Annotated in this window: 47 protein-coding genes, 15 tRNA genes and 1 pseudogene; 42 read left to right on the top strand and 21 right to left on the bottom strand. The window is 62.6% G+C overall.

Features of this window, described 5'->3' with window-relative positions; translation table 11 throughout:
• Positions 1-368: 368 nt before the first annotated feature.
• A complete protein-coding gene (locus BM408_RS21940; protein ID WP_092132756.1) occupies positions 369-1085 on the bottom strand; it encodes a glutathione S-transferase N-terminal domain-containing protein in 717 nt (238 codons plus the stop codon).
• A gap of 152 nt (positions 1086-1237) precedes the next feature.
• Here BM408_RS21940 and BM408_RS21935 point away from each other — a divergent pair, with 152 nt between their 5' ends.
• Positions 1238-1486 (top strand): SlyX family protein, encoded by a 249-nt coding sequence (locus BM408_RS21935; protein ID WP_254774913.1) that lies wholly within the window; start codon positions 1238-1240, stop codon positions 1484-1486.
• Positions 1487-1633: 147 nt separating this feature from the next.
• Entirely contained in the window at positions 1634-1876 is a 243-nt protein-coding gene (locus tag BM408_RS21930) for a hypothetical protein (RefSeq protein ID WP_092132753.1), read from the top strand.
• A 44-nt stretch (positions 1877-1920) separates the two neighbouring features.
• On the opposite strand, the gene BM408_RS21925 is transcribed toward BM408_RS21930, so the two are convergent.
• Positions 1921-2565, bottom strand: coding sequence for a glutathione S-transferase family protein (locus tag BM408_RS21925; RefSeq protein ID WP_092132751.1), 645 nt, complete (start codon positions 2563-2565; stop codon positions 1921-1923).
• Between the two features lie 15 nt (positions 2566-2580).
• Positions 2581-4032 carry a DHA2 family efflux MFS transporter permease subunit gene (locus BM408_RS21920; RefSeq protein ID WP_092132749.1) on the bottom strand — a complete coding sequence of 484 codons (1452 nt, stop codon included), beginning with the start codon at positions 4030-4032 and terminating at the stop codon, positions 2581-2583.
• Positions 4033-4366: 334 nt separating this feature from the next.
• Between BM408_RS21920 and BM408_RS21915 the strand changes: the two genes are divergently transcribed.
• The gene (locus tag BM408_RS21915) at positions 4367-5206 is read left to right on the top strand and encodes a hypothetical protein (protein ID WP_092132748.1); all 840 of its coding nucleotides are present in this window, start codon (positions 4367-4369) and stop codon (positions 5204-5206) included.
• A gap of 22 nt (positions 5207-5228) precedes the next feature.
• Here the strand turns inward: BM408_RS21915 and BM408_RS21910 are convergent.
• From BM408_RS21910 to BM408_RS21890, 5 genes and pseudogenes are all read right to left on the bottom strand, one after another.
• Positions 5229-6756, bottom strand: a pseudogene (locus BM408_RS21910) (MFS transporter).
• Positions 6753-7556 carry a DUF899 domain-containing protein gene (locus BM408_RS21905; RefSeq protein WP_092132746.1) on the bottom strand — a complete coding sequence of 268 codons (804 nt, stop codon included), beginning with the start codon at positions 7554-7556 and terminating at the stop codon, positions 6753-6755. Before BM408_RS21905 ends, BM408_RS21910 begins: the two are co-directional and overlap by 4 nt.
• Before the next feature lie 9 nt (positions 7557-7565).
• Positions 7566-7943, bottom strand: coding sequence for a VOC family protein (locus BM408_RS21900; protein ID WP_092132745.1), 378 nt, complete (start codon positions 7941-7943; stop codon positions 7566-7568).
• A gap of 43 nt (positions 7944-7986) precedes the next feature.
• Positions 7987-8448 carry an SRPBCC family protein gene (locus BM408_RS21895; protein ID WP_139237394.1) on the bottom strand — a complete coding sequence of 154 codons (462 nt, stop codon included), beginning with the start codon at positions 8446-8448 and terminating at the stop codon, positions 7987-7989.
• Positions 8331-8801 (bottom strand): ArsR/SmtB family transcription factor, encoded by a 471-nt coding sequence (locus tag BM408_RS21890; RefSeq protein ID WP_092132743.1) that lies wholly within the window; start codon positions 8799-8801, stop codon positions 8331-8333. The genes BM408_RS21895 and BM408_RS21890 overlap by 118 nt, the downstream gene beginning before the upstream one ends.
• A 222-nt stretch (positions 8802-9023) precedes the next feature.
• Here BM408_RS21890 and BM408_RS21885 point away from each other — a divergent pair, with 222 nt between their 5' ends.
• The gene (locus tag BM408_RS21885) at positions 9024-10070 is read left to right on the top strand and encodes an endonuclease/exonuclease/phosphatase family protein (protein ID WP_092132742.1); all 1047 of its coding nucleotides are present in this window, start codon (positions 9024-9026) and stop codon (positions 10068-10070) included.
• A 145-nt stretch (positions 10071-10215) separates the two neighbouring features.
• The gene (locus BM408_RS21880) at positions 10216-10611 is read left to right on the top strand and encodes an EF-hand domain-containing protein (protein ID WP_217649453.1); all 396 of its coding nucleotides are present in this window, start codon (positions 10216-10218) and stop codon (positions 10609-10611) included.
• Positions 10612-10662: 51 nt separating this feature from the next.
• Here BM408_RS21880 and BM408_RS21875 read toward each other — a convergent pair whose 3' ends face one another.
• Positions 10663-12216: an ABC transporter substrate-binding protein gene (locus BM408_RS21875; RefSeq protein WP_092132740.1), complete on the bottom strand. Its 1554-nt coding sequence runs from the start codon at positions 12214-12216 to the stop codon at positions 10663-10665.
• Positions 12217-12447: 231 nt separating this feature from the next.
• On the opposite strand from BM408_RS21875, the gene BM408_RS21870 reads away from it, so the two are divergent.
• Both BM408_RS21870 and BM408_RS21865 read left to right on the top strand, forming a co-directional pair.
• Complete coding sequence (locus BM408_RS21870; protein WP_092132739.1) at positions 12448-13302, top strand: helix-turn-helix domain-containing protein; 855 nt, start codon at positions 12448-12450, stop codon at positions 13300-13302.
• A 140-nt stretch (positions 13303-13442) separates the two neighbouring features.
• The gene (locus BM408_RS21865) at positions 13443-13892 is read left to right on the top strand and encodes a VOC family protein (RefSeq protein ID WP_092132737.1); all 450 of its coding nucleotides are present in this window, start codon (positions 13443-13445) and stop codon (positions 13890-13892) included.
• 19 nt (positions 13893-13911) lie between these two features.
• Here the strand turns inward: BM408_RS21865 and BM408_RS23205 are convergent, their stop codons facing one another.
• Together BM408_RS23205 and BM408_RS21845 are read right to left on the bottom strand one after the other, a co-directional pair.
• Complete coding sequence (locus BM408_RS23205; protein WP_254774911.1) at positions 13912-19053, bottom strand: PAS domain S-box protein; 5142 nt, start codon at positions 19051-19053, stop codon at positions 13912-13914.
• A gap of 418 nt (positions 19054-19471) precedes the next feature.
• Positions 19472-20422, bottom strand: coding sequence for a DedA family protein/thiosulfate sulfurtransferase GlpE (locus BM408_RS21845; protein WP_092132736.1), 951 nt, complete (start codon positions 20420-20422; stop codon positions 19472-19474).
• 168 nt (positions 20423-20590) lie between these two features.
• On the opposite strand from BM408_RS21845, the gene BM408_RS21840 reads away from it, so the two are divergent.
• The 9 genes from BM408_RS21840 to BM408_RS21800 all read left to right on the top strand — a co-directional run bounded on the left by BM408_RS21840 (position 20591) and on the right by BM408_RS21800 (position 30812).
• Positions 20591-22948 (top strand): ATP-dependent DNA helicase, encoded by a 2358-nt coding sequence (locus BM408_RS21840; RefSeq protein WP_092132734.1) that lies wholly within the window; start codon positions 20591-20593, stop codon positions 22946-22948.
• A gap of 508 nt (positions 22949-23456) precedes the next feature.
• A complete protein-coding gene (locus BM408_RS21835) occupies positions 23457-24281 on the top strand; it encodes a VOC family protein (protein ID WP_092132733.1) in 825 nt (274 codons plus the stop codon).
• 31 nt (positions 24282-24312) lie between these two features.
• Positions 24313-25095 (top strand): IclR family transcriptional regulator, encoded by a 783-nt coding sequence (locus tag BM408_RS21830; protein ID WP_092132731.1) that lies wholly within the window; start codon positions 24313-24315, stop codon positions 25093-25095.
• Entirely contained in the window at positions 25092-26756 is a 1665-nt protein-coding gene (locus BM408_RS21825; protein WP_092132730.1) for a bifunctional 3-(3-hydroxy-phenyl)propionate/3-hydroxycinnamic acid hydroxylase, read from the top strand. The genes BM408_RS21830 and BM408_RS21825 overlap by 4 nt, the downstream gene beginning before the upstream one ends.
• Positions 26757-26788: 32 nt before the next feature.
• Positions 26789-27799 carry a Bug family tripartite tricarboxylate transporter substrate binding protein gene (locus BM408_RS21820; RefSeq protein WP_092132728.1) on the top strand — a complete coding sequence of 337 codons (1011 nt, stop codon included), beginning with the start codon at positions 26789-26791 and terminating at the stop codon, positions 27797-27799.
• A gap of 46 nt (positions 27800-27845) precedes the next feature.
• Entirely contained in the window at positions 27846-28694 is an 849-nt protein-coding gene (locus BM408_RS21815) for a fumarylacetoacetate hydrolase family protein (RefSeq protein WP_092132727.1), read from the top strand.
• Between the two features lie 2 nt (positions 28695-28696).
• Complete coding sequence (locus BM408_RS21810) at positions 28697-29086, top strand: nuclear transport factor 2 family protein (protein ID WP_092132725.1); 390 nt, start codon at positions 28697-28699, stop codon at positions 29084-29086.
• Positions 29087-29088: 2 nt separating this feature from the next.
• Complete coding sequence (locus BM408_RS21805) at positions 29089-29796, top strand: class II aldolase/adducin family protein (RefSeq protein ID WP_254774910.1); 708 nt, start codon at positions 29089-29091, stop codon at positions 29794-29796.
• 41 nt (positions 29797-29837) lie between these two features.
• Positions 29838-30812 (top strand): Bug family tripartite tricarboxylate transporter substrate binding protein, encoded by a 975-nt coding sequence (locus tag BM408_RS21800; RefSeq protein ID WP_175541875.1) that lies wholly within the window; start codon positions 29838-29840, stop codon positions 30810-30812.
• A gap of 17 nt (positions 30813-30829) precedes the next feature.
• Here the strand turns inward: BM408_RS21800 and BM408_RS21795 are convergent, their stop codons facing one another.
• Entirely contained in the window at positions 30830-31522 is a 693-nt protein-coding gene (locus BM408_RS21795) for a hypothetical protein (protein ID WP_092132721.1), read from the bottom strand.
• A 359-nt stretch (positions 31523-31881) separates the two neighbouring features.
• Positions 31882-32313 (bottom strand): hypothetical protein, encoded by a 432-nt coding sequence (locus BM408_RS21790; RefSeq protein WP_092132719.1) that lies wholly within the window; start codon positions 32311-32313, stop codon positions 31882-31884.
• A 512-nt stretch (positions 32314-32825) separates the two neighbouring features.
• Between BM408_RS21790 and BM408_RS21785 the strand changes: the two genes are divergently transcribed.
• The 16 genes from BM408_RS21785 (at position 32826) to BM408_RS21710 (ending at position 35304) form a co-directional block, all read left to right on the top strand.
• Positions 32826-32901: transfer RNA gene (locus BM408_RS21785), tRNA-Gly, on the top strand.
• A gap of 219 nt (positions 32902-33120) precedes the next feature.
• Positions 33121-33198, top strand: a tRNA-Glu gene (locus tag BM408_RS21780).
• Positions 33199-33381: 183 nt separating this feature from the next.
• Positions 33382-33456: transfer RNA gene (locus BM408_RS21775), tRNA-Ile, on the top strand.
• Between the two features lie 22 nt (positions 33457-33478).
• A tRNA-Arg gene (locus BM408_RS21770) sits at positions 33479-33558 on the top strand.
• A gap of 12 nt (positions 33559-33570) precedes the next feature.
• Positions 33571-33656: transfer RNA gene (locus BM408_RS21765), tRNA-Tyr, on the top strand.
• A gap of 8 nt (positions 33657-33664) precedes the next feature.
• Positions 33665-33740 (top strand) — tRNA-Pro (locus BM408_RS21760).
• Positions 33741-33767: 27 nt separating this feature from the next.
• Positions 33768-33843 (top strand) — tRNA-Asp (locus tag BM408_RS21755).
• A 35-nt stretch (positions 33844-33878) separates the two neighbouring features.
• A tRNA-Trp gene (locus tag BM408_RS21750) sits at positions 33879-33955 on the top strand.
• 10 nt (positions 33956-33965) lie between these two features.
• Positions 33966-34052: transfer RNA gene (locus tag BM408_RS21745), tRNA-Cys, on the top strand.
• 14 nt (positions 34053-34066) lie between these two features.
• Positions 34067-34144: transfer RNA gene (locus BM408_RS21740), tRNA-Arg, on the top strand.
• Positions 34145-34179: 35 nt separating this feature from the next.
• On the top strand, positions 34180-34365 hold the full coding sequence (locus BM408_RS21735; RefSeq protein ID WP_092132718.1) for a hypothetical protein: 186 nt from the start codon (positions 34180-34182) through the stop codon (positions 34363-34365).
• Positions 34366-34383: 18 nt separating this feature from the next.
• A tRNA-Asn gene (locus BM408_RS21730) sits at positions 34384-34459 on the top strand.
• Positions 34460-34470: 11 nt separating this feature from the next.
• Positions 34471-34545: transfer RNA gene (locus BM408_RS21725), tRNA-Ile, on the top strand.
• A 15-nt stretch (positions 34546-34560) separates the two neighbouring features.
• Positions 34561-34636, top strand: a tRNA-His gene (locus BM408_RS21720).
• Positions 34637-34642: 6 nt separating this feature from the next.
• A tRNA-Lys gene (locus BM408_RS21715) sits at positions 34643-34717 on the top strand.
• Between the two features lie 26 nt (positions 34718-34743).
• Entirely contained in the window at positions 34744-35304 is a 561-nt protein-coding gene (locus BM408_RS21710; RefSeq protein WP_092132716.1) for an HNH endonuclease, read from the top strand.
• Positions 35305-35375: 71 nt separating this feature from the next.
• On the opposite strand, the gene BM408_RS21705 is transcribed toward BM408_RS21710, so the two are convergent.
• The 3 genes from BM408_RS21705 to BM408_RS21695 all read right to left on the bottom strand — a co-directional run bounded on the left by BM408_RS21705 (position 35376) and on the right by BM408_RS21695 (position 37178).
• Entirely contained in the window at positions 35376-36185 is an 810-nt protein-coding gene (locus tag BM408_RS21705; RefSeq protein WP_092132715.1) for a hypothetical protein, read from the bottom strand.
• Between the two features lie 147 nt (positions 36186-36332).
• Entirely contained in the window at positions 36333-36578 is a 246-nt protein-coding gene (locus BM408_RS21700) for a hypothetical protein (protein ID WP_092132713.1), read from the bottom strand.
• A 237-nt stretch (positions 36579-36815) separates the two neighbouring features.
• Positions 36816-37178 carry a hypothetical protein gene (locus BM408_RS21695; RefSeq protein WP_092132711.1) on the bottom strand — a complete coding sequence of 121 codons (363 nt, stop codon included), beginning with the start codon at positions 37176-37178 and terminating at the stop codon, positions 36816-36818.
• 397 nt (positions 37179-37575) lie between these two features.
• On the opposite strand from BM408_RS21695, the gene BM408_RS21690 reads away from it, so the two are divergent.
• Complete coding sequence (locus BM408_RS21690) at positions 37576-38193, top strand: DUF502 domain-containing protein (protein WP_092132762.1); 618 nt, start codon at positions 37576-37578, stop codon at positions 38191-38193.
• Positions 38194-38317: 124 nt separating this feature from the next.
• The gene (locus BM408_RS21685) at positions 38318-39676 is read left to right on the top strand and encodes a dicarboxylate/amino acid:cation symporter (protein WP_092132710.1); all 1359 of its coding nucleotides are present in this window, start codon (positions 38318-38320) and stop codon (positions 39674-39676) included.
• 103 nt (positions 39677-39779) lie between these two features.
• Here BM408_RS21685 and infA read toward each other — a convergent pair whose 3' ends face one another.
• The 4 genes from infA to BM408_RS21665 form a co-directional block, all read right to left on the bottom strand.
• Positions 39780-40037, bottom strand: coding sequence for a translation initiation factor IF-1 (infA, locus tag BM408_RS21680; protein ID WP_092132708.1), 258 nt, complete (start codon positions 40035-40037; stop codon positions 39780-39782).
• Positions 40038-40103: 66 nt separating this feature from the next.
• The gene (locus tag BM408_RS21675; protein ID WP_092132761.1) at positions 40104-40340 is read right to left on the bottom strand and encodes a hypothetical protein; all 237 of its coding nucleotides are present in this window, start codon (positions 40338-40340) and stop codon (positions 40104-40106) included.
• A gap of 354 nt (positions 40341-40694) precedes the next feature.
• The gene (locus BM408_RS21670; protein WP_092132706.1) at positions 40695-41747 is read right to left on the bottom strand and encodes a response regulator transcription factor; all 1053 of its coding nucleotides are present in this window, start codon (positions 41745-41747) and stop codon (positions 40695-40697) included.
• Positions 41731-45291 carry a hybrid sensor histidine kinase/response regulator gene (locus BM408_RS21665; RefSeq protein ID WP_092132705.1) on the bottom strand — a complete coding sequence of 1187 codons (3561 nt, stop codon included), beginning with the start codon at positions 45289-45291 and terminating at the stop codon, positions 41731-41733. The genes BM408_RS21670 and BM408_RS21665 overlap by 17 nt, the downstream gene beginning before the upstream one ends.
• Before the next feature lie 153 nt (positions 45292-45444).
• Between BM408_RS21665 and BM408_RS21660 the strand changes: the two genes are divergently transcribed.
• The 7 genes from BM408_RS21660 to ureG all read left to right on the top strand — a co-directional run bounded on the left by BM408_RS21660 (position 45445) and on the right by ureG (position 50539).
• Positions 45445-45747: an urease subunit gamma gene (locus BM408_RS21660; RefSeq protein WP_092132703.1), complete on the top strand. Its 303-nt coding sequence runs from the start codon at positions 45445-45447 to the stop codon at positions 45745-45747.
• 80 nt (positions 45748-45827) lie between these two features.
• A complete protein-coding gene (locus tag BM408_RS21655; protein WP_092132759.1) occupies positions 45828-46439 on the top strand; it encodes a HupE/UreJ family protein in 612 nt (203 codons plus the stop codon).
• 9 nt (positions 46440-46448) lie between these two features.
• Complete coding sequence (locus BM408_RS21650) at positions 46449-46754, top strand: urease subunit beta (RefSeq protein ID WP_092132702.1); 306 nt, start codon at positions 46449-46451, stop codon at positions 46752-46754.
• Positions 46754-48472: an urease subunit alpha gene (ureC, locus tag BM408_RS21645; protein ID WP_092132700.1), complete on the top strand. Its 1719-nt coding sequence runs from the start codon at positions 46754-46756 to the stop codon at positions 48470-48472. The genes BM408_RS21650 and ureC overlap by 1 nt, the downstream gene beginning before the upstream one ends.
• A gap of 6 nt (positions 48473-48478) precedes the next feature.
• Positions 48479-49120 (top strand): urease accessory protein UreE, encoded by a 642-nt coding sequence (gene ureE / locus BM408_RS21640; protein ID WP_092132699.1) that lies wholly within the window; start codon positions 48479-48481, stop codon positions 49118-49120.
• A gap of 13 nt (positions 49121-49133) precedes the next feature.
• Positions 49134-49835, top strand: coding sequence for an urease accessory protein UreF (locus BM408_RS21635; RefSeq protein WP_092132757.1), 702 nt, complete (start codon positions 49134-49136; stop codon positions 49833-49835).
• Between the two features lie 35 nt (positions 49836-49870).
• A complete protein-coding gene (gene ureG, locus BM408_RS21630; RefSeq protein WP_092132697.1) occupies positions 49871-50539 on the top strand; it encodes an urease accessory protein UreG in 669 nt (222 codons plus the stop codon).
• Here ureG and BM408_RS21625 read toward each other — a convergent pair whose 3' ends face one another.
• Positions 50540-50848: a hypothetical protein gene (locus BM408_RS21625; RefSeq protein ID WP_092132695.1), complete on the bottom strand. Its 309-nt coding sequence runs from the start codon at positions 50846-50848 to the stop codon at positions 50540-50542.
• Positions 50849-51239: 391 nt separating this feature from the next.
• On the opposite strand from BM408_RS21625, the gene BM408_RS21620 reads away from it, so the two are divergent.
• Positions 51240-51329, top strand: a tRNA-Ser gene (locus BM408_RS21620).
• Positions 51330-51410: the final 81 nt, after the last annotated feature.

Genomic DNA, 51410 nt, shown 5'->3' with positions numbered 1-51410 from the left:
AGACAAAAAACCAACAAGGACTCGCCATGGCGAGTCCTTGTTTCTTCTGGTATTCGGGTTTCTGTCTTCGGCTGTTTGGTATTCGGTATTGGTATTTCTGTCTCCACCCCTTCTGTCTGCGCCGAGGAGCGCAGGTTCAGGCGGATCAGGGATCGCGATTGTCTGAGCGAAGCGAGTTCGAGCGAGACCCCGCCTGAACCGAGCACCGCAGGTTGCCCCGGAGCGCAGCGCAGGGGACGCAGACAGTAGGGTCGCCTTTCTTTTGCTTACTTTTCTTTGGCGAAGCAAAGAAAAGTGAGTTGCCGCCGGGCAACCCCGGCCAGCCACCCTCAGCAAAGAGCGCTAACGCCGGAGCAAGACCCGACCCATCAACCCCGCTTGGGAATAGCCAACCCCTTCACCACCGCAGGCCGCGCCACAAAAGCCGCCAACACCCGCTTCACATTAGAGAAGCTATCAAACTCCACCAACCCACCAGCTTCATAAAAGCCATTGAGGTTACGCACCCAGGGGAAGATGGCAATGTCGGCGATGGAATACTCATCCCCCATCACCCACTTGCGCCCTTCAAGCCGCTGATCAAGCACCCCAAGCAGCCGCTTGGACTCGGCAACGTAACGATCACGCGGACGCTTGTCTTCGTACTCTTTGCCGGCAAACTTGTGAAAAAAGCCGAGCTGGCCAAACATGGGCCCGATGCCACCCATCTGGAACATCACCCACTGCAGGGTTTCATAACGGCCTGCGGTGTCCGCGGGGATGAGCTTGCCCGCCTTGCCCGCCAGGTAGACCAGGATGGCGCCGGATTCAAACAGGGCCAGTGGCTGGCCGTCAGGGCCGTTCGGGTCAATGATGGCGGGGATTTTGTTGTTGGGGTTGAGCGAGAGAAACGCCGGCGAGAACTGGTCGTTGGTTTCAAAGCTCACCAGGTGCGGCTCATAGGGCAGGCCCAGCTCTTCAAGCAGGATGGACACCTTGACGCCGTTGGGCGTGGGCAGTGAATACAGCTGGATGCGGTCAGGGTGCTGGGCGGGCCATTTTTGGGTGATGGGGAAGTCTTTGGGGAAGCTTTTGAGTTTTGTCATGGTGTGGCTGCAAACAAAGATGATAGAGAGTGAGGGGGAATTTCAGCGCCAATGTAGCCCAAGCCGCCCAAACCTGCGCGCGGCGGGGCATTTACCCGGCCGGGGCGCCAATTCGCGCCAATTCAGTCCCAAAACTCATGTCCAATACGGGGATGGAAGCACCACCTGACACCGGCAACACAGCCCCCGCGAGCAACACCGACGAACGCCTGACCGAACTCGAAATCAAGGCCAGCTTTACAGAAGACCTGCTGGACCAGCTCGACAAGGTCATCGTGCGCCAGCAGCAGCAAATCGACGCCCTGCTGCGTGAGGTGGCCGAGCTCAAGGCCAGCCCGGTGCGCGACGGCGACATCACCACCGCGCGCAGCCTGCGCGACGAGCTGCCGCCGCACTTCTGACGCACGGCCTTCCGGGGTGAAGCGGGGCCGCGCATCAAGAAGTAACAGCCAAAAGTAACAAACCGGCCTCTTAGGGAAAAAACTGAATACCGGTGTCATATGCCTGGACTAAGCTCCCGGCAGACAACCCGTTAGCAGGTGCATCCCATGCCACTTCCTCCTGATTTCAAGTCATCGGACTTTTCCATCGGTTCCATCTCCGACACCCAGCTGGTGAACCTGGCCAAGCTGGCCGGCGTGATGGTGGAGGGTGAAGCCCTCAGCCCGCAGTTGCAGGAATACACGCTGCTGATCATGGAAAAGTGTGCAGACGTGGGCGACAAGTACACCAGCACCAAACACGGCCGCACCGCTGGCGACGAGATACGGGCGCTGTTCGGCGTTTATTGAGGGCTGCGGACTATCTCCGCGCTATCTCCGCGCCCTCCCCCACGCTACCCCGCTTCAACCCGCTCGCAGTAGGCCTTGAAGGTCCGCTTCCACGCGGGCCGGGCCAGGCAACGGTCGCGGTATGCCGCCACGCCCGGATACGGCGCGATCAGGCTTTCGTCTTTGATGCCCGACGAGAGCACATGGGCCATCAGGATGTCGGCGACGGTGAATTCACCGGTCGCGATGAATTCGCGGTCTGCCAGCCAGCGCTCCAGGTTGCCCAGCCGCATGTCCACCCAGCCCGCCAGGAACTCGCGGTGCTTGCCGCAACTGCTGTCGGCAGTCCAGTCCAGCACCATCAGGGCCAGCAAGGGCATCTCTATCGAATTCATCGCGGCAAAGCACCAGCGCGTGACCTGCGCTTCGCCGGCGAGGTCGCCAGGAATCAGGCGGCCGGCTTTCCTCGCGAGGTAGAGAACGATGGCCGCGGATTCGGACACCACCAGCCCATCGTCGTCGATCGCCGGGATCTGCTCAAAAGGGCTGAGCCGGCGATAGGCTTCGGTGTTCAGGTCATGGGCGGGGTGGTCCATGCCGGCAATCTCGAAGGGCAGTTGCAGCTCTTCGAGCGCCCACAGCACGCGCAGGTCGCGGGTGTGGCCGCGCGCGCCTGCGTTGACTTTTGAGAAACCGTAAACCTTGAGCATGACGGCCCCCGAGGCTTAGTGCCCGGCTTCCGGCGCGGCCCCGCCCGCGGCTTGCGCCCCGGCTGCGGCGCCCGTGCGCAACAGCACCGCGCCCAGCACAGCGGCCAGCGTTGCAAACACAGCCCCGACCACAAACGCGATCTGATAGCCGCCGTTAAGTGCTGCCACCGCTTCTGCGCCGCCCGCCGCCAGCGACGAGGTACGCGCCGCCGCCAGGCTGGCCAGCACGGCCAGGCCCAGAGCGCCGCCCATCATGAAAGAAGTGTTGACCACGCCCGAGGCAATGCCGGACTCGCTCGGGTCCACATCGCTCATGGCGGCGAGCAGCACGGGGTTGAAGGCAACGCCCGCACCCAGGCCCAGCAGCAGCATGCCGGGCAGTACGTCGATCACAAAACTGCCGCCCACCGGCGCGCGCGCAAACAGCGCCAGGCCCACAGCCGCCAGCAGCAGCCCGGCCGACAGCGGCGCGCGTATGCCAAAGCGCATGACGATCTTGGCCGAGAGGCCCAGCGAGAATGCCGCCATGATCAGGTTGGCCGGCAGAAAGCCCAGACCCACCTGCATGGCGCTGTAGCCCAGCACCAGCTGCATGTAAAGCGCAGAGATAAAAAACCAGGCAAACATGGCGGCCGCCCACAGCACGCCCACCACATTGGCGACGGCCACATTGCGCAGACGGAACATGCTCAGCGGCACCAGCGGCGTCTGCACCTTGGCTTCAATGACAAGGAAGATGGCCATCAACACAGCCGCCACGCCCAGCAGGCCCAGCGTCTGGCCCGAGAGCCAGCCGGACTCATTGCCGTTGACGATGCCGTACACGGCCAGCATCAGCGAGGTGGTGACGGTGATCGCGCCCCACACATCGAGCTTGGCATTGCCCTGGCCCTTGCCACCCGGCAGCAGCATGACGCACAGCGCAAACACCGCGGCGCCTATGGGCAGGTTGACCAGGAAGATCCAGTGCCAGCTCAGCGAATCCGTCAGCACGCCGCCCAGCAACACGCCAATGCTGCCGCCGCCGGCGCAGACAAAACCGTAGACACCCATGGCCTTGGCGCGCTCGGCCGGCTCGGTAAACAAATTCATGATGAGTGAAAGCGAAATCGCCGACACCACCGCGCCGCCCAGGCCCTGCACAGCGCGCGCCACGATGAGCAGCGCCTGCGAGTTGGCCAGCCCGCAAGCTGCCGAGGCCACGGTAAAGAGCGTGAGCCCCGCGAGGAAGAGCCGGCGGTGACCATACAAATCACCCAACCGCCCGCCCAGCAGCAGGAAGCCGCCAAAGGTGAGCATGTAGGCATTGACCACCCAAACCAGCGAGGTCTCGGTGAAATGCAGGTCGGTGCGGATGGAAGGCAGGGCCACGTTCACGATGGTGGTGTCGAGCACGATCATCAGCACCCCGAGGCACAAGACCGTCAGGGCCCACCAGCGCTTGCGGCTGTCCATGTCTTTTTTCATTTACGGTTTCTCCTCTCTCATATTTCAACGAATCAATGAATGGATATGTCAATGAATACCTGAATCTTTATCCGCAGATGGCGCAGATAAACGCAGATTAAAACAGGAGACGGGCGCCGAATATTCAGCCCTGTCCACATTGGCCCCGCAGCGTCGATGCGATGCGCCCGCCGCAACTTTGTAATCGCTCGCGTCCTACAAAGCCAACGGCTTTTGACGGATAGAGGGCGACAGTGCCTTTGATTATTTTGAGGGGCAGGAGACGTGAGCCGCCGCGCACTGATCCATACCCCGCTCCATTCATCAGTTCACTCTTTGCCAAGGGACTTATTTCATGCCGTTGCCTCATCTGCGCCGCCTCACTCAACATCAACGCATCGCCCGCCAGCTTGCCGGCCTGGGCACCCTGGCCGTGCTCAGCAGCGCGAGCCTGCCGGCGCTGGCCGAGCCCTCGCCCGCGCTGGACCGCGCGAGTTTTTCGATTGGCGCCTTTCACGCGGACCCGACCTTTAACGCCGGGGTCAATACGCGCTTCGGGCGGCTGGACTCGGGCAATGTCGACAGTAGCAGCACAACCATGCCGCGCATCAAAGCCGATGTGCTGCTGTTTGACAGCCAGGGCCTGTCGTTTGACTATTACCAGTTCAAGCGTGGCTACTCCGAGTCGCTGGCCAGCAATTTCAATGTGGGTAACGGCACCGTGACCACCACGGGCAACGCCAACCTGGATGTGAAGATCGACTTTGCCAAGCTGGCCTACAAGTGGTGGTTCGGCTCGGGCAACACGGTGCTGGGCCTGGGCGCCGGCGCGGCCTACTACCGCGTGGGGCTGGACCTGAACGCCAATGCCGCAGTCGGCGCCGCCAACGGCAGCATCAGCGAAAGCTATAGCGACGACGCGGTGGCGCCACTGCTGGAAATCGGTGTCAGGCATGCCCTCACGCCCGACCTGCGCCTGTTTGCCGACGCCTCGGGCGTGAAGAAGACCGGCGACAGCGTGCGCGGCGAAATCTACAACGCCGCCGTGGGGGTGGAATGGTTCCCGGTGAAGAATGTGGGCGTAGTGCTGGACTACGGCCTCACCGACATCGACCTGCACCGCTCGGACGCCAACAATGCGCGCTTTCGCGTCAAGCTCAAGGGGCCGTCGGCCTTTCTGAAGGTGCGGTTCTAAACGCAAGCGGCCTCCGTTCGCCTCAAGCCGCGGACTCGGTGCCTGCGCGTGCCTGCCGCAGCATGAAGGCCGCCAGAATCGCCGTGCCCAACACCAGCGCGGCACTGATGCCGGCCGTCACCTGAAAGGCCTGCGCATAAGCGTCGCGTGACGTATCCAGCAAAGCTGTGCCGCTGGCGCCTGGCAATTCAGCCGCCACCGCAACAGCGCCACCCAGCGTGCTGCGCGCGGCCTCCGCTGCCGCGGTGGGCACACCGCTGAGTACGGTGCCCTCCATCGCATGGCGGTACACGGCGGTCACCACACTGCCCAGCACCGCGATGCCGAGCGCGCCGCCAAACTCCGAGCTGGTTTCTGAAATCGCCGCCGCCGCACCGGCGCGCTCGGGCGGCGCGGAGCCGACGATGAGGTCGGTGCCCAAAGTGACCACCGGCGCCAGGCCCAATGAAAAGATCACGCTGCCGGTGACCAGTGTGGCCAGGCCCGTGGCGCCGCCGACTTGCGTCAGCACCCCAAAACCCACAAATGCCAGCGCCAGCCCGCCGGTGACCGCCAGCCCGGGGCGGATGCGCTGCGCAATCACAGGCGCCAGCATGGAGCCCACCACAAAGCCCAGCGCCGAAGGCACCGACCACAGGCCCGCCTCCAGCGGCGAGAGGCCGATCACCAGCTGCAAATACTGCGCGATAAACAGAAATGCGCCGAAGGCCCCAAAGAAACAAAAAGTGTTGATGGCCAGCGCAGCGCTGAAGGCCGGCACGCGGAACAAGGCCAGGTCAATCAGCGGATTGGCCAGTGTGCGCTGCCGGCGCAGAAAGGCCGCGCCAATCGCCAGCCCCACCAGGATGCACACCGCAGCCACCCAGCCCACGCCACCCTCGGCGATGCGCTTGAGGCCGTAGATGACGGCCAGCACGGCGGCCAGCGACTGCGCCGCACTCAGCAGGTCAAGCTTGCCTGCGTCGGGGTCACGGTATTCAGGCAGCAGCACCGGGCCGAGCAACAGCAACAAAACCATCACCGGCACACTGACCAGGAATACCGAGCCCCACCAGAAATGCTCAAGCAGCACACCGCCCACCAGCGGGCCGATCGCGCCGCCGACGGAATAACTGGTGATCCACACGCCGATGGCGACGGTGCGCTCGTTGGCATCCAGAAACATATTGCGGATCAGCGAGAGCGTGGACGGCGCGAGCGTTGCCCCGGCTACACCCAGCAGTGCGCGGGTGGCGATCAGCATCTCGGCACTGGTGGAAAACGCCGCCAGCACCGATGCAGCGCCAAATGCGGCCGCGCCTATCAGCAGCAAGCGCCGCCGGCCAATGCGGTCGCCCAGCGTGCCCATGGTGATGAGCGAGCCGGCAATCATGAAGCCGTAGACGTCGACCATCCACAAAAGCTGCGCGCCGGTGGGCTTGAGCTCGGCGCTCAGGTGCGGCACGGCCAAGGTTCATCACCGTGAGGTCCATCGAATACAAGAGGCAGGGCAAGGCGATGACGGCCAGCCCTATCCAGTCGCGGCGCGTGGCTTTGGGTGAGGCCGTCATGCGGCGCCCGCCTGGGCGTGGCAACACGCTTGCGCAGGCTGGCGGCCGGCGTTGTCCCGTTCATATTTATCGTGGTGGCGCAGCCAGCTCATGGTGAAGGGAAGGCCTTCTTCGTCGCGCCCCTTGGGGGTGAGGTCCATGTAGTTGTAGGCGCCCACCAGCAAGTCCGCGCCGCGCGCGTAGCTTGAATAGGTGTGAAAGACGTTGCCCAGCCCGTCCTGGCTGAAGACGCTGACGCCATGCCACTCTTGCATGCCTTCGCCTTCCACCTCATTCATGCGGTAGTTGTAATCAAACCTTCCGGTGGCCAGCTCTTCAGGCGTGAAAGACACGTGGAAGTCATGGTTGAAATCAGTGCCGAAAGACGAGACCCATTTAAAGCCCCAGCCCATACGCCGGCGGAACGCGGCCAGCTCTTGCAGCGGCGCGCGTGAGACCACGGCCAGCGTGATGTCACGTGCCGCCAGGTGTGGCAGCAGGCCGTCGATATGGTCGGCCACAAAGGAGCAACTGGGGCAGCCTTCCTTCCAGCCGGGGCCGAACATGAAGTGGTAGACCACGAGCTGGCTGCGGCCCTCGAACAAATCGGCCAGGGCTTCTTTGCCCGCGGGGCCGTCGAATACATAGTCTTTGTCGATCTTCAGCCAGGGCAGGCGGCGGCGCTCTGCGTTGACCAGGTCGCGGTGGGCAGTGAGTTCTTTTTCGCGGGCCAGCAGCATGCGGCGGGCGGCCAGCCACTCGTCTTTGGAGACCACCGAATGGGCGGCGGGGTTGGCAGGATTCTGGATGCTTGACTTCACGGCAGGCTCCTATCGATTGAGGATGTGCAGGACGTTGCCGTCCGGGTCTTTGAACCAGGCGCCCTTGTAGTCGCCGGCCACATGCGCATCTCCCTGCAGCGTCATGCCCGGCATGTCGTAGTGTTCAAACACCACGCCTTTGACTTTGAGGGTTTTCATGATGCTGTCGAATTCGTCGCCCACGGCCCAGGTGGCGGATGTTGCTTTGTTGGTGCCGGCAAAGGCGGAGACATACACCACGATATTGGCGGTGCCGCTCTGGTAGTTGAGTACGCCCTCTTCATCGTCGGCCAGCCGTGTCAGGCCCAGCTTGCCTTCATAAAATTTTTGCGCGGCGGCGAGGTCCTTGACGGCGATGGTCGCCATGGCGTTTCGGTTGGCTAGCATGGTGAGTCCTTTCAAGGGCCGGTGTTATTGCATGGCGCGTGCTTCAGGCAATGAGCAGTTTGTCGAGTTTGCGGAAGGCGCCGCCCCAGCCTTCGTTGTGGCTGTCGCGGGCGGCCTGGTCGTGGAATTTTTCGTGTTTGAAGACCAGCTCGGTGCCCTTGCCCGAGGGCTTGAGCGTGATGGTGACGAGCGAGATGCGTTCGGGTGTGCTCTTCCAGCCCCAGTCAAACACCAGCTTGCTGTAGGGCTCCACTTCGAGGTAGGTGCCTTCGCAGTTGTGGGTCTCCTGGCCCGGCACGCCGAACTGGATGTGGTAGCGGCCGCCCACACGCACGTCCATGTCGGCGATGGTGACCTTGCTGTCCGGCTCGGGGCCGAACCACTGCGCTAGCGCTTGCGGGTCGGTCCACGCGCGCCAGACTTTTTCGGGGCTGACGGGGTAGTGCCGGGTGAAGTCGACGGACGATCTTCCTTGCGGCTTGCCTTGCGTTGTGCTTCTTTCCATGGCGGGTTCAACTCCTCTTGTCGGTAAAGGTAACGGCCCAGCGCGTCCAGACGCACGGACCAGAATTTCTCGTAACGGGAAAGCCACATGGCGGCCTCCTGCATGGGCTCGGGTGCGATGGCCAGGTTCACCACCCGCCCGTCTTTGGCGCGGGTGACAAGACCGGCTTCTTCCAGCACCCGCAGGTGCTTCATGAAGCCGGGCAATGACATGCCGTGCGGCTGCGCCAGCTCGCCTACCGAGAGATTGCCTTGCTCCAGGTCCCGCAACACCTTGCGGCGGGTCGGGTCTGCGAGCGCGGCAAACACGGCATTGAGGGAGTCGTCTTCGGCATCATCTTTATACTTAACCATTTAGCTTAGTATTGAACAACACGGCGTGACTTGTCAACCCGGCGCCAATACAAAACTGTTTCTTTGTGTGATGTTGAGCAGGCTGTCCACATTGGGCACACAAGCCCGTCATCAAGTCTTCATCAAAAACACCGACGCTGATACCTCAACTAGAGGATGCGGCGCGCTTTGGCGCTGCCTAAACTGCCTGCTCACAATCATCACCGCCTGGGGAGGCTCGCCATGCTGCTGTGCAACTTCAACGTCAACAACCTGTTTGTGCGCTACAAGTTCGGGAAGACCTTTCCCGGCGACCAGGGCGGCAAGAGTGCGGTGGCGGGGACCGCATCAAGCAACACCGGTTACCTGCCGCTGTACCAGAAGGGCGCGTTCGAAATCTTCAACGCCGAGCAGCGCAAGCTGGCGGCGCTGGCGATCACGCAGGGCAACACCGTACAGCCCGATGTGGTGTGCGTGCAGGAGGTCGAAAGCCTGATCGCGCTGCGCGAATTCAATGACCGCTTTCTGGGCGGGGCCTACCCCTACGTGGTGGTGCTGGACTCGCGCGACCTGCGGCAAATCGACGTGGGCATTCTCTCCAAATACCCCATCGACAGCATCACCACCCATGTGGACGACAAAGCTGCCGACAAATACATCTTCAGCCGCGACTGCCTGGAGGTACGCGTGCGCGTGAAGAAGACAACGCCCGTCACCCTGTTCATCAACCACTTCAAGTCCAAGCTGGCCATGGGCGCCAATGAAGAAGCCAAGGCCAAGGAGCGCGCCAGCGCCAACCTGAAACGCAAGTTGCAGGCCGACACGGTGGTGAAGCTGCTGAAGGAGCGCTTTCCCGGCCCCGAATTCAAGTCAGGCTACTTCGCGGTGTTGGGCGACTTGAACGACACGCCGCTGGCGCCCCAGCTCTCAGGCCTGTGCGTGAAGGCCGGCCTGGTCGACGCGCTGGCCACGCTGGCGCCCGAGGAGCGCTGGACGCATTACTGGAAGGCCAAGAACAGCGTCTCGCAACTGGACCATGTGCTGCTGTCGCCGGCGCTGTCGGGCAAACTGAAGAAAGACGGCATCTACATCGAGCGCCGCGGCATCGGCTTCAGGTCTGAATCCAAAAAGGTGGACGGCGGCTATTTGCCCAAGCAGGTCAAGGTTGAGGCGATGGAAGACGACCCCAACCCCGAGATCATTGATTTCCAGTACGAGCGCTTTGAGCTGGTTTCGAGCAGCAATGTGGCGTCTGACCATTGCGCCGTTTTTCTTGATTTCAAGCTCTAAAGTTGGAATGGCGCGATATCTCACGCAAAGAAGTGTGTCCGGCTGACACCCGCATGTAAACCGGCGCAACACCCTGCAAGAACACTGGCTTTAGGGCCAGGGGTAGCATCCAATGGTGCTTATTGATCACTCTTGCAGGACGCCCATGAACAAGCCCACGATAACGACGACAGCCACCAACGCGTCTTCCGCTTTGACCCGCCCCCGCATCCTGATGCTCGGGTCTTTGCTGGCTCTGGCCGCAGCCGCTGCCTTGCTCGCCACACACGCACAAGCCCAGACCCCTGAGCCGGCCGCTGCGGCTTCTGCGCCCGCAACCACATCCTCCGCCCCCGCAGCGGTCGTCCTCAAATACGACCCCAAAGACCTGGAGCGCGCCTTCAAGTTCATGGACAAGACCGGCGACGGCAAGGTCAGCCGCGACGAGGCCTCCAACTTTCGCGGCGTCTCCAAACATTTTGACGAAGCCGACGTCAACAAGGACGGTTTTCTTTCGCGCGAAGAGTTCGACAACGCGATGAACAAAAGCAGGCAGCCATAAAAAAAACCGTGCAGCTTGTGGCCGCACGGCTAGGCTCCAGTTGCAGCTTGCTCAGTTCTTGAGCTTCACATTCCAGAAAAAGGGCCACAGCGCCGGCTGGTAGTTTTCCAGCTTGGTGGATTTGGCTGAGAGGCTGTTGAACTTGCCGATGTCGATGTAAGGCACTTCGTCATACACCAGCTGCTGCACCTTGCCCCAGATGGGCGCGCGCTTGGCGGGCACCGGCGTGTGGTTGAACTCCAGCAGCGCGGCCTGTTTGCCCGGGGTGTTCCACCAGCCGGGTGCGCCGTCGCCCAATTGCGGCGGCGACAACATCGGTTCAGGCAGCAGGCCCGAGTGCGTCACATAAATATCCCAGGCGGCGGAGTCGTTGCGGCGCTGCACCAGCGTGGCCCAGTCGACCACTGTCAGCTCGGCCTTGATGCCGGCGCGCTTGAGCTGCTCGGCCATGACGACGGCCATGTTGTAGTGAAAGTCGTACTGGCGGCTGGTCAGGATGCGGATCGTCTCGCCTTTGTAGCCGGCGGCTTCGGCCAGGGCCTTGGCCTTGACGGGGTCGCGCTGGTTATAGCTGTCGGCGCCCGCGGCCGAATAGTAGGGCGAGCCCAGCGGGAAGTGGTTGGCTTCAGCGGTGAAGAAACGCGTGTCGCCAAAACCGGCGGCCATCATTTCGCCGGGGCCGATGGCGGTCTGGATGGCCTGGCGCACGCCCTTGTTGGCGTTAATGCCTTCACGCGTGTTGAACACCAGGTACGGAAAACCAAAGGCCGGTGTGATCACCGCACTGGCGCGGCCGCCGGCTTTTTCCAGGCGGGCCAGTGCGTCTATGGGCAGCAGGTCGGCAAAGTGGAACTGGCCGGACATCGCGCCTTCGACACGCGTGTTGGGTGTGGGCACCGGGATGAAGCGCAGCTCGTCGACAAAGGCTTCACGCTTGCCGCCGTAGCCGTTGGCAGGCTCCTTGCGGGCGGTGTAGCCGTCAAAACGCGTCAGCACCACAAACTGGTCGGTGCGGCGCTCCTTGAATTTGTAGGGGCCGGTGCCGACAAAGTCACGCAGCGGAATCTGCACGGCCTCTTTGGCCATGATGGCGGCCATGCCGCTGGGCAGCGCCAGTTGGGCGAGCAGCGGCGCATACGGGTTGCGCAGCGTGAGCTCCACCGTCAATGGCGCGGTGGACTTCAAATCAACGATTTCCTTGCCCACGGCCTTGCCGCGCGGCGCTTCCTTGATCCAGCGTTTGAGGCTGACGATCACGTCTTCGGCATCGAGCACGCGGCCCGAATGCAGCTTCACGCCCTTGCGCAGCGTGATGGTGACAACCTTGCCGTCGGCCGAATAACGCGGCATGCCGTCGGCCAGCATGGGCACGACGTTCCATTTGGCGTCAAAGGTGTAAAGCGGCTCATACACGTGCTGCATGATGGTGCCGACCAGGTCGGTGGTGGCCTGCATCGGGTCCAGCGAGGGCGGCTCGCCCACCATGGCAAGGTTCAAGGCCGAAGGGCTGGTCTGGGCCTGCGCGGGCATGACGCCCTGCGCCAGGGCCAGCAGGCCAAAAGCCAGCGCGGAAAGCACTTGGCGGGTATCTGTGCGGTAAGCCATAAGGTGCTCCTAAGTGAAAGTAATTTTCAGAATCCGTAGGATATTTGGCTAATTGTCATAATATGTAAGCGTTTACCCTGAGATGTAAGCGCTATTTGTGAAATTAAATTTCCATTCAGCGGAAGAATGAAAGGCCGGGCTGCCGCATGGCCGTTTGATGGCCAACAGGTGCTATCCCCGCCGCAGCCCATCCCCTAGACTGCTGGCAAGGCCCCTCACCCCTTACTTGCCATGCAGCGCCCTCCTCATCCCCAACTGGCCGGCTTGATCAAGACGGCGTGGTTCAGCGCACCCGCACCCGGCGGCGGCCCGCGCGTGCAGGCCCGCGAGCACGTGATGCCCACCGGCCTGATGCACCTGGTGTTTCGCCTGGACGGGCCGGCGGTGCGCATCTTCAAGGACGCCGCGGACACCACCGGCGCGCAGCTGGGCCATGCACTGGTCGGCGGCGCACGGGCCGGCTTTTATGCAAAAGACATGGCCGGGACGGGCCCCGCCATCGGCATGCAGCTGCTGCCCGGCGCCGCGCAGGCTTTGCTGGGCCTGCCGGCCGACGAACTGGCGGGCCGGCATGTGCGGCTGGAAGATATATGGGGCAGCAGCGCCGGCCTGATGCGTGAGCAGTTGCTGGCCGCGCCCACACCCGAAGACAAGCTGCGCACCTTTGAGGCGTTGCTGCTGCGGCGCCTGGCCGGCTCATCGGCAAACAGCGTGAACCCCGCCATCAAGCGGGCACTGGCTCAACTGGACGCCGGCATGCGTGTGGAAGAAGTGGTGCTGCGCAGCGGCTACAGCCACCGGCAGTTCATCCGGCTGTTTTCGCAGGCGGTGGGCCTGCCGCCCAAGCTGTATGGCCGTGTGCAGCGTTTTCAGAAAGCGCTAAGCCTCATGCAAAAGATGCAGGCAGCACGCGGCGGCGCGCCCTCTATCCCCCCAAGCCTGGCGCTGGTGGCGATGGAAGCGGGCTACGCCGACCAGCCGCATTTCAACCGCGAGTTTCGCGAGTTCTCGGGCGTGACGCCGGAGCAGTACCGGCTGGCGCGGCCTGAGTCGGCCAACCATGTGGCGGTGGCGGCCAGGGCCTGAAGCTGCTTGATGCGAAGTGCGGCTGCGCTGTCCACGGCGGCATGTCAATTTTGTTCAAGACGGTCCGGGCGGCGCGGGCTAGACTTTGCCCACTGTCTGCTTTCACCTCTCTTTATCCACATCCCAAGCCCGGAGACACCATGGCCATTCACGAACTGTATGCCTACATCCACATCAAGAACCCGGTGGACGCCATCGCGTTTTACATCTCGGTGTTTGGGGCGACGGAGAAATTTCGCCTGACCGAACCCAGCGGCCGCATCGGCCACGCCGAGCTGGTGTTTGGCAGCACCATCCTGATGATCTCGGGCGAGTACCCGGAGCTGGGCATAACAGGGCCGGTGCCGGGCGCGCCGGTGGCGATGACGCTGCACCTGCATGTGGACGACTGCGATGCGGTGATCGCCCGCGCGCTGAAGGCCGGCGCCACGCTGGAGATGGCGGCGGCGGACCACTTCTATGGCGAGCGCTCGGGCAGCTTTCGCGACCCCTTTGGCCACCGCTGGAGCGTGGGGCACAGCATTGAAGAGATGGCGCCTGAAGAAATGCAGCGCCGCTACACCGAGATCATGAATTCACCGTCGTCCTGAGACGGCGGCTCTGGCGGGCTCAGATCCGCGAAGGCGGGAAAAACCGGCCCTGCGCCAGCACGCGCTGCAGCGTCTCCAACAGCTCGGCGTTGGAGGTCTTGGCCTTGATCAGCACGGCGTCGGCCCGCGCTGCCTGCACACGGTCAACTTCCATCGCCGAGAAAATCACCACCGGCGGCGGCCGGTTCTGCGTCTCGATGTCGGCCAGCAAATCCCAGCCCGAGCCTTCCGGCAGGCTCAGGTCCAGCAGGACGAGGTCAAAGCGCTGCTCCTGCAGCCGCGCGCGTGCTTCGGTCAGCGTGCCGGCAAAGACAAAGGTCGCAAAATCCTGCGCGATGGCCGCGGCGATGCGCTGGATATCGGGGTCATCCTCCACATGCAGGATGACGGGCCGGCTCTCTGCCGCGCCGGCAATGGCGCGCCGCACGCCCAGCACCAGCAGGTTTTCATCGATGGGCTTTTCCAGCCAGTCCGACACGGTGAGCGACTGTTCGTTAAAGCGCACCCGGCCTTCGGCGGCCGACGCCGACACCACCACCACAGGCACATCGCGCGTGGGTAATTGCGCGCGCAGCGTGCGGATCAGCGAGATGCCGTCCTGGCCGGGCAGCTTCAAGTCGACCGTGATGGCGGCGTAGCGCTCACTCTCCAGTCGCGCCAGGGCTTCTTCGGCGCTGTACACCGTGTCGGGGTCAAAGCCGGCGCGCTCCAGCATCAGGCCGATCAGGCGGGCGATGTCGCGGTCGTCCTCGCAGATCAGGATGCGCGGCAGGCCGGTGTGCATCACCGAGGTCACAGTGGGCTGCGGCTCCTGCCACTCGGGCAGCTCGAAGAAAAAGGTGGTGCCCTCGCCAGTGCGGGTGTCAAAGCCGATGCTGCCGCCCAGGCGCTCGATGATGGCGCGTGAAATATTCAGACCCAGGCCGGTGCCGCCCTTTTGACGCGTGTCGGACGAGTCAGCCTGCGAGAACTTCTGGAAGATGCGTTTTCGGAACTCTTCCGGAATGCCGGGCCCGCGGTCGCGCACTTCCACGCGCACGTGGCGCACGCTGCGCGAGACATGGATTTCGACGACACCGTCAGCCGGCGAAAACTTCATGGCGTTCGACAGCAGGTTGGTCACCACCTGCGTGAGGCGGTCGCTGTCGGCCCGGACCTGCATCGGCTCTTCGCCCTCCTCTTGCTCGAACACCAGAGTCAGGCTTACGTTCTTTTCCTTGCCATAGCCTTCGTTGGCCGCCACCGCCTGCTCGAGCAGGGGCTGGAGCGCCACGGTCTGCAAGTCCAGCGTCATCTTGCCGGATTCAATTTTTTCAATGTCCAGGATGTCGTTGATCAGCCGGATGAGGCGCTCGCAGTTGCTCTTGGCGATGCCCACCAGCGTCTTGACGGCCTCCGGCAGCTGGCCGGCCACACCACCCGAGATCAGGCCCAGCGAGCCGCGTATCGAGGTAAGCGGCGTGCGCAGCTCATGGCTGACGGTGGAGACGAACTCGCTTTTCATGCGGTCCATGCGCTTGAGTTCGGTGATGTCATTGGCCAGCGAATAAAAGCCGACCACCTTGCCTTCGTCTGCGCCATCGCCGTAGCGCGGGAAGTAGTTGATGACGTAGTCGCGCACGTCGCCGCGCGCTGTTTTTTGCGAGCGCTCATAAACCACCGGATAACCGCGCAGCACCTCTTCAATACGGGGCCGCGCGATTTCATAGATCTCGTCGCCCAGCACTTCACGCAGCGGCCTGCCGTCCAGCTCTTCGTGCGACAAGCCGAAGGCCTCCTGGTAGGCACGGTTGTAAAAGCTCAGGCGCTGGTCGACGTCGACATAGGTGATCCAGGCCGGCACGGTGTCTGTGATCTCGCGCAGCTGCGACTCGCTGGTGCGCAAGGCCTCGGTGATGCGGCGCCACTCGGTGGTGTCACGGCCGGTGCCGCGGTAGCCGGTAAAGCGACCCATCTCGTCAAAGATCGGCACGCCGCTGATGCTGAGGTAGCGGATGGTGCCGTTGACATCGCGCCGTATGCTTTCAAAATTGCGGAAAACCTCGTGCCGCTGCAGTGTGGCCTTGTGCTCGGCCCAGACGGCGTCGCTCATGTTGACGTGGTTCAGCTCCCATGGTGTCTTGCCGTAGGCCTTGTGCGTGATGCCCGAGACATGCGGTGCGTCACCTGAAATTTCAACGAAGCGGAAATTCTCGTCCTGCTCCCAGAACCAGTCGGACGACAGCGCGGTGAGCGCGCGAAAGCGCTCCTCGCGCTCGCGCAGGACCTGCTCGGTCTGCTTGCGCTCGGTGATGTCCTGGATCTGCGCGATGAAGTGAATCGGCTTGCGGTCTTCGTCGCGCACCAGGGAGCAGCTCATATAGCCCCACACGGTGTGGCCCAGCTTGTGGATGTAGCGCTTCTCGACCTGGAATGACTCGATCTCGCCCGCCAGCGCCCGCTTGCGCTGCTCCAGGTCCCAGGCGATGTCGTCCGGGTGCGTCAGGTCATAAATGGAGCGCGCCAGCATCTCTGCTTCCGAGTAGCCCAGCATCTGGCAAAAAGCGTTGTTAACTTTGAGCCGCCGCGAGTCGATGCCGATCAGCGTCATGCCGATGGCGGCATGCTCGAACGCATTGCTGAACTGCTGGTCTTTGAGCAGGAAGGCATCGTTGTCGCTGCTGAAAGGAATGCCCAATGACGGATCGGCCAGCATAAAGCCCGAGTCTTCGTCCACCGCATCGCCGAGCCCGACATTGGCCTGGTTGCCGCCTAGCGAGAAGTAAAAAGTGCTGCCCTCACCCACCGTGGACTGCGCCCAGATCTTGCCGCCGTGCCGGGTGATGATGCGCTTGACGGTGGCCAGGCCTATACCGCTGCCGGTGAATTCTTCGGGGGCATGCAGGCGCTGGAAAGTGCCGAAGAGCTTGTCGACATAGGCCATGTCAAAGCCGGCGCCGTTGTCTTTGACAAAGTACACGGCCGGCGAGCCCGCGCCCTCTTGCCGACCGACTGTGATTTCGGTGCGCGGCTTTTTCGAGCTGAACTTCCAGGCGTTGGCGATCAGGTTCTCAAGCACCTGACCGAGCAGGGCGCGGTCGGCGCGCGCCACCAGGCCGGGCTCTACCGTGACGGCGGCCTCGCGTGCAGGGTTGGCGTCCTTGAGCCTGCGCAAAATACCCTCGGCCTCGGCGCTGATATCGACCGGTGCCCAGACAAGGCTGGTGCGTGAGAGGCGCGCGAGCGACAACAAACCATCCGTGAGCTCGCCCATGCGCCGCACGCTGCTGCGTATGCGGCTGGTGTAATGCCGGGCGCGCTCGTCCTTGGCCTCAGGCATGGATTTTTCAAGCAGCACACAAAAACCGTCGATAGTGCTGAGCGGTGTGCGCAGGTCGTGCGCGACGGAGTACGAGAAGGCCTCGATCTCCTTGTTGGCGGCTTCGAGCTGGGCGGTGCGGCGCGAGACGCGGGTTTCCAGGTCGACGTTGAGCCGGACGATTTCGATCTCGGCCTGCTTTCTTTTGGTGATGTCGGCAATGGAGGTAACGAAGCCGGTCGGCACATTGGTGTCGCCGTCAAAAAGGGGCTGCACATTGACCAGGCCCCACATGATGCTGCCGTCGGGCCGGCGGTAGCAAACGACCGAGTTGCTCTGCGTCTGGCCGGTCTGCCGGGCGACGACGCTGGGCCACTCGTCTTCCGGCATGGGCGAGCCGTCTTCACGCAGCCGCTCCCAGTCCAGCGCGGCCGAGGGCAGCCCCTTGATCTGCGCCAGGCTCTTGCCGAAGATGCGCTCGGCGCTGGTGTTGCAGTCGATGATGTTTCCGTCGGCATCACGCAGCACCACGCCTTCGGCCAGGGCCCCGACCACCGCGCGAAAGCGCGCCTCACCAGCGCGCAGTGCGGCTTCGGACTGTTTGCGCTCGGTGATGTCGGTGCCTACCCCGCGATAGCCGGTGAAAGCGCCCTGCGTATCCAGCACGGGCTCGCCGCTGATGCTGAATACCAGCACCCGGCCGTCCTTGTGCCGGTGCTCGTATTCAAAGTTGCGAAAGGTTTCGTGCCGCTCGAGCTGCGCGCGGTGTTCCATCCAGGCGGCGCGGTTGCGCGGGTTGGTGTCGATCTCCCAGCGGGTCTTGCCGAGGTAGTCGCTGAGGGACACACCGGCCTGCTCGGTGATGCCGCCGGACAGGCGGGTGAAGCGAAAGTTCTCGTCGAGTTCCCAGTACCAGTCGGAGGACAAACGGGTGAGGCTGCGAAACCGAGCCTGGCTGTGCCGCAACCGGGCCTCGGCGATCAGCCGCTCGGTGATGTCTTCGGACGTGACGAGGATGTGGGTGATGGCGCCGCTGGCGTCTTTCAGCGGCAGCTTGCGCATGTGCACGCGTATGCGCCCGCGGCCCCTGGCCTGCGCGGCCAGGTCCGGGAATTCCTGCATGTCGCCGGAGGCCATCAGCTCCAGGTCTGAGGCATGCATGCGGTCGGCATCCGCCTTGGGCCACAGGTCTCGCACGGTGTGGCCTATGGCTTCATCGCGCTTGATGCCGTAAAGGTCTTCCGCTGCCTTGTTCCAGGCCACGACCCTGAAGCCGTCTTCCACCGATTTGAGGTGCACGGCCATGGGAATGTTTTCCACGATGTCGTCGAGGAACTGCGCGGCCTTGCGCTCTTTTTCTTCGGTGCGCCGGCTCATCGTGACGTCGCGTGTGGTGCCGCGGTAGCCGGTGAAGCGGTGATTGACGAACACCGGCACGCCGCTGGCCGAGAAGTAGTGGGCAATGCCGTCGTTCAGTACGCGTATGTATTCGAAGTCGCGAAACGCCTGCCGCGCGTCAAGCAGCGCGCGGTGGTCGGCCCAGGACATGCTCAGCGGGAAAGCGCCCGGCAGCTCCCAGCGGGTTTTTCCGAGGGCGCTGTTCAGGTCGGCCTCGTCCGAACCGTCGGAGACTTTTTCAGCGGCAAATGCGATGAAGCGGCAGTCGGCGTCTTGCTCCCAATACCAGTCGGCCGAGATCGAGGCCAGGCTGCACAGGCCCTGCACATCGTTTTGCAGTGTCTCGACGAGGCGCTGCTGCTCCGCCAGCTCCTGCCTGAGCTTGTCGTTGGCGGCGGCCAGCGCCTCTGCTTCAGCCTGAAGGCGTTCGTTCTCTTCGAGAAGGCTTTCGTCTCTTTTCACCATGGCTCCTGCAGCATGCGCACTGCGCGCGAAGTGGACTGCAAGGGCAACAAAGGCAGTCCCGGCAGGCGAAGCTCACAGGGGTTTGCGGAGGATGCGCCTGGCGAACAAAAGGTCATGCACTGCATGGAGTTTTCTTTACAACGATGAAGCGCTCATGATCCAATTTTCAGGCGCGCGCGGCAACGCAAGTGTGTGCCGCAGCAGCGAAATTCGCCATAGGACAACACCCTGTTTTCTTTCGTCCGCACTCTGGCGGCGGCACGCAGTTTATTTGCATACTTAAGACCTCTCCCGAAGCCCTTCGTTGCGCGTTCATGATGCTTTGTGATGCATCGCGTGGCGCATGGCTGCATGAACGCATACCTCAGCGCGCCAGGCAAGGTGAAAATTCACCCCCGGGGCCGGCCCGCCGGCAGCGTCAGGCAGGCTGCGCGGGGTATGCGGGGTACTCCAGCGCCAGCCCGGCGGCCTCCCAGGCGTCGATGCCCCCATGTAAAGGGCGCACATTGCGAAACCCCGCCGCCATCAAACGCCTGGCCACCTGCGCGGCGGAGGCGTCGTTGGGGCAGGCGCAGTAAACAACGACGGCGACGTCGTGGGGAAGGTCCAGCGTGGCCATCTTGCGGTCGGGGTCTGACCAGAGCAGCGCGCCGGGGATGATGCCGCCGCCGGCGCGGGCGAGTTCGGTGCGCACATCGAGGATCACGGTGGGTTGTTTGGCTTGTGTTAGCTTGACCAGCTCTTCCGGCGAAATGCGGGCCATGCGCAGCTGGCGGTAAAAGCGCTGGCGCTGCCACCATTTGTGCGCCAGAAAAAGCGCAAAGGCCGCCAGCAGCACCATGAGGCCGATGCGGCCCATCTGCTCAAAGATGGCCAGCACATCGGCCACCGCGTCATGGAACACCATGCCGATGGCCAGGCCCACACCCGAGTACAAAGCCGCACCGATGGCGTCGAACAGCAGGAAGCGGCCAAAGGGCACGCCGGTGCGCCCGGCCAGCGCAGTGGCCAGCGAGGCAAAGCCGGGGATGAATTTGGCCAGTACCAGCGACTTGACGCCCCAGCGCGTGAAGATGGATTCGGTCTGGCGCACGCAGGAGTCGGGCGAGAGGGAGATGCGGCACAGGGTCTTGAGCACGCGGCTGCCATAACGGTGGCCGGCCCAGTACCAGATGCTGTCGGCGATCAGGCAGGCGAACACGGCCGTAAACAGCAGGCCGCCGGCGGAATACTGGCCGTTAAAACTCAAGGCGCCGGTGAGGATGAGCACCGGATAGGCCGGAATGGGCAGGCCCAGCTGCTCCAGCCCGATATTCAGGAAAACGGCGGCCAGGCCGTATTGCTCTAGCCACGAAATAATCTGGTTCATGCAAGGAATGTAGACGGCTGCGGCGCTTCGGTAAATGGCGGAGGCGGTAATGGTGTGTTTCAGTTTTACGCCTTCCCCCGCTGGAGGGAAGGTTCGGATGGGGGCCGCTGCCGCGCCTGCGCTACCATGGCCCTTCCACCCCACTTTTCTTCCCCAGAGAGCGACCCCTTGCAATACGTTGTAGCCGTCCGGGCCCTGTGCGAGTTCACGGCCAAGCATGGCGACCTGGACTTGCGCTTTACGCCCTCGCCCTCCGCCCAGGAAGGCATGGCAGGCCATACGCTGGTCGCGTCGCGGCGCGGCGGCGCCTATCAGGCTGAGGTGAGCCTGGAGGGCGAGTACAAGGCCCTGAAGGTGCGTGGGCGCGCCGACGGCTATGACCCGGATGAGAACCGGCTTGAGGAAGTCAAAACCTACCGCGGCGACGTGCACAGCATGGCCGACAACCGCCGCCACCTGCACTGGGCGCAATTAAAGATCTACGGCTGGCTGCTGTGTGCGGAAAAAGACCTTTCGGACATCAATCTCACGCTGGTTTACTTTGATGTGGCCAGCCTGCAGGAAACGCCGCTGACCGAGCATTTCACGGCCGCAACGCTCAGGGAATACTTTGAAACGCAGTGCGAGCGCTTTCTAGCCTGGGCCACGCAGGAACTCGCGCACCGCCAGGCGCGCGATGCGGCGCTGGGCACACTGGCGTTTCCGCATGCCGCCTTCAGGCCCGGGCAGCGCGAACTGGCCGAGGCAGTGTACAAAACCGCGCAGGCCGGCGCCTGCCTGATGGCGCAGGCGCCCACCGGCATCGGCAAGACCATAGGCACGGTGTTTCCGCTGCTCAAGGCGGTGCCGAAAAAGCAGCTCGACAAGCTCTTTTTTCTGGCCGCCAAAACACCGGGCCGCCGGCTGGCGCTGGATGCGATGGAGCGCATCAAAAGCAGCGTGCCCGCCGGCGCCCTGCCGCTGCGCGTGATGGAGCTGGTGGCGCGCGACAAGGCCTGCGAGCACCCAGGCAAAGCCTGCCACGGCGATGCCTGCCCGCTGGCCAAGGGTTTTTATGACCGGCTGCCGCAGGCGCGCAGCGCGGCGGTGGCGCATGCCGCTGCCGAAGGCCCGCTGGACAAAGCCGCGCTGCGCGAAGTGGCCCTGACACATCACGTCTGCCCCTACTACCTGAGCCAGGAGCTGGTGACCTGGTCGGACGTGGTGGTGGGCGACTACAACTATTACTTTGACACCAGCGCCCTGCTGCACGGCCAGGCCAGCGGCAACCAGTGGCGCGTGGGCGTGCTGGTAGACGAAGCGCACAACCTGGTGGAACGCGCGCGCAAGATGTATTCGGCCACGCTGAGCCAGGCGCAGCTGCAGCAGGTGCACGCGACGGCGCCCCGGGCGGTGCGCGGCGCGCTGGAGCGGCTGAACCGCGGCCTGCTGGAGCTGCAGCAGGCGCAGCAATCCCGGGGCGAGACCTACGAGGTGCATCCCGAGTTGCCCGTGACCTTCCTGAAAACACTGGGCCAGGCGCTGACGCAGATCACCGACTTCTTGCTGGCCAACCCGACCCGCATGGACGGCGAGCTGCAGGATTTTTATTTCGAGGCGCTGCACTTTTCGCGCATGGCCGAAGACTTTGGCGAGCATTCGATTTTTGACGTGACGCTGCAGGACGCGCAAGACGCCGGCCGCGACGCAATGGGCCAGGTGCTGGGCCAGCAGCTGGCGGTGCTGAACATCCGCAATGTGGTGCCTGCGCCATTCCTGGCGCCGCGCTTTGCGGCGGCGCAGTCGACGGCGCTGTTTTCTGCCACGCTAAGCCCGCAAAACTACTACGCCGACACGTTGGGCCTGCCCGCCGGCACGGTGTGGACAGAGGTGCAGTCGCCCTTTCTGGCCGAGCAATTGCAGGTGTCGGTGGTGAGCGATGTCTCTACGCGCTTTCAGCACCGGGACGATTCACTCTCGCCCATCGTCGGCCTGATGGCGCGGCAGTATGAGCGCCAGCCCGGCAACTACCTGGCTTTTTTAAGCAGCTACGACTACCTGCAAAAGCTCGTCACGCTGTTTCGCCAGCGCTACCCACACATCACGGTATGGGAGCAGACGCGCGGCATGGAGGAAAGCGCGCGCGACGCCTTTCTGGCGCGCTTCACGCAGGCCTCGCAGGGCATAGGCTTTGCCGTGCTGGGCGGCTCGTTTGCCGAAGGCATAGACCTGCCGGGTGACCGGCTGATAGGCGCTTTCATCGCTACGCTGGGCTTGCCGCAGGTGAACCCGGTGAACGAGCAGATCCGGGAGCGCATGGGTGTGAACTTCGGCGCGGGCCAGAGTTATGACTACACCTATCTGTACCCGGGTTTGCAAAAAGTGGTGCAGGCCGCGGGGCGGGTGATACGCACCACCTCGGACCGCGGTGTGGTTTACCTGATTGACGACCGCTTCACACGCCCCGAGATCCAGAGCCTGCTGCCGGGCTGGTGGCGCGTGCAGCGCCTGCGCGCCCGGCGTAAAGAGCCGGCGGCCGCACTGTAAGCACGACCCGCCCACAAAAAAGCCCGCAAGTCGCGGGCTTTTTCTTGGGGTCAACCGCAGGCGCTTAGAACACGCCCAGCAGCATCAGGATAAGAACCACACTGAGGGGGACGCCGAGTAGCCAGGCAATGATGGGCATGAGAGTTTCTCCTAAGTAGAGTGATGTTTAACGAACAATTTCAATGTAGGCCGCACCCGGGGCCGGTGATGCCAGCCTGAAGGCCTGCTGAAAGTAGGGAATGGCTGACGCGGCTGTAGTTGCCTGACCTGCCGCCAAGCAGGCTCAGGGCGTACGTCGCTGGAAACCGATAAAGAATTGGCCCGCAGGTCTATAAAAACGGGCGTGAGCAGCTCCTGAATTAATAGCGCAGGATTTTTGAACACTGCAGATCCCTGCTGGAGGGGAAATCTCAAATATCGACAGAATCTCATATATTGAGATTTTTGTTTGACAGGGTGGAAGGCAAAAGCGAGAGTAGCGGCACCGATTCACACCAAGAGCCGCACCATGGAACCGCAAGCCGCACTGCACTGCATTCACCTTTATTCGCCCGAGCCGCTCCAGGCCGCGCGCTTTTACAGCAGCACCTACGGCCTGTCGCTGGAGCCTGTGGACGGCGGCTACCTCTGCCGCGGCCCGGGGCGAGAGCTTAGGCTGTCGCAGGGCGCGGCCAACCAGCTTTGTTATGCGCACTACGCGCTGGCCAATGCCGGCGCCTGGCAGGCGTTTGCGGCGCGTGTGCAGGGCCTGCCGCAGCAAACCTTGCCGGCCGGGTTTGCCGCCGGCGAGGCGATTGCGCTGAAAGACCCCGACGGAAACCTTGTGGTGTTCACGCAGCCTGTGCAGCCGCCCTCACCCATTGCGACAACATTGCCGCCGGCCACGCTGCAGCACTTTGCCCTGCGCACACCCAACTTGCCGGAGATGCTGGCCTTCTACACGGAGCAGTTGGGCTTTGTGCTGTCGGATGCGGTGAAAGACGGCGAAGGCGCACTGCGCGCCTGCTTCCTGCGCACCGACGCGCTGCACCATGCGCTGGCTTTGTTTTTTGCACCAGCTGCCTGCTTTGACCACCAGTCTTTTGAAGCGCCCGACTGGGCCAGCATGAAGACATGGGGCGACCACATGGCGGCGCTGAAGGTGCCCATCGTGTGGGGCATAGGCCGCCACGGGCCGGGCAACGATGTGTTTTTCATGGTGCGCGACCCCGACGGTAACCTGGCCGAAATCTCGTCGGAGATTGAGCACTGCGCGCCCGGCCGCCCTGCCGGAACCTGGCCGCATGAAGAGCGCACGCTCAATTTATGGGGCAAGGCGATCTTGCGCAGCTAGAACCACGCGCCCCCTTACACAAGGACCCACCATGGCAGCCACCCACCGCATGTTGCGCATCCTCGGCCTGTTCAACCTGAGCCGTCCGGTCATCACGCCGGAATGGCTGATGAAAGAGCTTGGTGTGTCGCGCGCAAGCGTGTACCGCGACCTGGGGCAACTGGCGGCGGTGGGCCTGCTGGAGCGCGTGACCGACCGCGGTTATGTGCTGGGGCCCATGGTGGTGGAGCTGGACCGGCAGATACGCCTGGCCGACCCGTTGCTGCAGGCCGCCGACGAACTGCCGGGCAAGCTGGCCGAGCAAACCGGCGGCACGGTGCTGCTGTGCCGCTTTCACGGCAGCAAGGTGATGTGCCTGCACCAGGTGAAGGGCAAGAACCCTGCCCTGTCGGTGAGTTACGAGCGCGGCCGCGCCATGCCGCTGTACCGCGGCGCGACCTCCAAGATCATCCTGGCCTACCTGCCGCAGCCGCAGCTCAAGCAGCTGTGGGCGAACGAGCGCAAGACGCTGGTGGCGGCCGGCCTGCCCGATGACTTCACGCAACTGGGCAAAGCGCTGCGTGCCATCCGCGAAGTCGGCCACTGCATCACCGAAGGCGAGGTGGACGCTGACGCGGTCGGCTTTGCAGTCGCGCTGCGCGACGGTGAGCACCTGCTGGGCAGCCTGAGCGTGGTGATGCCTGCCTCGGCCCTGACCACACCCTTGCGCAAAACCACACTGACACGGCTGCAAAGCGCGGCAGGCCGTATTGAGGGCCGGCTGCAAGACCAGCGCGACAAAGCCCGCGCCACCAAAAAAACGGAAGCCCCATGAACGCCCCACTCCCTTTGTCATCTGTGCCCGCCTTGCCGGGTGAAGAACACTTTCCCGTTGTGATCGTGGGCGCCGGGCCCACGGGCCTGATGCTGGCCAACCTGCTGGGCGTGCAAGGCGTGAACGCGCTGGTGATCGAACGCAACACCAATACCGTGGGCGAGCCACGCGCGGTGACCATCGACGACGAGAGCCTGCGCACCGTGCAAGCAACCGGACTGATCAGCGAGGTGCTGCCGAATGTGGTGCAGGGCTACGGCGTGCACTACTACTCGTGGCGCGGCAAGGTGTTTGCGCGCATCGAGCCTAACGCCATGGACCATGGCTTTCCCAAACGCAATGCCTTTCGCCAGCAGGTGCTGGTGGGCCAGCTGCGTGACGGGCTGCAGCGCTTTGCCGGCTCGGCGATCTGGTTCGGGCATGAGCTGGTGAAGTTTCGCGATGAAGGGGATGCTGGCGAGGCCGTGCACCTGGAGCTGCGTCATGACGGTGCAACCAAACACATCAGCTGCAACTGGCTGGTGGCCTGCGACGGCGGGCGCAGCGGCGTGCGTGAGCAGCTGGGCATCACCCTCACCGGCAGCACCTATGACGAGAAATGGCTGATCGTCGACCTGCTGGAGCGCAACTCGGCCTTTCGCCACACACGCACCTATTGCGACCCGGCGCGCCCGGCGATACGCCTGCCCGGGCCCGACGGCACGCTGCGTTACGAGTTCATGCTGCATGAGGGCGAGGACCCCGACGAAATGCTGGACGAGGCGCGTGTGCGCAGCTGGATCCACGCCCGTGAACCGGCCGATGCGCAGCTGCCCATCACGCGCAAGGTGGTGTATGCCTTTCATGCGCGTGTGGCCGGGCGGTGGAAGTTAGGCCGTGTGCTGCTGGCCGGCGACGCAGCGCACCTGACGCCGCCTTTTGCGGGCCAGGGCATGAACAGCGGCGTGCGTGACGCGGCCAACCTGGCCTGGAAGCTAGCGGCCGTGGTGCAGGGGCGGCTGCCTGCTGCTTTGCTGGAGAGTTATGAGCAGGAGCGCAAGCCGCATGCCTGGTCGTTGATCCAGATGGCAGTGCGCATCGGTACCTTTATGCAGCCCAAATCGGCGCTGGCCGCGATGTTGACGCAAGGTGCACTCAAATTCTTCAGCGTCTTGCCGCCGGTGCGCGACTACGTGCTGCAACTCAAATTCAAGCCCAAGCCGCGCTTCTTTGAAGGCTTCTTTGTGGCGGGCCAGGCCGGCAAAGCAGACAAAGCACTGGTGCCGGCCGGGCAGCTGTTGCCGCAGCCCCGCGTGGAACTGCCGGGCGGCTCGCAAGCCGCGCTGGACGATGTGCTCGGCAGCGGTTTTGCCTTGCTGTCCCTGGCCGATGCCGAAGATGGCGGCGTTGCTGCCGCGCTGGCGGTGCTGGCCGTCGCAGGCCTGGCCTGCCGCCATATCCAGCTGGTGGCGCAGAGCGATGACTTTTTGAAGCCTGCCGGTGCAGCAGCGGCGCGCGACTGCGGCGGCACGCTGGAGGCCATCATCCGCAGCGCCGGCGCGCAAGCCGTGCTGCTGCGGCCGGACCGCTACGTGCTGGCCTACCTTGATCGCAACGACCCAGACCTCACCACGCGCTTGCAACAGTTGCTGCGCCCTTCTTCCGTCCCCCAAGCGGCGTAGACCGCAGCTTCCATCCACCTCTGGAGACAACCATGACACCCGTTTTTCGCCCCGAATTCAAACGCCCATTGGGGCGGACCCTCGCCATTGCGTGGCTGGCCGCGTTCACCACGACGGCCGTGCCCATCGCCCATGCACAAAACTTCCCCACCAAGCCGGTCCGCGTTGTCACGCCCTTCCCCGCCGGCAGCGGGCCCGAGGTGGCGCTGCGCCTGGTGGCCGACAAGCTGTCGAAGATCTGGGGCCAGCCGGTGATCGTGGACAACCGCCCCGGCGCGAGCGGCTTTATCGCGATTGAAGCCATCAAGCGTGCGGCGCCCGACGGGCATGAGCTGCTGCAGATGGACAACGCGCAGATGGCAGCCCAGCCTTTCCTGTTCAAGAAGCTGCCCTACGACCTGCTGCGCGACTTTGAGCCGGTGACGCCCATCCTGCGCAACTATTTCTTTGTGACCGTGCCCGCCGGCAGCCGCTACAAAACCATGAGCGACCTGATGGCCGCCGCCAAGGCCGGGCCCGGCCAGGTGAATTACGGCTCCTGGTTTGTCGGCAGCCCGGGCCATATCGGCGCTGCCATGCTGGAGACATCTACCGCCACGAAGATGACGCATGTGCCTTACAAGGAAATGTCTCAGCTGTATGTGGCCGTGGGCAACCAGGAAGTGGACTGGGCTTTTGGCAGCGCCGCCAGCGCGGGCGCGATGCAGCGCGCCGGCCGGACACGCTACCTGGCGGTGGCCGCCCCCAAACGCGTGGCGGGCTTTCCGGATGTGCCGACCGTGGCCGAGTCTGGCGGGCCTGCGGGCTTTGAACTGAGCGCCTGGACGGCCTTGCTGGCGCCCAAGGGAACACCAAAGGCAGTGGTCGAAAAAATCCAGAAAGACGTGGCCAGTGTGCTGTCTGAGCAGGACGTGAAAAACAAGTACGCCACGATGTATTACGAGCCCTACTTTCTGAACTCAGAACAGTTTCTACAGCAGCTGCGCAGTGATTCGCAACGTTATGGCGACACCATCAAGCGGCTGAACATCTCGCTGGACTGAGCGGTCCGTTTTCTTTTTTTTATATCTCACTCTGGAAAGTACCCCAATGAAAATCATCAGTTACCTCCACCAAGGGCAGCCCGGCTGGGGCATGGCCACCGACGCGGGGGTGTTGCCCCTGCACTCGGCGCAATACCCGACGCTGCTGAGCGCGCTGCAAGCCGGCAAGCTGGATGCCATTGCCGCTGCACCCACCAAGGCTGCGGCGCTGCCGCTGGGCGACATCCAGTTTCTGCCGGTGATCACCGCGCCGGGCAAGATCTTTTGTGTTGGCCACAACTACGAAGCGCACCGCATCGAGACCGAACGCGATCCAACACAGCACCCGTTGCTGTTTATGCGCGTGGCCGAGTCGCAGACAGGCCACCAGCAGCCCATCCAGATCCCGGCGGAATCGACCATGCTGGACTACGAAGGCGAGATCGCCGTGGTGATCGGCAAGGCCGGCCGGCGCATTCGCCAGGCCGATGCATGGGACTATGTGGCGGGCTATAGCGCCTACAACGACGGCTCGGTGCGCGACTGGCAAAAGCACACCATCCAGTTCACCGCCGGCAAGAACTTCACCGGCACCGGCGCCTTTGGCCCCTGGATGGTGACGCGCGGCGAGATCGCCGACGGCGAAGAGCTCACGCTGGAGACCCGCCTGAACGGCCAGGTCATGCAGCACACCACCACGGCGCTCATGATCTTCAGCATCCCGGTGCTGATCGAATACATCTCGACCTTTACCTCGTTGCAACCAGGCGATGTGATCGTGACCGGCACGCCGGGCGGTGTCGGCGTGAAGCGCACGCCGCCGGTGTGGATGAAGCCAGGTGACACGGTGGAGATAGAAGTAAGCAAGGTGGGGGTGCTGCGCAACACCATCGCGGCCGACGCCACGCGGTTTTGACAATGACGGCCGCTCTTGAACACAGCCTGCTGGCGGCCGAGGAAGCCCGGCGGCAGGCCATGCTGGCGGCAGATGTGGCCGCGTTGGGTGGTCTGCTGTCAGACACGCTGGCATACACGCATTCCACCGGTGTGACGGACACCAAGCACAGCTATCTTGCGCTCCTTGCCAGCGGTGCGCTGCGTTATGAGACGCTGGAATTCGCTTCGCCGCAAGCCAGGCTGATGGGCACGGCAGGTTTGGTCAGTGCGGTGATGTATGCGACGGTGCGCAAGGGTGAGCTGCGGCGGGATATTGCCAGCTCTTACCTCGCGGTGTGGGAACACACGGCGGCGGGTTGGGTGCTACAGGCGGTGCAGGCTACCGTGCTACCGGCCAAAGCTGCTGAATGACCATGACGCCTGATCCCCAGCTGACCCGCCAACTGGTGCTGGCCAACCGCATCCTGTATGCGCGCGGCGTGGTGGATGGCTTCGGGCATGTGAGTGTGCGCCAGCCCGGCCAGCCGGACACCTTCCTGCTGTCGCGCAGCCGGGCTCCCGCGCTGATTGAGGAGGCCGACATCGGCTGCTATGGGCTCGATGGCGAAGCGCTGGAGGGCAACCCCGGCAAGCCCTATCTAGAACGCTTCATTCACAGTGAAATCTACCGCGCCCGGCCCGATGTGACGGCGGTGGTGCACAGCCACTCCCCCAGCGTGATTCCTTTTGGTGTAACGGGTCAGCGATTAAGGCCGGTCTTTCACATGTCGGGCTTTCTGGGCAGCGGCTCGGCGCATTTTGAGATTCGCGATACGGCCGGCGACAGCGACTTGCTGATACGCAGCCCGGCACTGGGAAAAGCGCTGGCCGCGTCGCTGGGCAATTGCGCCTGCGTGCTGATGCGCGGCCACGGCAGCACGGTGGTGGGCGCCTCACTGGAACACGCGGTGTACCGCGCGGTTTACACCGAGGTCAACGCCAGGCTGCAGGCCGCGGCCATGGCGCTGGGGCCGCCCACGTATTTGACGCAGGCCGAAGCAGATCTGGCCGCTGCGGCCAATGACCCGCAGATTCCGCGGGCGTGGGCCTTATGGGAGCATGAGCTCCGTTTGGCATCCTGATTTTTTTGCGACTCGATCAACCAAGAATGGAAAGAAGCTCTATGAAACTGAAATCACTTCTGAAAATCTGCTGCGTCGCGCTGGCCTGCCAGGCCCTTGCGCCAGCTGCCCTGGCGCAAACCTGGCCGGCCAAATCGGTGCGCATCATCGTGCCTTACGGCACAGGCGGCGGGGCCGACATCCTGGCGCGCCAGCTGGGCGCCAGCCTGCAACAAGCCTGGGGCCAGGGCGTTGCGGTGGACAACCGCACGGGGGCGTCGGGCAATATCGGCTCCGAGCTGGTGGTGCATTCTCCAGCCGACGGCTACACCCTGCTGCTGCAAAACAGCACCATGGTGGTCAACATGGGCCTGGGCGTCAAACTCAACTATGACCCCGAGAAAGACCTGACGCCCATCATGCTGCTGGGCATCACGCCGATCGCGCTGGTGGCGCACCCCAGCATCAACGTCAAAAACCTCCAGCAGTTGCAGGACTACGCCAAGGCCAACCCAGGCAAGCTGAGTTATGGCTCTTGCGGCGTGGGCACGCCCATGCACTTCGTGATGGAGCTGGTCAAACAGAAAACGGCACTGGACGCGGTGCATGCCGGCTACAAGGGCTGCGCGCCGGTGGTGACGGACGTGGTGGGCGGCCAGATTCCACTGGCCATCTTCAGCGCTAACCTGGCCGCACCGTATGTGAAATCCGGCAAACTCAATGTGGTGGGGGTGGCCAGCCAGAAGCGCTATTCGCTACTGCCTGAAGCTCTGACGCTGGAAGAGCAAGGGCTGAAACCGCTGGATTTTTCGACCTGGTTTGCCTTGATGGGGCCGGCCAAAATGCCGCCCGCCGTCGTCAACAAAATCGTGGCGGACGTGCACAAGGTGCTGGCCGATCCTGGCGTGCAGTCGCGCCTGTCGAATGCGGGTGTGGAGCCTTATGAAGGAAACGGGGCAGCGCTGGTGAAACTCATCCGCTCCGACAAGCTGCGTTATGAGCAGTTGGCCAAGGCGGCCAACATCAAACCGGAGTAGGTCTCGAGGAGTGAGTTTTAACGCTGGCTCAGTTGCAGCGCGCCCAGCATGCGCTGCAGCGGCTGGGTTTCCGGCAGCACATACACGATGCTGCGGCTTTTACCCAATACGGGGCCGACCACGGTTTCGTAGAAGCTGACCGGCACCACCACGCAACCCATGGAGATGCGGTTGTCGTCAGGGGTCTCCGATGCCAACCGCTCCGCGCGGCGCTCCGCCGCCGGCGCGGGGCGCAGACGGTGGATGGCGAGCTTGGCGGCGTAGTCGATCCACACAATGGCCTCGCCCTGCAGGTTGTGGCCGGGCTCGGAAACAAAGCGGCCCGCCGGTGTGGTGCGTTCGTAGTCGCGCAGGCTGGCGACACTGCGCTGCTCCATGCCGGGCACGGCATGGTCGCCGGGCGCCAGGCCCGTCAATGCCGCAGAGGCGCCGCGCAGCTGGCCATTGGCCTCAAACACAAAGATGCGCCCGCCCTTTTTATCGACGATCACAAAAGGCAGGCCCTGGTTGTCATTGGCCTCCACCACCCAGCGCAAGGCCTGGCGAGCGTCGGCAGAAGCGGTCGCGGGCGTCAAGCCAGCGGCAGGAGCGGTGGTGTCGGTATAAGGCGCAAGAGGCGCCGCAAAGGCCGGCAGGGAGCCGGCGGCGAAGACAGCAAGTACCGCAGCAAGGGCGATGCGTGTGTGCAGTCTCTTTCCTTTGAACAACATTCGGGTCCTGTGCGGTCGCGCCGTTGGGAGTGCGCGAACGCACATTAAAAATCGGGTGGTGCCGTCTCTTAACGCACCTGGCCGTTGGTTGCACCATGTTAGCGATGCAAGCAATTGTTCTCAACGGAGAAACCCTGAGTTGCTTTGGTTATTTGCTATCTTTTAAATAGCATTAAAGCCTTTATTTATGAGACATCAATTCAGATTTTCCGGCTCCCGGAAGCCGTCGGAAGTGACTGTAACAGTCGCCGTGCACGGTCATTTTTCGCATTGAAGATGCGGACGCGCAACAACTCACTTCAAACAGCGCCCAGGCCGTTACAAGTTACAACTGCGCGGAAGTCCCTAAGAAGCATTCACTACTTCTCACCAGGCTTGATCCTGGAGTTGGCATTACCGCCAGGCGGCTCGCCGAAGCCCCGCCTCGCAAGTTGCATCAGATGCCGCCGGCCCTTGGCATCCGTCGTGCGCCATGCGGCGCGAGCCAACTCGATGAAGGCGTTCTCGGCGGGGTTGATGGCGTCGCCGCCGTGGTCTTCATCCAGCCAGCCTTTTGGCTTTCCGGACTTGCTCTCGATCTGTGCAGCCGCGGCGTCGCCGATGTTTCTGCCCGAACCCTGGGCGTCCCCTTTGAACTGGCTCAGTCCGCCGGCACTCAGGCCGAGTTCTTTGGCAAGCCTGCCCAGCATGCCGACCGGTGACTCTCCGGCGGCCAGCTCTCTTTCGCTGTATTCGCGAATGATGATCAGCAGGTTGTTGCGCCGGGTGCGGTTGATGTCTGGGGAATCCATGTGACGTGATTGCAACAATCAGAATTAATTTTCACCGGCTGGTTGACGATGACGTAAAAAGATTTTACATTATCTCTCATCGGTGCTTAGTCATCGACTTTTACCAACTTTTTAGCTTTTACTTTTAACTCTTTCCACGCACTCATCATGAAACCGATAGCCGCCACCGCAAGACACAGCACCCCCATTTGGGGCGGTGTTGCCGTGCGTCGCCTTGACGTTCAGCTGAGCCAGTGTGGCGAAAAAAATTCGTTTGCATCCTCCTATTTGCGAGCAACCATGCCTGCGCAAAAAAGCCACGAGGATTGCACACCACCGGGAGAAGGAGACGCCTGAGCGTACCTTCTGAATCTCTGACATCCAGAGGCCCGGTATCCGCAAGGAACCGGGCCTTTTTGTTTTCCCCTGACGGTGATCGTGCCGTCTATGCGCTCCAACAAGCGCGGGGTTCTTTAAAAATCAGCAGCGGGACAGCAGCCAACACTGGATGGCGGCGAGTCTCGCAAAAAATTGCGGACATAGCTCAGTGGGTAGAGCGTGAGCCTTCCAAGCTCAATGTCGTCGGTTCGAAGCCGTCTGTCCGCTCCATTTCGGGTGTATCTGTTTCACGTCACCTGCGCGAGATCGAGGAAACGGTCTGGCGGCGTGTGTGCCGGCAACCGGGGTTCATGGCCCCGGGGATGCAGTGCAGTGGGAGATCCCGGCCCGGCGTCATGCCGGCCGCCCGTATGCAGGTACAGCCGAAATGGATTTTTTTCCAAGCAGCTCCAGGTCCGCTTCATTGCAGCTGTGGGCGCCAAAGTATTCGTCACGTTCGTCTAGCTGGCTCAGGACACAAGATTTTCATTCTTGTAGACAGGGGTTCGAATCCCCTACGTGACGCCAATCCAGTGCGGAAGATCGATGTATTTCGACTGTCCGCCAATCAGTAAAGAAGCGCAGTGCCCGAGAGGGCGTAGTGCGGAAACCGGCCTCAAAGATAGGGTGGCACCGGAACTCGTAACCGGAGATTTTTTGGAAGATTGGCCGAGTGGTCAAGAACCTATTCACGGTCTGCCAAAGATTTACGGTTGCATAGCTCAGCGGCAGAGCAGCGGGCTCATAACCCGCCGGTCGTTGGCTCAATCCCAACTGCAACCACCAAAACACTGAGTGCACATTTTTTCTCGCGTTAGCTCAGCCTGGAATCAGAGCATCTGCCTACGAAGCAGAGGGTCGGAAGTTCAAATCTTTCACGCGAGGCCATTGAATTTTCAAGGAGTGCGAGCAGAGCTGGCTACTGCACCGGACTGTAAATCCGGCGTCTTCGGGCATACGGGGTTCGAGTCCCTGGCACTCCACCATTTTTAATCCGTGTGTGGCGCAGTTGGTAGCGCGCGTGCTTTGGGAGCATGAGGCCGCAGGTTCGAGACCTGCCGCACGGACCACCCACTTTCCGGTATCACTTCACTTTTGGTCTGTTAGCTCAGCTGGTAGAGCACTTCCCTGTCCAGGATGTGGTCACGGGTTCAATCCCCGTACAGGCCGCCACTTTTTATACCGGCATTTCACAGCAAATTTTCCACGGGTGTGTAGCTCAACCAGGCAGAGCAGCGGTCTCCAAAACCGAAGGTTGGAAGTTCGACTCTTCCCGCGCCCGCCAACTATTTTCCGGCGGCGTACCCAAGCGGTTGAAGGGTGCGGATTGCAAATCCGCCTGCGTCAAGCACACGTCAGTTCGAATCTGACCGCCGCCTCCATTTCCGCGATTTCAGCGCCTGTAGCTCAGCCCGGATAGAGCGCTGGCTTTCTACCCCAGTTGTCGGCCGTTCGAATCGGTCCAGGCGCGCCACTTTTTCCCAGCAACCAACCTCAAGGAGATTTGCCATGACAGCCAAAAACACAGCAGCCTCCAGGAGGCTGGCCAAACCCCGCAACCGCATTGTTCGTGCCCTGCTGAGTCGCATCATCTCCGCCGGCGGCGGGCCGCATCGCCACGCCCTGCAGAAGCGGGAACGGCCGCGGGATGATCGTGACCTGGATCAATGCGTCCGCGAATGCGGCGAGTGGTGAGCTCGCCCGGTTCTTCATTTCACGATAGCTCAGCTGGTAGAGCGCGCGACTGTTAATCGCGTCGTCCCTGGTTCGACCCCAGGTCGTGGAGCCAATTTTCCTCATAGCCGCATAGCTCAGTGGTAGAGCAGTGCCTTGATAAGGCACAGGTCGCTGGTTCGATGCCAGCTGCGGCTACCAATTTTTTCCTTTCTGGTGCAAGTGGCGCAGTTGGCAGCGCAGCGGGATGTGACCCCGCGGGTCACCGGTTCGAGTCCGGTCTTGCACCCCATTTTTTGCGGGTATAGCTCAGAGGAAGAGCAGCCGGCTTTTAACCGGCAGGCCGGGATTTCGAAATTCCCTGCCCGCACCATCGATCATTTAACTCAGGAGGTTTTGATGCACCATGTTCTTCAGCTCGACATCCAGGGGACGCCCCAAGCCTGGATCACGGCTGAAGAGGCAGCCTTGCACTATGCCACCGGCACCGTCGCCTGGGAGGACGGAGAAAGCCCGCTGGTAACACTGCGCGGCGGCTGGAATGTCGCGCGCGACCGGCAGTCGACTCTGGTGGTCCATCCGATCATCGCGCTGCGCGGCTCGCCCCGCCGCAATCTGCACGACGTGGTGCCGGCAGTCACCAAACCCAAACTGCTGCGCCGTGATCGTTGCACCTGCGCCTACTGTGCCCAGGTTTTCCCCGAAAAAGACCTGGAAGCCGAGCACATCGTTCCGCAGAGCAAGGGCGGGCCCTACTCATGGACCAACCTGGTCAGCGCCTGCCGCCACTGCAATGGCAGGAAGAAAGACCGCACGCCCGAGCAGGCCGGGATGCCGCTGGTGTATTTGCCCTATGTACCGAACCGGTACGAGGATTTTTTGCTGCGGGGCCGTAATGTCCGTGCCGACGTGCATGAATGGTTGTCGGCAAGACTTCCCAAAGGATCCAGGCTGAACTGAGTTCGGCAGCCGAAGCGGCGCATTGCGAAAGCAGTGCGCCGCTTTTTTTTCCGCGCGTTTCTGGATCCAGGCTAGACGGCGCCGCGCTGCCTGAGCGCAAGCGCATGCGCACCCGGAAAAACCTCTGCCAGCGACTTGACCTCGGGCAGCACATAGACCACGCCATAGCTGGCATTAAAAGCCGGCTTGAGAACATTCTCAAAAAACGCCACCGGCATGTTGATGCAACCGTAGGAGATGCGGTTGTCGTCAGTGGTGGGCGATGCGAGGCGCTCCAGCCGGCGCTCCTTGGGCTCCAGCGTGCGCACACGGTGCATGGAGACGGCCGCGTCGTAATCGACCCAGACTACATCTTCGCCTGTCGCATTACGCCCTGGCTCACCCAGGAAGCGGCCGGCGGGCGTGGTGCGCTCCTCGGGGAGCACCTGCGCGATGGGGCGGCCGCCTATGCCGTCCACCGAGTCGTCACCACGTGCGGCGCCTATCAGCACCGGTGTGGCGCTGCGCAGCTTGCCGGAGGGTTCAAAGACAAACACCTTGGTGTTGGCCTTGTCGAGGATCACAAAAAAGAGTTTGCGGTTGTCGCCAGAGGTGACTACCCAGTTGGCCACCTGGCGCGCGTTCTCTGAGGCTGTCTCGCCGCCGAAATCGGCGGTGCGCGGTGTCTGTTGCAGCGCGGCAGCCTGGACGGCATGGACGTCGTAAACAGGTCTCAGCTGATGTGCCCGGAATATCGGCAAGATCACAACCGCCAGGGCTACGCCCCACAGTACACCCTGCTTGATGCCGTCGAAGATGTCCGAACGTGTGCCGTCGGGCGGCGCGCCTTCGGGGGCGGGCCGCCTGAAAAAATCCGGAAGGGTCTGAAAAAAATGTTGCATGCGCGTAGCGTGACGCCGGTGCTGTCAATCGGGGGCGCTGAAGCCTATGCCTGACGCACACGTAAAAGCACCCCGGGCAACCGCTGCATGCTGACATGCTGCGACAGCCCGGGGCGATGTCACACAAAGGTGCATGGCATCCGTAGCTTAGTTGCGGTCAGCCTGGGCGGGACGCTCGGCCTGAAAGCCTGTGGTGTCCGTTGTGTTGGTGCTGGGCGTTGCGGCAGGCGCAGAGGCGTCAGAGTTAGTGACCTGGTTCTGCGCAGGTTGGGCGGTCGTGCCCGTTGCCGTAGTGGATTGCGTGGAAGGGTCAGTCTGGGCGTAAGCCATACCGATGGCGCCTACCACTGCTGCGGCGGCGAATGCGGATGCCAGGGTCTTGGATGCTCTCATGGTGTAACTCCTTAAGTCATGCCCATCACAGGCAATCAGGTTGGTAAATCGCTGACCGTATTGCCAGCTAAGTTCAATTTACGGGGAGTCGCCGAGGCTGCGCCGTCGGCCTCATACGGCCGGCCATGTAGGACAAGCGAGGTCACAAAATGCTACGGGCTTCACCGGTTGATGCAAGGGCACTACCACTGTGAGTAACTGCGCGCAAGCTGGCGCAGCTTGATTCCAGATCGGGTGTTATGCCGCAACCGTGCCCGGCTTGAGGCTGCCGTTCATGGCGGTGCGTTTGTCGGGGTTGCCGCCTGCCGCAACTTTGGGGGCGGCGGTGAACAGATCGACCTGGCGGTCTTCTTCACTGCGCGGGCCGTATTGCAGGTCGGGGCCGATCAGGCGTTGCAGTTCGCCATATCCTGTAGCCAAGGCCGTGTCATAAGCGGCGAAGCTGATGTCGGAGCAGGAAACGGATTCGAAAACCTGCGGGTTGGCGCGGCTTTCCAGAATGCGCCAGCAGAATTCGCCGGGGGATGTTTCCTCGACGGTCAAGGCCAAAGAGCGCAGGGGGGCGCTGAGCTGTGCATTGACCAGGGTGGAGTGGCTCATGAAAAAAATCCTCAAAAAAGTCCGGGCACGCCGGATGTGACGGTGCAGCGCAGCTTGGAGCGCGGCAAAAAGATATCAAGGGGGTGAAACGTAACTTTCAGCGCCGGCGCCGATTGCGCAAGCGGGGCCGGCATTGGCAATCGCGAAAGAACGGTAAAGACAGGGTCGCGCGGGCAGGTACCTGATTTCATTTCAGCGAGAGCGTCGGGTTCAATGAATGTCGAGCGTTCGTAACCACGCCAGTTTACGCATGGAACTGTGACAGCCTGCGGTGATTAGTACCGCAAAAATGTAGGAGAAAGCCGACAGGCGCTCCTGGCGGAGCCGTCACCCGAAATGGTTATATTGCAGGCATGGCCTGCCCTGCATGGTGCGCGGTGGTCCGAATGAAGAATTCATGAAAAGTCTTTACAAATATTTCTTTCGCGGCCTCATCACCATCCTGCCGGTGGCTTTGACGGTCTACCTGCTGTACATCTTTCTGGCGTGGATGGAAACCGCCGCGCTGTGGATGCTGCGGCCGCTGATCGGCAGTTTTTACATCCCGGGCCTGGGCCTGGTATTCGGCGTGCTGAGCATCCTGGTGATCGGCTACCTGGTGTCGAAGCAAAGTGTGCGCAAGCTGCTGTCTTTCGCGGAGATGCCCTTCACCAACCTGCCGGTCGTCAAAAGCATTTATTCCTCGCTCAAGAGTTTTGCCGACTACTTTTCCCCATCCGGCAAGCCGGGAGAGCAAAGCGTAGTGATATTGCGCATGCCGGGCCATGCCATGGAAATTGTGGGCCTGATCACCCGCCGCAGCTTTGCCGACCTTGGGCCCGGCTTCCTGCCCGGCGATCGCGTGGCCGTCTACTTGCCCATGGGTTACATGATTGGCGGCTATACGGTGTTTGTCCCGGTGGACTGGGTCCAGCCTATCGACATGTCGGTGGAAGAAGCCATGCGCTCCTCGTTGATCGCCTGGATGGCGCGCCCACCAGCCACGGGCGCAGGCGGCAGCCACCCCGCAAGCTGAGCGCCGCCCCGGGAAGGGAGGCGTAAGTTTTGTGATCTGTGGTTTCCCACATGGACAAATTGCATGGCAGGGCTATATTGGGCCGGTCTTTCACAACTTACGCATAGCCTGATGCGTCCCGGCCATGACAAACACAACGACAACGAAGACAACAAGCCGCAAGCTCCCTCTCTACCGCTCACTTTACTTCCAGGTGATCTGCGCGGTGATCGCCGGCGTATTGCTGGGGCACTTTTACCCCGAAGCCGGCAAGCTCATGAAACCGCTGGGCGACGGTTTCATCAAGCTGATCAAGATGATGATCGCACCCATCATCTTCTGCACCGTCGTGATCGGCATCGCCGGCATGGAGGACATGAAGAAGGTCGGCAAGACCGGCGGCCTGGCGCTGCTGTACTTTGAAGTCGTCAGCACCTTTGCCCTGATCATCGGATTGATCCTCGTCAACGTATTCAAGCCGGGCGAGGGCATGAACGTCGACGTGTCCACGCTGGACACCAAGGCCATTGCTGCTTACACAGGCCCCGGCAAGATGGTCGGCACCACCGACTTCATCATGAACATCATTCCGAGCACCGTGGTGGATGCCTTTGCCAAGGGAGAAATCCTGCAGGTGCTGCTGATCGCGGTGATGTTCGGTTTTGCGCTGCACCGCTTCGGCGGGCGCGGCACGCTGGTGTTCGACTTTGTCGAGAAAACCTCGCACGTGCTGTTCACCATCGTCGGCTTCATTATGAAGGTGGCGCCCATAGGCGCATTCGGCGCGATGGCCTTCACCATAGGCGCTTATGGCGTGGACAGCCTGGTGTCGCTGGGCAAGCTGATGGCCGCTTTTTATGCCACCTGCCTGATCTTTATCTTCGTCGTGCTGGGCGCCATCGCGCGCCTGCACGGCTTCAGCATCTGGAAGTTCATCAAGTACATCAAGGAAGAGCTGCTGATCGTGCTGGGCACCTCATCGTCCGAGTCGGTGCTGCCGCGCATGATGGAAAAAATGGAAAACCTGGGAGCAAAGAAGACCACGGTGGGCCTGGTAATTCCGACCGGTTATTCCTTCAACCTGGACGGCACCTCGATCTACCTCACCATGGCAGCGGTGTTCATCGCGCAGGCCACCAACACACCAATGACACTCACGCAGGAACTCACGCTGCTGGCGGTGCTGCTGCTCACGTCCAAAGGGGCGGCCGGCATCACCGGCAGCGGCTTCATCGTGCTGGCGGCTACGCTGTCGGCCGTGGGAACGGTGCCCGTGGCCGGGCTGGCGCTGATTCTGGGGATAGACCGCTTCATGTCGGAAGCGCGGGCGCTGACCAACCTGATCGGCAATGGCGTGGCCACCATCGTGGTCGCTAAATGGACGGATGAACTGGATACCGACAGGCTGAAGGCCGGGCTCAACAACGAGACCTGGGTGGAGGCTCAGGAGCCCGAAGTGCTGCTGAACAAGAAGACCGAGCACATGGCGACCGGCGGCCACTAAAGCAAATACACATCGCCAATAACAAATAACAAAGCCCGGCAGGCGGAGAAAACTCCACCTGCCGGGCTTTGTGTTTTAGGGTGCTGTGCGGCGAGCCGTTGGTTTAACGGGCCTGGCGCGGTGCCGGGCCTGGACCGCGGCCAGCGATGTGGCGGAAAGTGATGCGGCCCTTGCTCAGGTCGTAAGGCGAGAGTTCCAGCGACACCTGGTCGCCGGCAAGAATGCGGATATGGTTTTTGCGCATCTTGCCCGAGGTATAGGCCACAAGCTTGTGACCGTTGTCGAGCGTGACGCGAAAGCGCGAATCCGGCAACACTTCGTCGACCAGCCCGTGCATTTCAATCAGTTCTTCTTTGGCCATGATGTAACTCCTTGGGAATTGAAAAAATTGTCGGTGATATTTATTGCAGAGGCGGCAGGCTGGGCGTCAAGCGCAGGCCGGGGCCGAGCGCTCGTTGATCCAGCGCAAGGCATGTTCTGTCGCGTAATGCACGGCCGCAGCCGCGCTGTCAAAAAGGCCGCTGAAGCGCATCACGCGGTCGTGCGTGGCGCTGCCGCGTCCGGAGCGGATGGAGACCGATGCAGCGTAGCCTTCGCCTTGCTGCTTGGCCAGTGGTGAGACAAGGTACTTGCCCACCGAGATTTTGGTGTGATCTGTGTTCATAAAGTCCGTGCCGGATATTTTTCCCGGCTTGATAAATAAGGAGTAATTGGCTTGCAAGCAAGCCAGCGGGTGTTCGGTTTCCACCCGCCAGGCCCTTTGTCAAGGGGCTGGGCTGGTTGAGCCATGAGTGGGCACTGTCGGGAATAGTGCTCGCCGGGAAAACGGAACAGTGCTGAGAAGGTTCAGGGCTGTATGGGCGCTGAAAACACTGTGGATTCGGGCTCTGGGAAGCGCCGCAATTGAGAAGGAAGCCTGTTGGGAAAAGGCCTCGATGTAAAAAGCTGATGCTTTACCGAAGCCTCTATTGTAACCGCCTGGCGGAAATCCCGCCTTTTACCGCCTGCAACGTGTTTCTCACCCCTCAAACTGCGGGTGCAGCTGGCGGATGCGGTTCATGGCCATACCCGCGGCGGCGGTGCGGGTTTCGACGCCCAGCTTGGCGTAGACCCGCTCCAGGTGCTTCTTCACGGTCGCCGGGCTGGAACCCAGGATGTCGCCGATGTCGCGGTTGGTCTTGCCCTTGACGACCCAGTACAGCACTTCGGCCTCGCGGGCCGTGAGTTTGAAGCTCAGGCTCATGGCCTCGACCACCGCATCGTCGGAAATCTCGCGCATCACGATCAGCCAGTCACCCCTGCTCGTGCCCTCGCCTGCCCCGCCTTCAGCGTCACCGGTCTGCTGGTGCAGGCGGAAGGTCAGCCGGCGCGGGCCCTGCTCTACCGCCAGGCGCGGCGGCTCGATCTGGCGCTCGGCGTCCGTGATATGGCGGCGCAGCCAGGCCAGCACGGGTTCAGGGGTTTGCGGCGCCGCAGTGCCGTAGTAACGCATCAGGAGGTCACGCGCCAGCGGTGTCTGCCAGACCAGCCGGCCATCGGCCGCGCCGCCCATACGCACCGTGATGCTGGCATAGCCAAAAGCATCCAGCGCATTGCGTGCCTGGCCGGCCTGGCGCGCCTCCTGGCGGGCGCGGCGGGCGCCTTGCAGGTGCACACCCATGCGCGCCATCACTTCCTTGGGTTTGATCGGCTTGGTGACGTAGTCCACGCCGCCGGCTTCCAGCGCGGCCACCAGGTGTTCAGTTTCGGTGAGGCCGGTCATGAAGATGATGGGGATGTGCGCAGTCTCGGCCATGGCCTTAAGCCGCTTGGCAACTTCAAAACCGTCCATGCCGGGCATCATGGCGTCCAGCAGCACGATGTCGGGCCTGGCCTGCAGCGCGCGCTGCAGCGCGGCTTCACCGCTGGTGGCCACCAGCACGGTGTAGCCTGATTCATCCAGCGCGTCGTGCAGCACCGACAGGTTGTCGGGCACGTCGTCGACGATGAGCACAACGTCGCTGTTGGCCCGGTCCAGCGTGCGGTCCAGGCTCTTGTGCAGATTCGGGGGATTTTCAAGCACGCTGCTCATGGTGGCCCTCCTGGTTGGCGAGCTGGCGGCCCATGACCTCAAACTGGAATTGCCGCGCCAGCACGCGCATGTCTTCGACGAAGGCAGCGGTGCCGGGCTGCTGCCGCTCGATCTCCGCCAGCGTGTTCATGATGCCGCGGTAAAAACCCAGCGTGACCACCTCTTGCAGCGCGGCCAGCTGCGCGGCGGCGGGTAATTCGCGCGGTGCGGGTGCCGACGTGGGAAGGGTTTCCGCCGCCACGTCATAACGCCAAATCAGCGCCAGGCGGCGCTCCAGCCAGGCGATCAGCTCGGTATGGCGCACCGGTTTCAGGATGAAGTCTTCAGGAAGAATGCCCGCGTCGTTCTCCATGCCTTTGTCAAAAGCGTTGGCCGAAACGATGGCCAGGTGTATGCCCTCGTGGCCGGAGTTGCGTATTCGGCGCAGCGTCTCCCAGCCGTCTATGCCCGGCATGGCCAGGTCCATAAAGATCACGTCGGGCTGGTAGCCGGCGGCCAATAGATCCAGGCAGTCGTGGCCACTGGCGGCGGTGCGCAACTCAAAACCCATGGGCTGCAGCAATTGCACCAGCAGCTCGCGGTCCGGCTCTTCGTTGTCGACCACCAGCAGCTTGCGGCGCACGCCCTCATAGCCGTGCGGCCGGCGCCGCGCCGGCTGGGTGAGTGCATCTTTTGCCGCGCCCGCCGGCAGGTGCACCTCGGGCAAAAACAAGCGGATGCGAAATGCGGATCCTTTGCCCGGTGTGCTGTCCACCGTCATTTCGCCGCCCATCAAATCGGTCAGCATCTTGGCAATCGTGAGGCCCAATCCCGCGCCCGGTGTGCCTTCGGCGCTTTGGCCTGCCGTCGCGCCCCGGGCGAAAGGCTCAAAAATCTGCGCGAGCTCTTCTTTGCGCATACCGGGGCCGGTGTCCTCGATTTCGATATGGGCCATCTCGCGCGCGTGACGCAGCCGGAAGATCACCTGCCCCTGCGATGTGAACTTGATGGCATTGCCCAGCAAGTTGATGAGGATTTGCCGAACGCGCTTTTCGTCGGCACGGACCAGTTCCGGCAAGTTGCCGCTGGCCTCAAAACGAAACCCGAGCCCCTTTGCCGCCGCCTGCAGCTCAAACATGCCCGCCATCTCATGCACGCAGTCCGCAAAATGCATGGGCTTGACGTTCAAGGTGAGCTTGCCGGCCTCAATACGGGCGATATCGAGCGTGCCCTCAATGAGCGACAACAGATGCTCACCCCCGCGCTTGATGACACTGACGGCCTGCTTGCGGTGCGGCGGTATGGCGTTGTCTTCACCCATGAGCTGCGCATAACCGAGGATGCTGTTGAGCGGCGTGCGCAGTTCATGGCTGATGGCGCTGATGTAGCGGCTCTTGGCCTGGTTGGCCTGGTCGGCGTGGTGGCGGGCTTGCTCCGCCACCACCCTGGCTTGTTGCAAAGCTTCGTCGGTTTGCCGGTGCGACTCGATCTCTCGCATCAGCAGGTGCGTCTGGCGATTGGATTCTTCTTGCGCCACCTGCCGGCTCTTGTGCGCCAGCACCAGCCACCAGGCCACAAGCCCGGCGATGACCAGCAAGGCCATATAGGCTTTCAAAAAGCCTGAGCGCAGGGCGGCAGCCGGTGCATCCATCATGTCGGTATCAGAAGCCGCCATCAGCAGCGCGGTCAGCTCCTGCCGGTACAGCAGACCGAAAACGCTGGCCAGCAGCGGCACGATCACCAGCATGAGCAACAGGAAATGCCCCAGGCCGGTGTCCAGGTAGGGCCAGGCGCGGCGCGGCAGCAACCAGCGCAGGGTTGCCGACCATTGGGCCGACAGGCTGGCCTCTGGTTTGCACAAATCACCGCAGCGCGCGTCCAGCGTGCAGCACAGCGAACAGATGGCGCCCTGATAGGCCGGGCAATGCGCCATGTCCGGGCCTTCGTAGTCGCGCTCGCAGATCACGCAGCGCTTGAGCGCATACGGTTTGTAGTTGCCCCGGGCATCGGTCTCAGGCGCTTCGCCCTGGCGGGCGATGTAGTAACGCCCCCTGGTTGCCCAGGCAATCAGCGGCGAGGCGATAAATGCCGTGCCCAGCGCGATCAAGGCCGAGAAGGCTTGGGCGAGTGGACCGAACAGGCCCAAATGGGCGGCCACCGACAACACCGAGGCCAGCGCCATCGCGCCCACACCGACCGGGTTGATGTCGTAAAGGTGCGCGCGCTTGAACTCGATCCCCTTGGGTGACAGGCCCAGCGGTTTGTTGATGACCAGATCGGCCACCACCGCCATCATCCAGGCAATCGCAATATTGGAGTACAGGCCCAGCACGTCGCCCAGCGCCTGGAACACATCCATCTCCATCAGCATGAAGGCGATCAGGGTGTTGAACACCACCCAGACGACGCGCCCGGGGTGGCTGTGCGTCAGGCGCGAAAAGAAGTTGGACCAGGCCAGCGAGCCGGCATAGGCGTTGGTCACGTTGATCTTGAGCTGCGATATCACCACAAACAGCGCGGTCGCAGCCACGGCCCAGCCGTAATGCGGAAAGACGTACTCATAGGCCGCCAGGTACATCTGGTTCGGGTCTACCGCGCGGTCCAGCGGCACCATGTGCTGAATTGCCAGGTAGGCCAGGAAGGCGCCGCCCAGCATCTTGACCACACCAAGCAGCACCCAGCCGGGGCCACCCGCCAGCACACTGGCCCACCAGCGGCGGGTATTGCTGGCAGTGCGCGCAGGCATAAAACGCAGGTAGTCGGCTTGCTCACCCATTTGCGTGATCAGTGCGATGCCGACCGTCAACGCAGCACCAAACAAGTGCAAGTCAAATCCTGAACTCGTGCCTTTTTCACCTTTGTAGTGCGTTATCCCCACAAAAGCCCCAGGGTCACGCACCAAAACATAGATAAACGGCACAACCAGCATGACCAGCCACAAGGGTTGGGTCCATATCTGCAAGCGGCTGATGACGGACACCCCGTAGGTCACCATCGGAATCACGACCAGGGCACAAATCAGGTAACCCCAGCTTGGCGGAATGCCCAGCGCCAGTTCCAGCGCATAGGCCATTACGGCCGCCTCCAGCGCGAAAAAGATGAAGGTGAAAGACGCGTAGATCAGGGAGGTGAGCGTCGAGCCGATATAGCCGAAGCCGGCCCCGCGCGTCAGCAAGTCCATGTCCACGCCGTAGCGGGCGGCATAAATGCTGATCGGCAAGCCGGCCATGAAGATGATCAGCCCCGTGGCAACGATGGCCCAGAAGGCGTTGGTGAAGCCGTACTTCACCAACAGGGTGGCGCCGACCGCCTCCAGGATCAGAAAGGAGGCCGCGCCAAATGCGGTATTCGCCACCCGCCATTCAGACCATTTGCGAAAGCGCTGAGGCGTAAACCTCAGCGCGTAGTCTTCCATGGTTTCGCTGGCAACCCAGCTGTTGTAGTCGCGCCGGACCTTGATGACGCGCTGCACCGGTGCCTCAGCTTCGCTGGACGCCGCCGGCGCAGGCGCCCACGGGGGCACGGCCTGCGCAGGCAGGGGCAGCGGAGCGGCCGGGGTGTCCATGGATGGGGCGTCGTCAATACGTCATAAGGCGGAGTCTCTTGAGTGCAGATTCCATGCCACAGCGGTCAAACAGGTGCCGCACGCACCATCCTGTGGCACCATTCTTGCAGCCCGGACCTCACCAACCCTGCCGCAGCCGCCCCCGGAGAACCCATGGAATTGACGCCGAGAGAAAAAGACAAGCTGCTGATCTTCACCGCTGCGCTGCTGGCCGAACGCCGCCAGGCCCGGGGGCTGAAATTGAACTACCCCGAAGCCGTGGCCCTGATCAGCGCCTTCGTCATGGAGGGCGCCCGTGACGGCAAATCCGTGGCTCAGCTGATGAGCGAGGGCCGCAGCGTGCTGACCCGCGCCGATGTGATGGACGGCATTCCCGAGCTGATCCCCGATATCCAGGTTGAAGCGACCTTTGCGGACGGCACCAAGCTCGTCACCGTGCATCAGCCTATCGTCTGAGCAGTACCCCTTTCGCTTCAAGCTTTCACTTCAAATCAATAACACCCGCCCAACAGGAGATCGCTGTGAGTTTTTCCTTCATGCCTTCAACCCTCGCCCGCCGCGCCTTGATGGCTTTGGCGGCCATGCTGCCCGCTGCGGCCTTTGCGCACACCGGCGTGGATGGCCACGCCCACCTGGGTTTCATGACGGGCTTTCTGCACCCCCTGACGGGTATGGATCACCTCGCGGCCATGGTGGCCGTGGGCCTGTGGAGCGCCCTGGCCGCACGCCGCGCCGGGCCTGAACTGCTGTGGGGTCCACTGGGCTTTGCCGGCATGCTGCTGGTGGGCGCGCTGCTGGGCTTGCAGGGCGCGCAGATTCCCGCAGTCGAGCCCATGATCGCGGCTTCACTGCTGGTCACCGGCCTGCTGGTCGTGACACGCTGGCATGTGCCGGGTGTTGCGGCGGCGTTGATCGTCGGCGTGTTCGCCGTCTTCCACGGCCTGGCCCATGGTTATGAACTGGCCGAGGCGCCCAGTGCCTGGGCAACGCTGTCGGGCATGCTGGCCGCGACCGTACTGCTGCACCTGACGGGTTTGCTTGCAGGCTGGGCGCTGCGCAGCGCCAACGCCTGGTTGCCGCGCGCAGCCGGCGCCGGCGTCGCCATTTTCGGCGTGACCCTGCTGGCCCAACTGGCCCAACTGGCCTGAAGGCTCGCCATGATTCCCGGCGAACTCATTACCGACGGTGCGGACCATGTGCTCAACGCGGGCCGTCGCACGCTGACTGTGGTTGTGCAAAACACGGCCGACCGGCCCATACAGGTCGGTTCGCACTACCACTTTGCCGAAACCAACGGCGCGCTCGGCTTTGACCGCGACGCGGCGCGTGGCATGCGGCTGAACATCGCGTCGGGCACTGCGGTTCGTTTTGAGCCGGGGCAGCAGCGCACGGTAGAGCTTGTGGAATTTGCAGGCGAGCGCAAGGTATATGGATTTCGCGGACTCGTGCAGGGAGCACTTTGATGGCAACCATTGGACGCCGCGCCTACGCGGAAATGTTCGGCCCTACGGCCGGTGATCGCCTTCGCCTGGCCGACACCGACCTGGTGGTCGAGGTCGAAGCCGATTACACCCTGCGCGCCGGCAGCTACGGCGAAGAAGTCAAATTCGGCGGCGGCAAAACGATTCGCGACGGTATGGCCCAGTCGCAGAAAACCCGGGCCGAAGGCACCATGGACTGTGTGATGACAAACGCGCTCATCATCGACCACTGGGGCATTGTCAAAGCCGACATCGGCCTCAAAGGCGGGCGCATCGCCGCCATCGGCAAGGCCGGCAACCCCGACACCCAGCCCGGCGTAGACATGATCATCGGTCCCGGCACCGAGATCATCAGCTGCGAAGGCATGATCGTCACGGCCGGCGGCATCGACTCGCACATTCACTTCATCTGCCCGCAGCAGATCGAGGAAGCGCTGACTGCAGGCATCACCACCATGCTGGGCGGCGGCACCGGCCCGGCCACCGGCACCTTCGCCACCACCTGCACGCCCGGCCCCTGGAATATCGAGCGCATGCTGCAGGCTGCTGACGCCTTCCCCATGAACCTGGGCTTTCTGGGCAAGGGCAACGCCAGCCTGCCCGCCGCGCTGCACGAGCAGATCAACGCCGGTGTCATAGGCCTCAAACTGCATGAAGACTGGGGCACCACGCCCGCGGCCATCAGCAACTGCCTGGACGTGGCCGAAGAAACCGACACGCAAGTCGCCATTCACAGCGACACGCTCAACGAGTCGGGTTTTGTCGAAGACACGATGGCCGCCACCAAAGGCCGCAGTCTCTGCGCTTTTCACACCGAAGGCGCCGGCGGCGGCCACGCGCCCGACATCCTGCGCGTGGTAGGTGAGGAAAACTTCCTCCCCTCCTCCACCAACCCCACCATGCCCTATACCGTCAACACGCTCGATGAACACGTCGACATGCTGATGGTGTGCCACCATCTGGACGCAGGCATCGCGGAAGACCTGGCCTTTGCCGAAAGCCGCATCCGCAAGGAAACCATTGCGGCCGAAGACGTGCTGCATGACCTGGGTGCGATCAGCATGATGAGCAGCGACAGCCAGGCCATGGGCCGTGTCGGCGAAGTCATCATCCGCACCTGGCAGACGGCGCACAAGATGAAGCAGCAGCGCGGCAAGCTGCCCGGGGATTCGGACCGGCACGACAACTTCCGCGCCAAGCGCTACATCAGCAAATACACCATCAACCCGGCGATCGCCCATGGCATCTCGCATGAGGTCGGCTCGGTTGAGCCCGGCAAGTGGGCCGACCTGGTGGTGTGGAAGCCGGCCTTCTTCGGCATCAAGCCCTCGGTCATCCTCAAGGGCGGCTTTATCGCCATGGCCGCCATGGGCGACCCCAACGCCTCCATCCCCACGCCGCAGCCGGTGCACTACCGGCCCATGTTTGGCGGCTTCGGCGGTGCGATTGCCAGAGGCTCGCTCACATTCGTGTCGCAAGCCGGGCTCAATGCCGGCGTCAAGGAGCGCTTCGGCCTTGCAAAAACGGTGAGCGCCGTGAAAAACGTGCGCGGCGTGCGCAAGCAGCACATGGTCCACAATGCTTATTTGCCGCGCATGGAAGTCGACGCCCAGACCTACCTGGTGCGGGCAGACGGCCAGTTGCTGACCTGCGAGCCGGCCAGCAGCCTGCCGATGACGCAGCGCTATTTTTTGTTTTAAGGCCTCATGCTTCAGGTTTCCAAAGTTATTTCCCAAGGCGCGGGCCTGGCTCCCGTCCTCGTCAAACGCGCCGCCACTGTCGAACTCGACTGGGATGTGCGCCAGAAAAGCCGCTTCGACGCAACCGACTCCCTGGGTCGCCCGCTAGGCGTGTTCCTGCCGCGCGGCACGCTGGTGCGTGGCGGCGATGTGCTGGTGGCCGAAGACGGCTCGATGGTCAAGGTGATAGCCGCGCCACAGGCCGTGCTGCGCATCACCGCCTGCACGTCGCACGGTTCGCCCTTTGACCTGACACGCGCGGCCTACCACCTGGGCAACCGCCACGTGCCGATAGAGCTCAAGCCCGACCACCTCAAGATAGAGCCCGACCATGTGCTGGCCGACATGCTGCGCGCCATGCACCTGATCGTGAACGAAGTCGAGGAGGCGTTTGAACCAGAAGGCGGGGCCTACAGCTCGGGCGGGCACGGGCATGACCATGGCCACGCCCATGGCGCACACGAACACGCTTCTGGCCCTGCTCCTACGGCAGTGCCTGCGCCGCATGTGCACGGGCCCGATTGCAACCACGCGCATGATCACGGCCATGCGCACGAGGTCAAGCCTGTGGCCATTCAGATTCACAAGCACAAGCCGCACAGCCACTAGGCTGACTATGGACATGTCCGCGCCTCCTGCAGGACAACTTCCGGCATCCAGCCTGCTCCAGCTGATCTGGCTGGCCTCTCCGGCGCTGCCCGTGGGCGGCTTCTCGTACTCGGAAGGGCTGGAGGCCGCCGTCGAGTGCGGCGAAGTCACGACAGAAGCCATGGCCACGCGCTGGCTCAGCGACCAGCTCCAGTTGGCACTCACCCGCGGCGACCTGGCCGTGATCGCCCAGGCCATTCCGGCCTGGCGCACGGGGGACCTGGAGCGCATCGCCGAACTGAACGCCTGGGTGCTGCAAACGCGCGAGACCAGCGAGCTGCGCGCACAAGCCGAGCAGATGGGCCGATCACTGCTTGAATGGCTGCGCAACCATGAGGGTGCGAGCGCAGCGCACATCACGGCCTACGCACGGATGCAGCCAACCTACCCCGTAGCCTATGCGCTCGCGGCGTCGCAAACTGCTGCCGGCGTGCGCGACTGCCTGCTGGCTTATGCCTTTGGCTGGGCCGAGAACATGATGCAGGCCGCGCTCAAATCCGTGCCGCTGGGTCAAAGCGCCGGCCAGCGCATACTGGCCCGGCTCAGCGGCGACATTCCCGGCGCCGTCGAGGCCGCAATGAGCCTGCCCGACGACCAGCGCCAGGCCTTTTCCCCCATGCTGGCAATTCTGTCGGCGCAGCATGAGACCCAGTATTCACGGCTGTTCCGCTCCTGAACCCCACCACACGCCCGTCTTTTAAGGTAGCCCCCATGAGCTTGCACCACATCGCCAATCGCACCAAAAAACTTCCGCCGCTGCGCGTGGGCATAGGTGGCCCGGTGGGCTCCGGCAAGACTACGCTGCTCGAGATGCTGTGCAAGGGCATGAAGGCGAAGTACGACCTGGTCGCGATCACCAACGATATCTATACCAAGGAAGACCAGCGCCTGCTGACGGTGAGCGGCGCTCTCGATGCGGAACGCATCATGGGGGTAGAAACAGGTGGTTGCCCACACACGGCCATACGCGAAGACGCCTCCATCAATCTGGAGGCGATAGACCGGATGCTGGTGGATTTCCCCGATGCGGACGTCGTGTTCGTCGAATCGGGCGGCGACAACCTTGCCGCCACCTTCAGCCCGGAGCTGAGCGACCTCACCATCTATGTCATCGACGTGGCTGCGGGCGAGAAGATCCCGCGCAAGGGTGGCCCGGGCATTACCAAAAGTGATTTATTCGTGATCAACAAAACAGACCTGGCCCCCTACGTGGGCGCCGATCTGGGTGTGATGGAAGCGGACACGGTGCGCATGCGAACCACGCCCAAAGGGCTCAAGCCTTTTGTGATGACCAATCTCAAGACGCATGCCGGATTGGCCGAGGTGATTGCCTTTATCGAAACCAAAGGGATGCTGCAGATGACGACAGCGAATTCCTGATCAGTCCTGGAATTCGCTTGGATGTACGGTTTCGTACATCTTGCCTTCGTTCAGAAACACCACCATCCAGAGCCCAAACTTGTGGTCGGGGTGTTCGGGCATCACCTTGTTCAGCGCCTGCGCGATCGATTTGCGCAGCGGCGGCTCTATGCCTTTGGCCTCCGCGGGCTCCGTCTCAACGCTGATCAGCACCAACGGCTCCTGATCCTGGATCTGGACCCGGGGAAACGACCAACGCGCGGCGGTTGCGTGCACAAACGCAGTGGCTACTTGCTCCGCAATATTGGGGTGAAGAATGGTTTTTGTCATATGAAACACTGGCCTCTTTAATGCTGTAACCGAATGTTTCAATAATCGCAATTTCGGAGCCTCACGTCACGAGGGCCGGAAGAGCTTTCCCCACGAAACGGGAACTAGTTCCAGGAATTAATTCCGGTTTTCCGCATGTTCAAAGCCGGGCGGGTTTTCGGCTTTTTGGCGGCAAGCCAACGAGCTTGTCTGCGCAATTTCTGTTTTGTGCATTTCGCCGGGCGCCGGTTTGGCACTCAGGGGTGCATACATGGCAACGGCATTCGAGGCCCGAAAAGGCATCAGAAGGACCGGCCGGCATCCTCAAAACCGTGAAGGACCGTCAAAGTGAGCAGGCGATTTCCCGGCCACGCCAAAAGAGTCACCAGTCAACGGTTAAACTATGCGGCTCGGAAGCGTGGCAGAGCGGTTGAATGCAGCAGTCTTGAAAACTGCCGAGGATGCAAGTCCTCCGTGAGTTCGAATCTCACCGCTTCCGCCAGCTATTGGCGGCTTTCTTTAGGCGTGCTAGCAATTCACTATCGGGCTCTGCCTCAAGGGCCGCGACAGCGATCCAGTGCTC

This window comes from Polaromonas sp. YR568, from assembly GCF_900116715.1.
Classification (GTDB): domain Bacteria; phylum Pseudomonadota; class Gammaproteobacteria; order Burkholderiales; family Burkholderiaceae_C; genus Polaromonas.
The sequence above is the reverse complement of the archived record's forward strand: the minus strand, read 5'-3'. Positions and strand labels throughout refer to the sequence as shown.

Excerpts from the sequence above, each read along its gene's own strand:
- ureG (WP_092132697.1), top strand. The coding sequence starts at position 49,871 with ATGAGCTTGCACCACATCGCCAATCGCACCAAAAAACTTCCGCCGCTG.
- BM408_RS21660 (WP_092132703.1), top strand. The coding sequence starts at position 45,445 with ATGGAATTGACGCCGAGAGAAAAAGACAAGCTGCTGATCTTCACCGCT.
- BM408_RS21735 (WP_092132718.1), top strand. The coding sequence starts at position 34,180 with ATGACAGCCAAAAACACAGCAGCCTCCAGGAGGCTGGCCAAACCCCGC.
- BM408_RS21690 (WP_092132762.1), top strand. The coding sequence starts at position 37,576 with ATGAAAAGTCTTTACAAATATTTCTTTCGCGGCCTCATCACCATCCTG.
- BM408_RS21790 (WP_092132719.1), bottom strand. The coding sequence starts at position 32,313 with ATGGATTCCCCAGACATCAACCGCACCCGGCGCAACAACCTGCTGATC.
- BM408_RS21920 (WP_092132749.1), bottom strand. The coding sequence starts at position 4,032 with ATGAAAAAAGACATGGACAGCCGCAAGCGCTGGTGGGCCCTGACGGTC.
- ureE (WP_092132699.1), top strand. The coding sequence starts at position 48,479 with ATGCTTCAGGTTTCCAAAGTTATTTCCCAAGGCGCGGGCCTGGCTCCC.
- BM408_RS21875 (WP_092132740.1), bottom strand. The coding sequence starts at position 12,216 with ATGGCTTACCGCACAGATACCCGCCAAGTGCTTTCCGCGCTGGCTTTT.
- BM408_RS21810 (WP_092132725.1), top strand. The coding sequence starts at position 28,697 with ATGACGGCCGCTCTTGAACACAGCCTGCTGGCGGCCGAGGAAGCCCGG.
- BM408_RS21705 (WP_092132715.1), bottom strand. The coding sequence starts at position 36,185 with ATGCAACATTTTTTTCAGACCCTTCCGGATTTTTTCAGGCGGCCCGCC.
- BM408_RS21710 (WP_092132716.1), top strand. The coding sequence starts at position 34,744 with ATGCACCATGTTCTTCAGCTCGACATCCAGGGGACGCCCCAAGCCTGG.
- BM408_RS21800 (WP_175541875.1), top strand. The coding sequence starts at position 29,838 with ATGAAACTGAAATCACTTCTGAAAATCTGCTGCGTCGCGCTGGCCTGC.
- BM408_RS21830 (WP_092132731.1), top strand. The coding sequence starts at position 24,313 with ATGGCAGCCACCCACCGCATGTTGCGCATCCTCGGCCTGTTCAACCTG.
- BM408_RS21665 (WP_092132705.1), bottom strand. The coding sequence starts at position 45,291 with ATGGACACCCCGGCCGCTCCGCTGCCCCTGCCTGCGCAGGCCGTGCCC.
- BM408_RS21865 (WP_092132737.1), top strand. The coding sequence starts at position 13,443 with ATGGCCATTCACGAACTGTATGCCTACATCCACATCAAGAACCCGGTG.
- BM408_RS21930 (WP_092132753.1), top strand. The coding sequence starts at position 1,634 with ATGCCACTTCCTCCTGATTTCAAGTCATCGGACTTTTCCATCGGTTCC.
- BM408_RS23205 (WP_254774911.1), bottom strand. The coding sequence starts at position 19,053 with ATGGTGAAAAGAGACGAAAGCCTTCTCGAAGAGAACGAACGCCTTCAG.
- infA (WP_092132708.1), bottom strand. The coding sequence starts at position 40,037 with ATGGCCAAAGAAGAACTGATTGAAATGCACGGGCTGGTCGACGAAGTG.
- BM408_RS21670 (WP_092132706.1), bottom strand. The coding sequence starts at position 41,747 with ATGAGCAGCGTGCTTGAAAATCCCCCGAATCTGCACAAGAGCCTGGAC.
- BM408_RS21845 (WP_092132736.1), bottom strand. The coding sequence starts at position 20,422 with ATGAACCAGATTATTTCGTGGCTAGAGCAATACGGCCTGGCCGCCGTT.
- BM408_RS21820 (WP_092132728.1), top strand. The coding sequence starts at position 26,789 with ATGACACCCGTTTTTCGCCCCGAATTCAAACGCCCATTGGGGCGGACC.
- BM408_RS21900 (WP_092132745.1), bottom strand. The coding sequence starts at position 7,943 with ATGCTAGCCAACCGAAACGCCATGGCGACCATCGCCGTCAAGGACCTC.
- BM408_RS21805 (WP_254774910.1), top strand. The coding sequence starts at position 29,089 with ATGACGCCTGATCCCCAGCTGACCCGCCAACTGGTGCTGGCCAACCGC.
- BM408_RS21895 (WP_139237394.1), bottom strand. The coding sequence starts at position 8,448 with ATGGAAAGAAGCACAACGCAAGGCAAGCCGCAAGGAAGATCGTCCGTC.
- BM408_RS21870 (WP_092132739.1), top strand. The coding sequence starts at position 12,448 with ATGCAGCGCCCTCCTCATCCCCAACTGGCCGGCTTGATCAAGACGGCG.
- BM408_RS21795 (WP_092132721.1), bottom strand. The coding sequence starts at position 31,522 with ATGTTGTTCAAAGGAAAGAGACTGCACACACGCATCGCCCTTGCTGCG.
- BM408_RS21700 (WP_092132713.1), bottom strand. The coding sequence starts at position 36,578 with ATGAGAGCATCCAAGACCCTGGCATCCGCATTCGCCGCCGCAGCAGTG.
- BM408_RS21940 (WP_092132756.1), bottom strand. The coding sequence starts at position 1,085 with ATGACAAAACTCAAAAGCTTCCCCAAAGACTTCCCCATCACCCAAAAA.
- BM408_RS21915 (WP_092132748.1), top strand. The coding sequence starts at position 4,367 with ATGCCGTTGCCTCATCTGCGCCGCCTCACTCAACATCAACGCATCGCC.
- BM408_RS21880 (WP_217649453.1), top strand. The coding sequence starts at position 10,216 with ATGAACAAGCCCACGATAACGACGACAGCCACCAACGCGTCTTCCGCT.
- BM408_RS21650 (WP_092132702.1), top strand. The coding sequence starts at position 46,449 with ATGATTCCCGGCGAACTCATTACCGACGGTGCGGACCATGTGCTCAAC.
- BM408_RS21655 (WP_092132759.1), top strand. The coding sequence starts at position 45,828 with ATGCCTTCAACCCTCGCCCGCCGCGCCTTGATGGCTTTGGCGGCCATG.
- BM408_RS21625 (WP_092132695.1), bottom strand. The coding sequence starts at position 50,848 with ATGACAAAAACCATTCTTCACCCCAATATTGCGGAGCAAGTAGCCACT.
- BM408_RS21890 (WP_092132743.1), bottom strand. The coding sequence starts at position 8,801 with ATGGTTAAGTATAAAGATGATGCCGAAGACGACTCCCTCAATGCCGTG.
- BM408_RS21675 (WP_092132761.1), bottom strand. The coding sequence starts at position 40,340 with ATGAACACAGATCACACCAAAATCTCGGTGGGCAAGTACCTTGTCTCA.
- ureC (WP_092132700.1), top strand. The coding sequence starts at position 46,754 with ATGGCAACCATTGGACGCCGCGCCTACGCGGAAATGTTCGGCCCTACG.
- BM408_RS21835 (WP_092132733.1), top strand. The coding sequence starts at position 23,457 with ATGGAACCGCAAGCCGCACTGCACTGCATTCACCTTTATTCGCCCGAG.
- BM408_RS21695 (WP_092132711.1), bottom strand. The coding sequence starts at position 37,178 with ATGAGCCACTCCACCCTGGTCAATGCACAGCTCAGCGCCCCCCTGCGC.
- BM408_RS21885 (WP_092132742.1), top strand. The coding sequence starts at position 9,024 with ATGCTGCTGTGCAACTTCAACGTCAACAACCTGTTTGTGCGCTACAAG.
- BM408_RS21635 (WP_092132757.1), top strand. The coding sequence starts at position 49,134 with ATGTCCGCGCCTCCTGCAGGACAACTTCCGGCATCCAGCCTGCTCCAG.
- BM408_RS21925 (WP_092132751.1), bottom strand. The coding sequence starts at position 2,565 with ATGCTCAAGGTTTACGGTTTCTCAAAAGTCAACGCAGGCGCGCGCGGC.
- BM408_RS21815 (WP_092132727.1), top strand. The coding sequence starts at position 27,846 with ATGAAAATCATCAGTTACCTCCACCAAGGGCAGCCCGGCTGGGGCATG.
- BM408_RS21935 (WP_254774913.1), top strand. The coding sequence starts at position 1,238 with ATGGAAGCACCACCTGACACCGGCAACACAGCCCCCGCGAGCAACACC.
- BM408_RS21825 (WP_092132730.1), top strand. The coding sequence starts at position 25,092 with ATGAACGCCCCACTCCCTTTGTCATCTGTGCCCGCCTTGCCGGGTGAA.
- BM408_RS21685 (WP_092132710.1), top strand. The coding sequence starts at position 38,318 with ATGACAAACACAACGACAACGAAGACAACAAGCCGCAAGCTCCCTCTC.